The 56558-nt window shown below is 56.1% G+C and carries 56 protein-coding genes (2 of these 56 only partly in view); 30 read left to right on the top strand and 26 right to left on the bottom strand.

Translation table 11 applies throughout. The features are described from left to right. Both EIY72_RS25770 and EIY72_RS25765 read left to right on the top strand, forming a co-directional pair. Window positions 1-356 carry the 3' end of a dermonecrotic toxin domain-containing protein gene (locus tag EIY72_RS25770; RefSeq protein ID WP_093215240.1) on the top strand. It extends 403 nt beyond the left edge of the window, so the window shows 356 of its 759 coding nt (coding positions 404-759); the start codon falls outside the window, past its left edge; its stop codon occupies window positions 354-356. Window positions 357-373: 17 nt separating this feature from the next. Next, the gene (locus EIY72_RS25765; RefSeq protein WP_132680179.1) at window positions 374-2761 is read left to right on the top strand and encodes a leucine-rich repeat domain-containing protein; all 2388 of its coding nucleotides are present in this window, start codon (window positions 374-376) and stop codon (window positions 2759-2761) included. A gap of 66 nt (window positions 2762-2827) precedes the next feature. Here EIY72_RS25765 and argR read toward each other — a convergent pair whose 3' ends face one another. From argR to acs, 7 genes are all read right to left on the bottom strand, one after another. Beyond that, on the bottom strand, window positions 2828-3820 hold the full coding sequence (gene argR, locus EIY72_RS25760; protein WP_093215230.1) for a transcriptional regulator ArgR: 993 nt from the start codon (window positions 3818-3820) through the stop codon (window positions 2828-2830). Between the two features lie 171 nt (window positions 3821-3991). Then, complete coding sequence (locus EIY72_RS25755) at window positions 3992-4756, bottom strand: ABC transporter ATP-binding protein (protein ID WP_093215225.1); 765 nt, start codon at window positions 4754-4756, stop codon at window positions 3992-3994. Between the two features lie 27 nt (window positions 4757-4783). Beyond that, window positions 4784-5896: a M14 family metallopeptidase gene (locus EIY72_RS25750; RefSeq protein ID WP_093215220.1), complete on the bottom strand. Its 1113-nt coding sequence runs from the start codon at window positions 5894-5896 to the stop codon at window positions 4784-4786. A gap of 1 nt (window position 5897) precedes the next feature. Beyond that, on the bottom strand, window positions 5898-6596 hold the full coding sequence (locus EIY72_RS25745; RefSeq protein WP_093215217.1) for an ABC transporter permease: 699 nt from the start codon (window positions 6594-6596) through the stop codon (window positions 5898-5900). Further along, window positions 6593-7282, bottom strand: a complete 690-nt coding sequence (locus EIY72_RS25740) for an ABC transporter permease (protein WP_093215212.1) — start codon at window positions 7280-7282, stop codon at window positions 6593-6595. The genes EIY72_RS25745 and EIY72_RS25740 overlap by 4 nt, the downstream gene beginning before the upstream one ends. Before the next feature lie 91 nt (window positions 7283-7373). Then, window positions 7374-8147, bottom strand: coding sequence for an ABC transporter substrate-binding protein (locus tag EIY72_RS25735; protein WP_093215207.1), 774 nt, complete (start codon window positions 8145-8147; stop codon window positions 7374-7376). Between the two features lie 626 nt (window positions 8148-8773). Further along, window positions 8774-10729 (bottom strand): acetate--CoA ligase, encoded by a 1956-nt coding sequence (gene acs, locus EIY72_RS25730; protein WP_093215202.1) that lies wholly within the window; start codon window positions 10727-10729, stop codon window positions 8774-8776. Between the two features lie 416 nt (window positions 10730-11145). On the opposite strand from acs, the gene EIY72_RS25725 reads away from it, so the two are divergent. From EIY72_RS25725 to EIY72_RS25715, 3 genes are all read left to right on the top strand, one after another. Then, window positions 11146-11409, top strand: a complete 264-nt coding sequence (locus EIY72_RS25725; RefSeq protein WP_093215197.1) for a DUF2790 domain-containing protein — start codon at window positions 11146-11148, stop codon at window positions 11407-11409. Window positions 11410-11597: 188 nt separating this feature from the next. Further along, a complete protein-coding gene (locus EIY72_RS30500; protein WP_093215193.1) occupies window positions 11598-12029 on the top strand; it encodes a hypothetical protein in 432 nt (143 codons plus the stop codon). Window positions 12030-12557: 528 nt separating this feature from the next. Further along, on the top strand, window positions 12558-13805 hold the full coding sequence (locus tag EIY72_RS25715) for a ribonucleotide-diphosphate reductase subunit beta (protein WP_007978181.1): 1248 nt from the start codon (window positions 12558-12560) through the stop codon (window positions 13803-13805). Between the two features lie 160 nt (window positions 13806-13965). Here the strand turns inward: EIY72_RS25715 and EIY72_RS25710 are convergent, their stop codons facing one another. From EIY72_RS25710 to EIY72_RS25690, 5 genes are all read right to left on the bottom strand, one after another. Beyond that, on the bottom strand, window positions 13966-16050 hold the full coding sequence (locus EIY72_RS25710; RefSeq protein ID WP_132680178.1) for an AIPR family protein: 2085 nt from the start codon (window positions 16048-16050) through the stop codon (window positions 13966-13968). Window positions 16051-16063: 13 nt separating this feature from the next. Next, window positions 16064-17014 (bottom strand): PD-(D/E)XK motif protein, encoded by a 951-nt coding sequence (locus tag EIY72_RS25705; RefSeq protein ID WP_231985584.1) that lies wholly within the window; start codon window positions 17012-17014, stop codon window positions 16064-16066. After that, window positions 17001-19739: a Z1 domain-containing protein gene (locus EIY72_RS25700; protein WP_093215173.1), complete on the bottom strand. Its 2739-nt coding sequence runs from the start codon at window positions 19737-19739 to the stop codon at window positions 17001-17003. The genes EIY72_RS25705 and EIY72_RS25700 overlap by 14 nt, the downstream gene beginning before the upstream one ends. Further along, window positions 19729-21207, bottom strand: coding sequence for an ATP-binding protein (locus tag EIY72_RS25695; RefSeq protein ID WP_093215168.1), 1479 nt, complete (start codon window positions 21205-21207; stop codon window positions 19729-19731). Before EIY72_RS25695 ends, EIY72_RS25700 begins: the two co-directional genes overlap by 11 nt. 236 nt (window positions 21208-21443) lie before the next feature. Then, on the bottom strand, window positions 21444-23027 hold the full coding sequence (locus EIY72_RS25690; RefSeq protein ID WP_093215164.1) for a DNA cytosine methyltransferase: 1584 nt from the start codon (window positions 23025-23027) through the stop codon (window positions 21444-21446). Between the two features lie 28 nt (window positions 23028-23055). On the opposite strand from EIY72_RS25690, the gene EIY72_RS25685 reads away from it, so the two are divergent. Both EIY72_RS25685 and EIY72_RS25680 read left to right on the top strand, forming a co-directional pair. After that, a complete protein-coding gene (locus tag EIY72_RS25685) occupies window positions 23056-23517 on the top strand; it encodes a very short patch repair endonuclease (protein WP_093215161.1) in 462 nt (153 codons plus the stop codon). A gap of 326 nt (window positions 23518-23843) precedes the next feature. Then, the gene (locus EIY72_RS25680) at window positions 23844-24353 is read left to right on the top strand and encodes a BRO-N domain-containing protein (RefSeq protein WP_093215157.1); all 510 of its coding nucleotides are present in this window, start codon (window positions 23844-23846) and stop codon (window positions 24351-24353) included. 272 nt (window positions 24354-24625) lie between these two features. Here the strand turns inward: EIY72_RS25680 and EIY72_RS25675 are convergent, their stop codons facing one another. Continuing rightward, complete coding sequence (locus EIY72_RS25675; protein WP_165939614.1) at window positions 24626-24847, bottom strand: type II toxin-antitoxin system Phd/YefM family antitoxin; 222 nt, start codon at window positions 24845-24847, stop codon at window positions 24626-24628. A gap of 224 nt (window positions 24848-25071) precedes the next feature. Between EIY72_RS25675 and EIY72_RS25670 the strand changes: the two genes are divergently transcribed. The 6 genes from EIY72_RS25670 (at window position 25072) to EIY72_RS25645 (ending at window position 29545) form a co-directional block, all read left to right on the top strand. Further along, complete coding sequence (locus EIY72_RS25670; protein WP_231985583.1) at window positions 25072-26286, top strand: SpoIIE family protein phosphatase; 1215 nt, start codon at window positions 25072-25074, stop codon at window positions 26284-26286. A 2-nt stretch (window positions 26287-26288) separates the two neighbouring features. Then, on the top strand, window positions 26289-26858 hold the full coding sequence (locus EIY72_RS25665; RefSeq protein ID WP_093215147.1) for a SiaB family protein kinase: 570 nt from the start codon (window positions 26289-26291) through the stop codon (window positions 26856-26858). Between the two features lie 13 nt (window positions 26859-26871). Then, a complete protein-coding gene (locus tag EIY72_RS25660) occupies window positions 26872-27258 on the top strand; it encodes a DUF1987 domain-containing protein (RefSeq protein WP_093215142.1) in 387 nt (128 codons plus the stop codon). Between the two features lie 28 nt (window positions 27259-27286). Further along, complete coding sequence (locus EIY72_RS25655; RefSeq protein ID WP_093215133.1) at window positions 27287-28030, top strand: GGDEF domain-containing protein; 744 nt, start codon at window positions 27287-27289, stop codon at window positions 28028-28030. A gap of 125 nt (window positions 28031-28155) precedes the next feature. Beyond that, entirely contained in the window at window positions 28156-29106 is a 951-nt protein-coding gene (locus EIY72_RS25650; RefSeq protein WP_093215128.1) for a hypothetical protein, read from the top strand. 121 nt (window positions 29107-29227) lie between these two features. Next, on the top strand, window positions 29228-29545 hold the full coding sequence (locus tag EIY72_RS25645) for a helix-turn-helix domain-containing protein (RefSeq protein WP_093215123.1): 318 nt from the start codon (window positions 29228-29230) through the stop codon (window positions 29543-29545). A 124-nt stretch (window positions 29546-29669) separates the two neighbouring features. Here the strand turns inward: EIY72_RS25645 and EIY72_RS25640 are convergent, their stop codons facing one another. Next, window positions 29670-31178, bottom strand: a complete 1509-nt coding sequence (locus EIY72_RS25640) for an amidase family protein (protein WP_093215118.1) — start codon at window positions 31176-31178, stop codon at window positions 29670-29672. A gap of 130 nt (window positions 31179-31308) precedes the next feature. Next, window positions 31309-32370, bottom strand: a complete 1062-nt coding sequence (locus tag EIY72_RS25635) for an MBL fold metallo-hydrolase (protein ID WP_093215113.1) — start codon at window positions 32368-32370, stop codon at window positions 31309-31311. A 213-nt stretch (window positions 32371-32583) separates the two neighbouring features. Between EIY72_RS25635 and EIY72_RS25630 the strand changes: the two genes are divergently transcribed. The 3 genes from EIY72_RS25630 (at window position 32584) to EIY72_RS25620 (ending at window position 35026) form a co-directional block, all read left to right on the top strand. Next, window positions 32584-33192, top strand: a complete 609-nt coding sequence (locus tag EIY72_RS25630; RefSeq protein ID WP_093215108.1) for a TetR/AcrR family transcriptional regulator — start codon at window positions 32584-32586, stop codon at window positions 33190-33192. A gap of 156 nt (window positions 33193-33348) precedes the next feature. Further along, a complete protein-coding gene (locus tag EIY72_RS25625) occupies window positions 33349-34413 on the top strand; it encodes a diguanylate cyclase (protein ID WP_093215103.1) in 1065 nt (354 codons plus the stop codon). A 73-nt stretch (window positions 34414-34486) separates the two neighbouring features. Further along, window positions 34487-35026, top strand: coding sequence for a DUF1003 domain-containing protein (locus EIY72_RS25620; protein WP_093215097.1), 540 nt, complete (start codon window positions 34487-34489; stop codon window positions 35024-35026). A 6-nt stretch (window positions 35027-35032) separates the two neighbouring features. Here EIY72_RS25620 and EIY72_RS25615 read toward each other — a convergent pair whose 3' ends face one another. Next, window positions 35033-35974 carry a LysR family transcriptional regulator gene (locus EIY72_RS25615; RefSeq protein ID WP_093215093.1) on the bottom strand — a complete coding sequence of 314 codons (942 nt, stop codon included), beginning with the start codon at window positions 35972-35974 and terminating at the stop codon, window positions 35033-35035. Window positions 35975-35989: 15 nt separating this feature from the next. On the opposite strand from EIY72_RS25615, the gene EIY72_RS25610 reads away from it, so the two are divergent. Together EIY72_RS25610 and EIY72_RS25605 are read left to right on the top strand one after the other, a co-directional pair. Further along, window positions 35990-36697, top strand: coding sequence for a CTP synthase C-terminal region-related (seleno)protein (locus tag EIY72_RS25610; RefSeq protein ID WP_093215089.1), 708 nt, complete (start codon window positions 35990-35992; stop codon window positions 36695-36697). After that, complete coding sequence (locus tag EIY72_RS25605; RefSeq protein ID WP_093215086.1) at window positions 36694-37017, top strand: antibiotic biosynthesis monooxygenase family protein; 324 nt, start codon at window positions 36694-36696, stop codon at window positions 37015-37017. The genes EIY72_RS25610 and EIY72_RS25605 overlap by 4 nt, the downstream gene beginning before the upstream one ends. 173 nt (window positions 37018-37190) lie before the next feature. On the opposite strand, the gene EIY72_RS25600 is transcribed toward EIY72_RS25605, so the two are convergent. Next, window positions 37191-37517, bottom strand: a complete 327-nt coding sequence (locus EIY72_RS25600; RefSeq protein WP_093215083.1) for a DUF2025 family protein — start codon at window positions 37515-37517, stop codon at window positions 37191-37193. A gap of 220 nt (window positions 37518-37737) precedes the next feature. Between EIY72_RS25600 and EIY72_RS25595 the strand changes: the two genes are divergently transcribed. Then, window positions 37738-38865: a glycerophosphodiester phosphodiesterase gene (locus EIY72_RS25595; protein ID WP_093215080.1), complete on the top strand. Its 1128-nt coding sequence runs from the start codon at window positions 37738-37740 to the stop codon at window positions 38863-38865. Window positions 38866-38959: 94 nt separating this feature from the next. Then, on the top strand, window positions 38960-39265 hold the full coding sequence (locus EIY72_RS25590) for a PepSY domain-containing protein (RefSeq protein ID WP_093215077.1): 306 nt from the start codon (window positions 38960-38962) through the stop codon (window positions 39263-39265). Between the two features lie 63 nt (window positions 39266-39328). Here EIY72_RS25590 and EIY72_RS25585 read toward each other — a convergent pair whose 3' ends face one another. Together EIY72_RS25585 and EIY72_RS25580 are read right to left on the bottom strand one after the other, a co-directional pair. Next, window positions 39329-39766 carry a hypothetical protein gene (locus EIY72_RS25585; RefSeq protein WP_093215074.1) on the bottom strand — a complete coding sequence of 146 codons (438 nt, stop codon included), beginning with the start codon at window positions 39764-39766 and terminating at the stop codon, window positions 39329-39331. Window positions 39767-39877: 111 nt separating this feature from the next. Next, entirely contained in the window at window positions 39878-41503 is a 1626-nt protein-coding gene (locus tag EIY72_RS25580; protein ID WP_093215068.1) for a methyl-accepting chemotaxis protein, read from the bottom strand. A gap of 274 nt (window positions 41504-41777) precedes the next feature. Between EIY72_RS25580 and EIY72_RS25575 the strand changes: the two genes are divergently transcribed. The 4 genes from EIY72_RS25575 (at window position 41778) to EIY72_RS25560 (ending at window position 46430) form a co-directional block, all read left to right on the top strand. Next, window positions 41778-42800 (top strand): transporter, encoded by a 1023-nt coding sequence (locus EIY72_RS25575; RefSeq protein ID WP_093215057.1) that lies wholly within the window; start codon window positions 41778-41780, stop codon window positions 42798-42800. 247 nt (window positions 42801-43047) lie between these two features. Beyond that, on the top strand, window positions 43048-44661 hold the full coding sequence (locus EIY72_RS25570) for an inorganic phosphate transporter (RefSeq protein ID WP_093215053.1): 1614 nt from the start codon (window positions 43048-43050) through the stop codon (window positions 44659-44661). A gap of 183 nt (window positions 44662-44844) precedes the next feature. After that, the gene (locus EIY72_RS25565) at window positions 44845-45711 is read left to right on the top strand and encodes a 2OG-Fe(II) oxygenase family protein (protein WP_093215049.1); all 867 of its coding nucleotides are present in this window, start codon (window positions 44845-44847) and stop codon (window positions 45709-45711) included. Beyond that, complete coding sequence (locus tag EIY72_RS25560; protein WP_093215044.1) at window positions 45708-46430, top strand: TylF/MycF/NovP-related O-methyltransferase; 723 nt, start codon at window positions 45708-45710, stop codon at window positions 46428-46430. Before EIY72_RS25565 ends, EIY72_RS25560 begins: the two co-directional genes overlap by 4 nt. A gap of 51 nt (window positions 46431-46481) precedes the next feature. Here the strand turns inward: EIY72_RS25560 and EIY72_RS25555 are convergent, their stop codons facing one another. Next, complete coding sequence (locus tag EIY72_RS25555; RefSeq protein ID WP_093215039.1) at window positions 46482-47384, bottom strand: LysR family transcriptional regulator; 903 nt, start codon at window positions 47382-47384, stop codon at window positions 46482-46484. 122 nt (window positions 47385-47506) lie between these two features. On the opposite strand from EIY72_RS25555, the gene EIY72_RS25550 reads away from it, so the two are divergent. Beyond that, window positions 47507-48265: an SDR family NAD(P)-dependent oxidoreductase gene (locus tag EIY72_RS25550; protein WP_093215036.1), complete on the top strand. Its 759-nt coding sequence runs from the start codon at window positions 47507-47509 to the stop codon at window positions 48263-48265. Window positions 48266-48314: 49 nt separating this feature from the next. Here the strand turns inward: EIY72_RS25550 and EIY72_RS25545 are convergent, their stop codons facing one another. Further along, on the bottom strand, window positions 48315-48752 hold the full coding sequence (locus EIY72_RS25545) for a multidrug/biocide efflux PACE transporter (protein WP_093215033.1): 438 nt from the start codon (window positions 48750-48752) through the stop codon (window positions 48315-48317). An 89-nt stretch (window positions 48753-48841) separates the two neighbouring features. Here EIY72_RS25545 and EIY72_RS25540 point away from each other — a divergent pair, with 89 nt between their 5' ends. Both EIY72_RS25540 and tsaA read left to right on the top strand, forming a co-directional pair. Then, window positions 48842-49696, top strand: a complete 855-nt coding sequence (locus EIY72_RS25540) for a LysR family transcriptional regulator (RefSeq protein WP_093215029.1) — start codon at window positions 48842-48844, stop codon at window positions 49694-49696. Window positions 49697-49754: 58 nt separating this feature from the next. Beyond that, complete coding sequence (gene tsaA, locus EIY72_RS25535; RefSeq protein WP_093215024.1) at window positions 49755-50453, top strand: tRNA (N6-threonylcarbamoyladenosine(37)-N6)-methyltransferase TrmO; 699 nt, start codon at window positions 49755-49757, stop codon at window positions 50451-50453. 160 nt (window positions 50454-50613) lie between these two features. Here tsaA and fpr read toward each other — a convergent pair whose 3' ends face one another. Next, window positions 50614-51393 carry a ferredoxin-NADP reductase gene (gene fpr / locus EIY72_RS25530; RefSeq protein ID WP_003443014.1) on the bottom strand — a complete coding sequence of 260 codons (780 nt, stop codon included), beginning with the start codon at window positions 51391-51393 and terminating at the stop codon, window positions 50614-50616. Between the two features lie 142 nt (window positions 51394-51535). On the opposite strand from fpr, the gene EIY72_RS25525 reads away from it, so the two are divergent. Next, a complete protein-coding gene (locus tag EIY72_RS25525; RefSeq protein WP_093215020.1) occupies window positions 51536-52462 on the top strand; it encodes a LysR family transcriptional regulator in 927 nt (308 codons plus the stop codon). Here EIY72_RS25525 and EIY72_RS25520 read toward each other — a convergent pair. The 3 genes from EIY72_RS25520 to EIY72_RS25510 form a co-directional block, all read right to left on the bottom strand. Further along, the gene (locus tag EIY72_RS25520; RefSeq protein WP_093215015.1) at window positions 52459-52821 is read right to left on the bottom strand and encodes a diacylglycerol kinase; all 363 of its coding nucleotides are present in this window, start codon (window positions 52819-52821) and stop codon (window positions 52459-52461) included. The two genes, EIY72_RS25525 and EIY72_RS25520, sit on opposite strands and share 4 nt — an antisense overlap. A gap of 74 nt (window positions 52822-52895) precedes the next feature. Then, window positions 52896-53546 carry a response regulator transcription factor ErdR gene (gene erdR, locus EIY72_RS25515; protein WP_093215011.1) on the bottom strand — a complete coding sequence of 217 codons (651 nt, stop codon included), beginning with the start codon at window positions 53544-53546 and terminating at the stop codon, window positions 52896-52898. A 218-nt stretch (window positions 53547-53764) separates the two neighbouring features. Beyond that, window positions 53765-54523 carry a tRNA-uridine aminocarboxypropyltransferase gene (locus tag EIY72_RS25510; protein WP_093215007.1) on the bottom strand — a complete coding sequence of 253 codons (759 nt, stop codon included), beginning with the start codon at window positions 54521-54523 and terminating at the stop codon, window positions 53765-53767. 188 nt (window positions 54524-54711) lie between these two features. On the opposite strand from EIY72_RS25510, the gene EIY72_RS25505 reads away from it, so the two are divergent. Continuing rightward, window positions 54712-55140: a PA3611 family quorum-sensing-regulated virulence factor gene (locus EIY72_RS25505; RefSeq protein ID WP_093215003.1), complete on the top strand. Its 429-nt coding sequence runs from the start codon at window positions 54712-54714 to the stop codon at window positions 55138-55140. On the opposite strand, the gene EIY72_RS25500 is transcribed toward EIY72_RS25505, so the two are convergent. Beyond that, entirely contained in the window at window positions 55141-55335 is a 195-nt protein-coding gene (locus EIY72_RS25500; protein WP_093214999.1) for a hypothetical protein, read from the bottom strand. Window positions 55336-55819: 484 nt separating this feature from the next. On the opposite strand from EIY72_RS25500, the gene EIY72_RS25495 reads away from it, so the two are divergent. Continuing rightward, window positions 55820-56558 carry the 5' portion of an LOG family protein gene (locus EIY72_RS25495; protein WP_093214996.1) on the top strand. The gene runs 380 nt beyond the window's last position, so 739 of the gene's 1119 nt are visible here — the first part of the coding sequence; its start codon is at window positions 55820-55822; the stop codon falls past the right edge of the window.

The following is a 56558-nucleotide window of genomic DNA, read 5'->3' as shown; positions in this document are numbered from 1 at the left end:
CCCTGCTGGAAGCGGCGCTGCACAACTTCGACATGAACGAAGCCCAGGACGACGCCTATGAAGCCGATTCGAGTTTCATCACCCAACCCTCCTCCACCGGGCAGTTCGACACCCTGCCGAACATCAGAGAGAAGCTGAGCATCCCGGCCTTCATCAAATTGTGCCGGGAACTGGACATCGGCACCCAGTACAAAACCTACCTCGAAGACAACCTCGGCCTATCCAACCCGGTGGTAGACGCCGTCTTGCGGCCCAAGGTCGAACAAAGCCAGAAAGCCGCACTGAAATCCGCCCTGCAACTGCCGGCTCCACACTGGCCGTCACGGAGCCGATCATCGGCAACCTGCCGACGCTGAATGCGGATTTCAATCACGTGACCCTGTTGTCGATCAAAGGCAGTCAATCCACGAGGGCAGTAGCACCTTTCCTGGCGCGCTTCCCGGAACTCAGGCATCTGGACATGCACAACGTCCAGCTGGGCAGCGTGCCCCCCGCGATTGGCGAAATGTCGCAGCTGCGGCGGCTACTGCTGCCCAATTGTGGCATTGCGCTTAATCCTGAGGGCAATGCACTGCTTTCATCTTTGAATCACCTTAATGTGCTGGACCTGCAAAACAACCCACTGGCAATACTGCCGGACACACAAGCGATGCCTGAACTGGTGTATCTCGACGCCTCCAATACCAGTATCGCCAACGTCCCGGACAGCCTGGCGAATCATCCGCGACTGGCACAGGCGCGAATGCGCGACAACCGGATCAATGAGTTGCCAGAGGCGTTCTTCGCCCTCGACAGTGAAGCCAGCAAGAAATTCGACTTTGCCAACAACCCGTTGAACACAGCCGCTCGCGAACGCATCAAGACGCACTACGACCGCACTCGGCAAAACTTCCGAGTCCTGGCCGAACAGGCCGATCTGGATCGAACAACGGCGCTGTACCCTGACCTCAACCCCGAACAAGCCAGCACGCTGATCTACAGCCTGCCCGGCACCTTGGCTGAAGGCAGGGTTCAACTCGGTCGCTGGGAAACAGAAATCACTCAATTAAGCGCCGACTTGAGAGCCTGGGCGCGCGACGTACCTGATACGCACCCCATCACCGGCCAGCCCCTGGACAATGTACAGATGTATGCCGAACACGTTGCCCGGGAAGAGTTTGCCCAGAACCTGGAGCGTTTCTGGCGTCGGCGCTCGAGCCAGGATCCGACGCAAAGAGCCGACCGATTCGAATCAAAGGTGGCCGTCGCTGGGGATTTGCCGACACTGACCGCCGACTTCAGCCACGCGACCAGTCTGGAGTTGAGAGGCAACAAAGCCGTCGGCACCACCGAGCAGTTCCTGCTCTTGTTTCCCAATTTGAACGACCTGCAAATGCGCAACTTCGCTCTGCATCAGATCCCCTCAGTGCTCAGCGTGCCGCCACTTGAAAGGCTGGTATTGAGTGACTGCGGTATCGTCCTCAGCCCTCAAAGCCGGGCATTGCTCTCGTCCTTTCCCCAGCTTTCGACCCTGGACCTGTCTGTTAACCCCCTGGGGCTCCCGCTTGACCTGGCTGCCTTGCCCCAATTGAGGTACGTAGACCTCGCCAACACCGGCCTTTCCGAAGTACCCGCAGGTCTGTTGAATCAACCACGGTTAAAGGAAGTGTTCCTCAATGACAATCAGATAACCGAGTTGCCGGAAGCACTTTTCGACATTCCCGAAGAAAGCACCAAGGGCTACTCATTCGGCAACAACCCGCTCTCCACCGCTACCCGAGAACGAATAAAAGCCTACTACCAGCGGGCCAAACAATACTTTGGAGTGTTTGTCGAACAGGCTGACTTGAATCAGACGCGAGCCTTGTATCCAAATCTGGACAATGAACAGGCCAGCGAATTTTTCTATAGCCTGCCCGGGACATTGGCAGAGAGCCGCACGGAACTGACGCGTCGAGAGCCTGAATTGACCAACCTGACGAGCGACTTGGACGCTTGGTCTATCGACATACCCGAACAGTCGAAAGCAGGCACGCCTCTGACCGCCGAAGAACGCCTTGAACAGCAAACCAGAAGACTGTCGCTCAAGGAGCACCTGCTGGATTGCTGGCGCAAGCAGGCTGAAGTCCGCACTGTCGATGATGAGGACGAATTTTCCTGGTCCGGTTCGATCATTGGCGACCTTCCTGTAACGAACGTGAGATTCAACCATGTTTCCATGTTGGAACTCAGGAGTTCGCAGAACAGTGCAGCCAATGTAAGCCAGTTCCTTGAGCACTTCCCTGCTGCCCGCGATCTGCATATCCAGGACTATGAGTTGGGTACCCTCCCTGAAAACGTGTTCAAGATGCCATTGAGGTCGCTCGGCCTGCTGGATTGCCAGATCGTCCTGACCGAACACACCCTGAATCGCCTGACAGACATGACACACCTGGAGTATCTGAACTTGCGGGGCAATCCCTTGGGCCTGACGCCAGATTGCAGCAGGATGCCCGCACTTACCCATGCCGACCTGAGCAACACCGGCATCAGCAAAATCCCGGCAGGCGTGCTGGGCAACGACAACCTTGAAGAGCTGGACCTGAGTGGCAACGCCATCACCGAGATGCCGGCAGCACTCATGGACGTCGATCCCGATCGCACGCTGACCTTCCGAGGCAACCCGTTTACACAAGCAAGCCTGGAGCGCATCACCCGATTCTATCGAAGAACGGGTAACGACCTGGGCCTTGAAGGACTGGACGATATGCCGGCGCTGGAGGATGAGCTTTCTGACGATTGAGGCCCATCAGGACCGATGCCATGGGAACAACGCGCTCATGGCATCAGTGAACCCACCAGCCGCTGACTATCCGCGCTCGGGCGGTACCGACGACAACTCGAACGGGCTGCTGCTGCGCCGCTGGTTGCGATCTTCCCGCGGCGTGGCGCCGAAGAAATTACGGTAAGCGCTGGAAAAATGCGGCCCCGAAGAGAAACCGCAGGACAGGCCGATCTGAATGATCGACTTGCTGGTTTGCATCAACATTTGCCGCGCCTTGTTCAGGCGCAGTTCCAGGTAGTACTGGCTCGGCACGCGATTGAGGTATTGCTTGAAGATGCGCTCCAGCTGTCGTCGGGACACGCACACATGCTGGGCGATTTCGTCGGTGGTCAGCGGCTCTTCGATGTTGGCCTCCATCAGCAACACCGCCTGGGTGAGCTTTGGATGGCTGGAGCCGAGGCGGTTCTGCAACGGAATACGCTGGCGCTCGCCGCCTTCGCGAATGCGCTCGACCACTAATTCTTCCGACACTGCTCCCGCCAGTTCCGCACCGTGATCACGGGCCAGCACCGCCAGCAGCAAGTCAAGCACCGACATACCGCCGCAGGCGGTCAGTCGGTCGCGATCCCAGTCGAACAGGTGACTGGTGGCGATGACTTTGGGGAAACGCTCGGCGAAATCATCCTGCCAGCGCCAGTGCACGGCGGCGCGATAACCGTCGAGCAGACCCAGCTGCGCCAAAGGATAGACACCTGCCGACAAGCCGCCGATCACACAACCGGCACGCACCAGTTGCTTGAGCGCACTGCTCAATGCTGGCGCCAATGCCGTTGGCGGCTCGTCAGCGAGCAGGAACAGTTTCTGAAAGTTCTCCAGCTTGCCGGTCCAGGCCTCACCCGGCAGCTGCCAGGCGCCTTCGGCCGTTGACTCGGCCGGCACTTCGGCCTGGAGAAAGGTCAATTCGTACACCACTTCGGGATGCACACGCTGAGCAACACGCAAGGCCTCCTCAGCCAGCGCAAGCGTCAGTGCTTTAGTGCTGGGCCAAATCAGGAAACCAATTCGATGGGCAGTCATGGTGGGCAATCCGAAGCGAAAAACAATGATGAAGGCATGGGCCAATGCTAGCCCGGAAATACACGCAGATCTTAAATCTGTAGGCGCCAGCTTGCTGGCTCCTACACGGGATCGGTGCAAGCTTCCAAATGGCGAAGCATGCACTATCCCGGTGCGTAACGGCAGTCCTGATTACTTCAGGCTACCGGAGAGGAATTGCTGCAAACGCTCGGACTGTGGGTTGACCAGCACTTCACGCGGATTACCGCTTTCTTCGACGATGCCTTTGTACAGGAATACCAACTGGTTCGACACTTCACGGGCGAAGCCCATTTCGTGGGTGACCACCACCATGGTCCGGCCTTCCTGGGCCAGGGCCTGCATGACCTTCAGTACGTCGCCGACCAGCTCAGGGTCGAGGGCCGAGGTCGGTTCGTCGAACAGCATCACTTCCGGTTCCATCGCCAGGGCACGGGCAATCGCCACGCGCTGCTGCTCGCCACCGGACATGTGGCCCGGGTAGGCGTCCTTGCGATGTGCCACGCCGACCTTGTTCAGGTAGTGCTCAGCCTTGTCGCGGGCCTCGGCCTTGGACACGCCCAGCACGTGGACCGGCGCTTCCATGATGTTTTCCAGAGCAGTCATGTGCGACCACAGGTTGAAATGCTGGAACACCATCGACAGGCGCGAACGCATGCGCTGCAGCTGCTTCGGATCAGCCGCTTTCATCGCGCCATCCTTGTTCGCCACCAGCTTCAACTCTTCATTGTTGAGCAGGATCTTGCCCGCGTGCGGCTGCTCCAGCAGGTTGATGCAACGCAGGAAGGTACTTTTGCCGGAGCCACTGGAGCCGATGATGCTGATCACATCGCCGGCGGCCGCTTTCAGGGACACGCCCTTGAGCACTTCGTGACTGCCATAGCGTTTATGCAGGTCTTGGACTTCAAGTTTGTACATGCGGTCGGTTCTCACAAAAACAGTCAGTCAGTCGTTGAGCAAGCGCCCGTGACGCAGCGCTTCGCGCCCCGCCACCTTGGCCAGCCAGAAACCGGGTTGGGCGTAACGCAGCCGTTCAATGGCAAACAGCACCCCGGACGTACCAGCACACACCGTGCTGACCCGATCCGCCAACGGATCGATCACTTCAAAAATTTCGTCGCCCGCCTCCACCCATTCACCGGGTTGACGCAGGAAACTCACCACACCGGGGTGCGGCGCCAGGAGCAATTCGGTGCCTTCGAACGGCATGCCTTCGCAAGCCTCTTGCGCAGCTTGCGGCCACTCGCCACTGATCAGGCCCTGCTCGGCGAGGAAAGCCAGAATGCCTTCGGCATGGGCGCGGGATTCGGCGCGGCCGGTATCAGCCTGACCACCCAGTTCAATGGTAGTCGCCAGGCACGCCAGAGGAATCTGCGCATTCGGGAACAAACGCGACAGACGCAACCACGGCAGCGAGCAAGCTTCGTCGAAGGAACTGCCGCCGGAATCTTCCGCCAGCAATCCCACCCGCACATTCAAGTGCGCAGCCAGTGAACGCCACTGCGGCCAATGCTGCGGCAAGGCATACATGTGCAGCGCTGCCTCGGCATCGCAATGCAGATCAAGGACCACGTCGGCAGTGCAGGCATGGCTGAGCAAAATGCGCTGCATGCCCTGCAACTGGCTGCTCGCCTCGGGCAATGCGGCCAAGTGATCGGCCATTGCCTGACGGATCAGACCGATGTTGGCGTGGGGATCATCGCCCAGGCTGTCCACCAAGGCAGCGGCCACTGGCGCACTCAACTCAACGAAGTCGCGGTTGAAATTCTTGCCGCTGCCGGCCTCGAAACGCCCTTGGTGATTGCCCTGCAGCAATTGCCCCAGGCCCAACGGGTTCGCCACCGGCACCAGTTCAATCACACCGTTGAGCAAGCCTTGGGCTTCGAGTTCGGCCAGGCGCTTTTTCAGCTCGAACGCTGTGCGCATGCCCGGCAGTTCGTCGGCGTGAAGGCTGGCCTGGATGTAGGCCTTGCGCTCGCCATGGCCGAAGCGGAACACCGAAATGTGGCGTTCACTGCCCAGGTGACTCCACGGCAACGCATGATCGATACGTTCCATATCAGTGCTTCCGTGGGGCCAGGTAGCCCAGCCAGCGGCGTTCGGCCAGCTTGAACAGCTTGACCAGAATGAAGGTCAGGCACAGGTAGAACACGCCGGCGGTGATGTAGGCTTCGAACGGCAGGTAGAACTGGGCGTTGACCGTGCGCGCGGCACCGGTGATGTCGATCAGGGTGACGATGGAGGCCAGACTGGTGGTCTGCAACATCATGATCACTTCGTTGCTGTACTGCGGCAACGCACGACGCAGGGCCGATGGCAGCAGGATGCGCTTGTACATCTTGAAGCGCGACATGCCCATGGCCTTCGCTGCTTCAATTTCGCCGTTCGGCGTGGCGCGCAGGCTGCCGGCGATGATTTCGGCAGTGTAGGCGCTGGTGTTGATCGCGAACGCCAGGCAGGCACAGAACGTTGCGCTGGACAGCCAAGGCCAGAGGAAGCTTTCGCGTACCGCTTCGAACTGCGCCAGACCGTAGTAGATCAGGAACAGTTGCACCAGCATCGGCGTGCCGCGAATCACGTAGGTGTACAGCCACGCTGCACCGTTGACCACGGCATTCTTGGAAACGCGCATCAGGCCCAGCGGCAACGCACACAGCAGGCCGAAAAACAGCGACAGCGCGAGCAGTTTGAGGGTAGTCACCAGGCCGCCGAGGTACAGCGGCATGGCTTCCCAAATGACGTTGTAGTCGAAGATCATAGATCAGCCGCCCTTACGCCTACCGAGTAGCGCTTCTCAAGGTGACGCAATGCCAGCAACGAGACACTGGTGATCACCAGGTACATCGCCGCCACTGCGAGGAAGAAGGTGAAAGGCTCGCGGGTGGCATCCGCCGCCTGCTTGGCCTTGAACATCATGTCTTGCAGGCCCACCACCGAAATCAGCGCGGTGGCCTTGGTCAGTACCAGCCAGTTGTTGGTGAAGCCCGGAATCGCCAGGCGAATCATCTGTGGCACCAGCACCCGGAAGAACACCTGAAAACTGCTCATGCCGTAGGCCATGCCTGCTTCAGCCTGCCCCTTGGGGATCGCCATGAAGGCGCCACGGAAGGTTTCCGACAGATAGGCACCGAAGATGAAACCGAGGGTGCCGATACCGGCGGCCAACGGGTTCAGGTCGATGTAATCGTTGAAGCCGAGCATCGGCGCGACGCGGTTGAGCAGGTCCTGACCGCCGTAGAAAATCAGCAGGATCAACACCAGGTCGGGAATACCGCGTATCACCGTGGAATACAGATCGCCCAGCCAGGCCAGCCAGCGCACCGGGGAAAGACGCAGTGCCACGCCGATCAGACCCAGAAAAATGGCCAGGGCCATGGACGACAAGGCGAGCTGAAGCGTCAGCCAAGCGCCATCGAGGATGACAGCCCCGTAGCCTTTCAACATGATTCAGGTCCTCGAAAGTTGGGATGAAAAAATGGCGCAAACCGCAGAGATCCTGTTGCTTGCGCCATTTCGGACTTGTCGCCGGGACGTGTTACTTGCCGTAGATATCGAAGGCGAAGTACTTGTCCTGGATTTGCTTGTATTTGCCGTTCGCACGAATGGCAGTGATCGCGGTGTTGATCTGGTCTTTCAACGCATCACCTTTGCGAACCGCGATGCCTACGCCGTCACCGAAGTACTTGACGTCGGTGAACGCAGGGCCGACGAACGCGAAACCTTTGCCAGCGTCGGTTTTCAGGAAACCGTCATCCAGAAGCGTAGCGTCTGCCACGGTGCCGTCGAGGCGGCCGGCGGCGACGTCCAGGTAGATTTCGTTCTGCGAACCGTATGGCTTGATCTCGGCACCCAGCGGGGCCAGGACTTCGCGGGCGAAACGCTCGTGGATCGAACCACGCTGCACGCCAATGTTCTTGCCCTTGAGCTCGGTCAGGTTGTCGCTGACCACGGTACCTTCCTTCATCACCAGGCGAGCCGGGGTGTTGTAGTACTTGTTGGTGAAGTCCACGGACTTCTTGCGATCTTCGGTGATCGACATGGACGACAGGATCGCGTCGATCTTGCGCACTTTCAGTGCCGGGATCAGGCCGTCGAACTCTTGCTCGACCCACACGCACTTGACCTTCATCTCTTCGCACAGGGCGTTGCCGATGTCGTAGTCAAAACCAACAATGCTGCCGTCCGGAGCTTTCGAAGCAAACGGAGGGTAAGCCGCCTCGATACCAATCTTCAGAGGCTTTTCATCGGCGAAGGTCGGCAGGGACAACACGGACAATGCCAGGGCGCCAAGCAGCACGAGTTTCTTCATCTTGGAACTCCATCGGTAAAGGGCAAAAACGGCAGAGTGAGCGACAGCCCAATATGCGAATGAGTGGAACCGCAAAGCAGTGCTGCGTCCTGGGAATGTTCCTGTTGAAACCTGTGTGGATTTCAACACGGCCTACGACGAGCGAGTGATCGGCATTCTAACGACAGGCCCGAGGCCGATATTTCTTCAATGCGACAACTAGTTACAGATGCACCGAGAAAGCCGTTTGACGCGTTGACAGCCCTGCAAAATCATGCAAGAGCAAAAGATGTTGAACCGATCTATAAAGCAAATTGCGGGCCTATTATTGGCAAACCCTTCTAATCCGGCAAGCGCAGCGTGGCGTCTTATTTTTTTGCGGCGGGTTTGAGGCCCTGGAATGGGGCTTGGCGTTTCCCAATGCCCCGAATTTGATCGATACGGTTACACAATGGGTAACCGGAAGATTCGCGGGTAACAACGGAAAAAGTCCTACAGAGGAAGCCGATAAATATTGGCTGTTGATTGTGTGGTGTCTGAAAGATCGTCATCGCTGGCAGCCCGGCTCAATCATCACAAAACCCAAGGCATAAAAAACCCCGCCCGGCGCGGCGCCGGGCGGGGTTTCAATGACTCAGACCTGAGGCTTACGCCACGCTCATCGTCTTGTGCGTATCAATCAAATGCTGCACCACACTTGGATCCGCCAGGGTGGAGATATCACCCAAGCCCTCATATTCAGCGGTAGCAATCTTGCGCAGAATCCGCCGCATGATCTTGCCTGAACGGGTCTTCGGCAGCCCCGGCGCCCACTGGATCACGTCCGGCGAAGCAATCGGACCGATCTCCTTGCGCACCCAGTTTTTCAATTCCAGGCGCAGTTGCTCGTTGGGTTCCTCGCCATTTTTCAGGGTGACATAGACATAGATGCCCTGCCCCTTGATGTCGTGCGGCACACCGACCACCGCCGCCTCGGCGACTTTCGGGTGGGCAACCATCGCGCTTTCGATCTCGGCAGTGCCCATGCGGTGGCCGGACACGTTGAGCACGTCGTCCACGCGACCGGTGATCCAGTAGTAACCGTCGGCATCACGACGGGCACCGTCACCGGTGAAATACATGCCGCGGAAAGTCTTGAAGTAGGTGTCGACGAAGCGGTCATGATCGCCGTACAGAGTACGCGCCTGGCCTGGCCACGAATCGAGAATCACCAGGTTGCCCTCGGCCTCGCCTTCGATGATGTTGCCCAGGTTGTCCACCAGCGCCGGCACCACGCCGAAGAACGGACGCGCCGCCGAACCTGGCTTGAGCGCATGCGCACCCGGCAACGGGCTCATCATGTTGCCGCCGGTCTCGGTCTGCCACCAGGTATCGACGATCGGGCAACGGGATTTGCCAACATTCTTGTAGTACCAGTCCCAGGCTTCCGGGTTGATCGGCTCGCCCACCGAACCCAGCAGGCGCAGGCTGCTGCCGTCAGCCCCTTCAACGGCCGCAGTGCCCGAGGCCATCATGGCGCGGATCGCGGTCGGCGCGGTGTAGAGGATGTTGACCTTGTGCTTGTCGACGATCTTCGCCACCCGAGTGATGTCCGGATAGTTCGGCACGCCTTCGAACAGTAGCGTGGTCGCGCCGTTGGCCAGCGGGCCGTAGACGATGTAGCTGTGGCCGGTGACCCAGCCGACGTCGGCGGTGCACCAGTAGACTTCACCCGGGCGGTAGTCGAACACGCGCTCGTGGGTCATCGCTGCGTACAACAGATAGCCGCCGGTGGTGTGCTGCACACCCTTCGGCTTGCCGGTGGAACCCGAGGTGTAGAGGATGAACAGCGCTTCTTCAGCGCCCATCTCTTTTGGCGCACACACGGTGCCCGCCACTTTCATCAGGTCCTCGAACCAGATGTCGCGATGCTGGTTCCACTTGATGTCGCCACCGGTGCGCTTGCACACGATGACCTTCTGGATGCTGCTGGTTTCCGGGTTGGTCAGGGCGTCGTCGACGTTGGCCTTGAGCGGGATCTTCTTGCCGGCACGAATGCCTTCGTCGGCAGTGATCACCACTTTCGAACGGCAGTCGATGATGCGACCGGCCAGGGCTTCCGGCGAGAAACCGCCGAACACCACCGAGTGAATCGCGCCGATCCGGGTGCAAGCCAGCATGGCGACCACGGCTTCAGGGATCATCGGCATATAGATAGTCACCACATCGCCGCGGTGCACGTCCTGGCCACGCAGGGCGTTGGCGAACTTGCAGACTTGTTCGTGCAGTTCGCGGTAGGTGATGTTGCGGCTTTCGGAAGGATCATCGCCTTCCCAGATGATGGCGACCTGGTCGCCACGCTCGGCCAGATGGCGGTCGAGGCAGTTGTAGGAAACGTTCAGGGTGCCGTCGGCGAACCACTTGATGTCGACATGGTGATCGTCGAAGGAAGTCTGCTTCACCGTGGTGAAAGGTTTGATCCAGTCGAGGCGCTTGGCTTGCTCGCGCCAGAAGCCGTCCGGGTTGACGACCGACTGCTGGTACATGGCCTTGTAGGTCGCCTCATCGGTCAGCGTGTTAGCCAGAACCTCGGGACGAACGGGATACAGGGAAGCCGCACTCATCTTTCTTACCTCGGTGGAATAGTTGTTTTTGTATGGCCCCGTTGTAGCCGGGCCGGGCCTATAGAACCATTCGACGATGGTAGTAACAAGCCCCTACAAAACGCCTTGAATAGCCCGCAAACCCAGATGGAACGGGCGTACCGTCTCATATCACAGGCTCCTGGTCTTACTACGAACGGAGTAGAAAAGCAGTATTCCCGGGGATTGTTACGAAATCTGTCAAAGGTGTTTATCAAAACCACGGCTATATGAACCCACCCCGCCTGCCTAAAATTCACCTCGCCGACAAGGCACCCTGATTAACCAAGTTGCAGCCCCCACGAAGGCAGTTAATCAAACACCCTGGTACTGAAGATCCACACGCAATCCCAAAAGGATTGCGTGCCCCCTCTCGACCTCCAAAAGGTAAATTTCAAATGAAAGCTTTATTAGTTCTGGCCCTCAGCAGCATGTGCCTCAGCGCCATGGCCGAAGAGGTCCCGACTGATGTCGCGCAGCAACAACCTGTCATCGAGGAATACACTTACTCCACCCATCTGGACATCGCCAAAGTCATCTCCATGAGCGAAGCGCCAAATGTATGTGAAGTGGTGCCGATGAAAATGGAATACGAAGACTCCCACGGTCAGCGTCATATCCTGCGTTACAGCGCGATGGGCAACGGTTGCTCCAACGGCTGATCTCCTGCTTCACCCCCCTCCCTCAATAAGGTTCGACCCACCCGCCTCTCAGGCAGATGAAGCGCCGAACCTTAATTATCTATTTATACGATTGTTTAAAGCACTTATTTGCGCTTTTTAATCGAAATAATCGGCGTAGTATGAACTTTAACAAGGCACACAACGCCCACTTCCCTGGAGACACCGCCATGAAAACCCGTCTGATTCTCGCCCTGACCCTCTCTGTACTGGCCGCCAACACTTTCGCTGCTGATGGCTACGATCGCACCGGTTCGGCTGCATTCACCGGCTCTGCTGCTTTCGCCGCTGATGGTGCTGATCATGTAGGTGCTGGCAAACTCGCTGCTGATGGTGCTGATCACGTAGGTGCGGCACGTTTCGCAGCTGATGGCGCCGATCACGTAGGTGCCGGCAAACTCGCTTCCGATGGTGCTGACCACGTAGGTGCTGGCAAACTCGCCGCCGATGGTGCTGATCACGTCGGTGCTGGCAAACTCGCCGCCGATGGTGCTGATCACGTCGGTGCTGGCAAGCTCGCCGCCGATGGTGCTGATCACGTCGGTGCTGCACGCTTCGCAGCTGATGGCGCCGATCACGTCGGTGCAGCTCGCCTGAGCTGATCTACCCTCGTGACTTCACAGCCCGACTTCGGTCGGGCTTAGTTGTGTCTGGAGCCTGAGAAAACCCCACACAAACACAAGATGTAGTGAAAAACGCCCTTTTTGTTCATTTCTTGAACAAAAATAATCGAGGGCAAAAAATTAAGAAAAAAAATCTGCGCCCGCCAATACCGCCCAAAGCCCTGTAAACCCTCGCTCCGACCGAAAAACCCTTCGCGCCGACCGTTCCGTAGGCCATTTCGCCGCACCACAGCCCGTAATTTTTCCCTATAATGCCGCCTTAAACGGGCCTGCAATATCCCCTTACAGGGGCCAATAGCCAGTCTGAAGCCCCGCACAGGCGCTCAACGCCTGATGCGCCCATCAGAGGCTCTCGGAACCCCGTACAAAATTCTGTTTGATGCCTGCGTATAGCTGCTGCAAAAAACGATTTCCTTTAGATCCAACGCGGCCAGTACGGCTGTGTGAAAAACCAACCCTTCAATTTTCACACGGGCACACTGGCCCTCACGCAGGAGACGACACGTCATGCTGAGCTGGGACGAATTCGACAAAGAAGACACGGAAGTAGCGGTCAAGAGCGCCAACGCCGGCCACGCCACCGAAGCCAACATGGACCGTCTCGACAGCGCCGGCGGTGCCGCCGCCCTTGAAGCTCGCGCCGTGACCGCCGCTGACTCCGCCGCCGTAGCCCGCGCCAAAGCCGCACTGGACTCGCTCGACGTCGCCGAAGGCCTCGCCGAACTCGAAGGCGCCTCCGCCCGTGTCGCCGTTGACGAAAAGCGCATGATCAACTGCCGCGCCGACCTCAACCAGCTCGTACCGTTCAAGTACGACTGGGCCTGGCAAAAGTACCTGGACGGCTGCGCAAACCACTGGATGCCGCAAGAAGTCAACATGACCGCCGACATCGCCCTCTGGAAAAACCCGGAAGGCCTGACCGACGACGAGCGCCGCATCGTGATGCGCAACCTCGGCTTCTTCTCCACCGCCGACTCCCTGGTTGCCAACAACCTGGTCCTGGCCGTGTACCGCCTGATCACCAACCCGGAATGCCGCCAGTACATCCTGCGCCAGGCCTTCGAAGAGGCGATCCACACCCACGCCTACCAGTACTGCATCGAATCGCTGGCCATGGATGAAGGCGAAATCTTCAACATGTACCACGAGATCCCATCGGTCGCGAAAAAAGCCACCTGGGGCCTGAAATACACCCGCTCGATCTCCGATCCAAAGTTCGAAACCGGCACCGTCGAAACCGACAAAGAATTGCTGCGCAACCTGATCGCCTACTACTGCGTTCTGGAAGGCATCTTCTTCTACTGCGGCTTCACCCAGATCCTCTCCATGGGCCGCCGCAACAAAATGACCGGCGTCGCCGAGCAGTTCCAGTACATCCTGCGCGACGAATCCATGCACCTGAACTTCGGCATCGACGTGATCAACCAGATCAAAATCGAAAACCCGCACCTGTGGGACGCCGAAATGAAAGAAGAAGCCTCGCAAATGATCCTGCAAGGCACCCAGCTGGAAATCGAATACGCCCGCGACACCATGCCACGCGGCGTACTGGGCATGAACGCAGCGATGATGGAGGACTACCTCAAGTTCATCGCTAACCGTCGTCTGAGCCAGATTGGTCTGAAGGAAGAGTACCCAGGGACGACTAACCCGTTCCCGTGGATGAGCGAGATCATGGATTTGAAGAAAGAGAAGAATTTCTTTGAGACGCGGGTGATTGAGTATCAGACTGGTGGGGCGTTGAGCTGGGATTGATCATCAAGATTTCGGCTTGAAATTTTACGTTGAATAATTCAAATAAAAACCCCGATTTGATCGGGGTTTTTATTGAGCTCATTAAACACACATTAACAATACCAAGTTCTAATCGCCAGCTACAAATCTTAGCGATAATTCCCGATATAAACTTTAAAGCTCACAACGAAATATATCCTTGATCTATAAGTGACGCCCTTATCCTAACAATTTCAGCACATTGTTTTTCTGTCGGAATTTTGTTTGGAATTTGGGCGGCAATTTTTAAAAGTGATTCTTGCTTAGGAGTTAGTCGTCCCCCTCTAACCCCCCAAGTGAGCATTCTTGACCATTCAAATGAAGGAGTTTCAATCACAGAAACTTGCATTGCGATTCCATCATCTGTTTTCTGAGCCACTTTTGATGCGCCAACATCTTCAATGCTGGCTCGCAAGTCTTGCAAAGACTCAAAGAACCCAGGTACAAATTTAATCGATAGCTCCTTAACCTGATCCCAGCAAGCCTGCATCTTTGCCCACTCGGTTACGTTTTCCTTCGGGCGATCAGGATCAGTCAGAATTTCAAATACATACTTAGTTATAAGTTCAATTTGCTGTGACAAAGGCCCAGTCACGGATTGCTTATCCCATACCCCGCGAAGACTTAGCTGCTTCCCTAGCGCCTGCTCAGAAACCATATTATGAAGTTTCGCCAACGTATAAGTCACAATATTTGCCCGATAACCACCTTGGTACCACTCTTGTTGCGACACAACAGTCTCTGTATGCCTGAACATAATTGCTAGAGCAACTATATTCTTATAATAATCCTCATTGAAAACCTTACCATCAGAAGACCAGGCTTTAGCTATAACATCAGCAAATATCATAAAGTTTTTTTGAGCACCCAAACTCACTTTATGGGGTAATTCCCGCCAAGTATTTTCAAGCTTGGCTACATCCGTTTTAGAAAATAACTGCTTGCGTGGGTTTTGTAGAGAGAACTGAGTTTTGAGCGCGCCTGATAGTTTAGCTTGTTCATTTAAGTACTGACCGCGAGCTCTTTCATAAAACCAGTGAGTACCGTGCTGTGCGCCACCAGTTGAGGGGGCAAAAATACGACGGGAAAACTCCTCCAACCGTACGTGATAGGGGTGGTTGGAGAAAAAATCTGCATCACTCACTTTGTTCTGGCTATTTGCATATCTTGCTATTTCTGGCGTTAGCTCTCCAGCCTTTTTTGGTGGTAACACCGAAAGCTTCATCTGAACCATGATTTTAGAAAGATCAGCGCCATCTTTTTTTCCCGCACTGCCCCTTTTAGCCAATGCCAGAGAAGCCGTAGTCTGGCCACCATTTACTATCTGTAAATTAGTTGCACTAACAATTCGAAGTCCGCTATTACCCTCCTCCAATACGACGTTTTCTGCAGTTGCAGCAATACCATTATTAAACGCAAAGAACATTTCTGGCTGGATTCTTATTGTATTCTGAATCTTTGAGTTAACCTTGCCCTTTGCACTCAAAAATGTACGGACGTTCCCTTCCAGCAACCTACTTCCATACCCCTCGTAGATATCAGCGAGCATGTCACCACTAATCATACACAGATAAGCCTTATAATCACCGTCAGATTCCGCAGCAGCGAGACAGCTTAATCCTCTTTGATTGGAGCTCTCAAACTCAACTATAAGCTCATCTCGCCCTGTAGCAGAAATATAAGCGATGTGAAATCTCGATATGTCCCAAATGTGAAACTCCGATGGAATGCCATTTATCTCATCCTCCGGCCAATCCTTCATACGGGATTTCAATTGCCCATCAGAAACATAATAAAATCGAAATTTTGATATCTTGGCCTGCCAATCCATCAGGTCACATGCTAGTCCGTAACCTGGTTGGCTTTCGTCAAATTCGCCATCAGTTACAAAGCCGTCTAGCGATTCCTGCACATAATTTTTAACGCTAATAAAGGCTTTTTTCACTTCATCAGTATTAAAATTTATAATTTCATCTTCATTCAAAAAATTACCGATTAACAAAGACAAAGAATTGTCTGCATCATCGAGATAATAACCATCAATACGCAGCTTTTTTTTATTACTTACACCTTCAAACCTACAGCTTTCAAAGCTTGAAAACTGCTCAGCATCAATTAATCTATTGCCACACTCTTCGATAAAACTCGCACTAAGAAAATCTCTAGCGGACTCCGCGCGAGATCGTACGGACTCTAAAAACTCCCGATGAAACTCCTGCAGCGTCAAAGTACACCTCCAATTAATAAGAAGTCCGCTCTACCAAATAATTCTCCAACGCCTTCAACTCAATTTCGTAGCAAACATTTTTAACACCATCAGGTAAAGCCGTCCTCATAATGCAGGGAAAACTCTCGACCACCGTATATCTGTATAAACCCCGCAATCTAAAAGAGTAATGCTCATACTCCTCCCGCGCCACATAGCCTGCAACTAGAATTTGATTGTCAAACTGGACCAATGCTTCATAACAACTGGAAAGCTTGTTCCGTAGCTTCGACACCTGTAAATTCAAAGTAAGACGGTTTTCAGAGCTAGTGCTAACATCCGCAAGTTCGACAATCATCAGATCAATGTCGTAAATAGAATCATTCAATTGAGCTTCTGATGCAATAATTACCGTTTCTGCATCTGGCCTTATTGTCTTCACTTCCCAAGCACTGGAACCTAATTGAAAATCCTGATCGGCCCCAGAGGGCCCCACCCAAGCCCTTACAGCCTCCTCACAGCCCAAATGGTCAATAAGTTTTTCCAGAAAAATCAACTCACCGCACAAGCCCCTAATGCTATTTAAAGGCAACAAATCATCAGAAGCACGCTCGAGCAAATGTCGCCAACCACTCAAACGACGAAGTACGAAAGTTAAAGGGCTCGTACTCCCTCTTATTTCTCTTGAGTGCTCGATCAAGTCTTCGCTCAATAAAGAGAACATCTCCAAAAGCCCAGAGTCATCCAGAGTCAATAGTAAAGCCCATCGGCCATCATCCCTAGAGTTCTTCCTTATCCTGATCGCTCGCATATCTAATTGATGTGGCGGTTCTTGTGAGGTGACAAACAACAATAAATGTCGGCCGTCTCCATCGAGCCCCAGGTAGAAATCCAAAGGGTGCGTCGTGTCATACCGCTTGAATACAGATTGCGGAGGCTCGGGTCTTAATGATTGCCAGATTGACAAACATTTAGTCGTCGACATTTTCATCCTCGTCCTCATCACCCTCAAAGCTGCTAACTTCTTTAGCCAAGAGACTTCTCAACTCAACCATATTTATCTGATAAGTCATTTTCTGGCTACCAGCAATAAGCTCTGGAAAACTTAAACCGATTGCAACCAAAGAGCTATCCGCTGACAAAGGAGTATACTTTTGATCACCAAATTCCGGCCAAACTAGGTGAATCAAAAGCAATGGAAACTTACGAACTTCGTTATATGCCTTGCCAGGGACATTTTTTTTATCTTTGTTCTTAGGGTTTTCACGAAAAATTTGCTCTGCCTCAACAATATCGCTTTCTTTCAAACCAATTTTTTCATCTGCTGCTGACCCAACCCTCATCTTTTTCTCGTTAACCAACAACGATTGTTTATCAAGATCTACTTCAATTTTACGGCTTCTGCGGGAAACCATACGACCTGGAGATAATTCGTAAGCACTAACACTGCCTCTTGGAATCGCAACATACCAAGAGTCAAGTTTTGAATCATTTGAGCCTCCAATAAAATCAGCGAGATCTTTCGACTGTAGTTTTAAATTAAGAGGATGACTAATAAAATTATTTAAAAATTCAACCACAACCGCCTTGCTGACACCTATCCAAACGGGAAAATCATATTTACTATCGACCTGAAAATTCGAAGCCTCAATCTTTTTAACTAATGCTTGTGTCGCCTTATGATTAGAAGAAATTGCGTTTGAGTCACTTAGCAATCGCGCTGACTCCAAGCTTTCTTTACTAATTGACAACGTGTGCACGATCGATTCCGAATCGCGCATTTTGTTCCTGGCTGTAATTATTAATGAATCAGGGTGAGAGCGGACACGAAGTCCGAAATCTATTGGCTTTAGGCGAGAGAGCTGCATGCGTCGAACTTCGCCTCTCAGCTCATCAGTAGCTTCTGATATTAACGAATACCAGTTAATAGTCTCCTCCGGCATCCATATTTTGAGCAGATCTTCATAACCGACCCGATAGCCAAACCAGCGGCCCATTTGTAACAAAGCGTCATACATTTGAGTGGTTCTATAAAAGTAACTTACACACAACCCCTCAAGCGTGAGCCCCCTAGCGAGGCTGTTTCCGCCAACAGCAATTACACGGAGACCGTTTTCTTTGTATAAAGCATAGTTTAGGCTAGCTCCGCCACTCTTCTGGTTGACCGATCTAACCTCTATAGGAAGCACAGCAGTAGCTAATGTTCTCTGTACTTGCTCCCAAGTACAACCATGATTGCTGTAGTGCTTTACAAATATATCTCGCAACTCATTGATTGTATTATTTTTAATCGCCTCAGAAACCTTGAGTGACGAATAACTTCTAATATCGTCCTGTACACCACGAAGTGCAAAGTCAACTATATCCTTAACTTGATCCTGAATAAGCGTAAAATGACTAACATTGATCAACATCGACCTATGTTTCGGCATCCCCGTGCGCAAATCCATAATCGCATTGGCCACTAGAAAGCACTTAACAGCCTCCATCAATGAGTCTGGAACACAATCTACCGGGCTGTCCGATTTTTGTCCCTTTGGGAATGCCGCCTCCGCATCAGATATTTCTTGCAGGCAGTCAACCCTGGATTCATCTCCAAATATCGCCGAAGCACCTAAATAATTGGTTGGAGCATCTAACGCATAGATAAAATCACGCGGAAAAAGATCATCCCCCTCCATTTCATTTGTCGTTTCAGGATTAATAAAAACATTCGCAAATGGAGTAGCTGTAAACCCGACATAGCTTGATTTGGGAAATATATTCAGCAGCGTTCGAATACCGCTATTTATCGCTGTTGCTTTTTTTGGACTAGTATTAATAGATGCATTATCTGCTTCATCATCAACAAGGAGTAAGGGGAGATCAATTTTTCCTGAAGATTCAGCATTGAAATCTTTTAACCATTCGGTTAAATTCTCTATGATTTTTTTGTTCTTCTTAACCACAAGCAATACTGGCTCATTATAATCCCGCAGCCTGAAGCCAAGTTGATTGACTGTAGTAGCCCTAAAGTCAGCAACAGTTGACGTAAAAACACCCGCGCTTCTAGTCGCATTTATTAAACCAACGCCTATCTCTTTGCGCTTTCTATTTCGACTATTGCTATACACAACTCCAGAGCTATCTAATCCCACAAACCCGGAATCCAACCGCTCCTGTGTCTGTCGACGCAAACTTTCCAAAGTGCCCGTTAGGAGAATCACTAACTTATAACCCGCATCTGCTGCTTTACATATTAATCCAGTATAGTTTGAAGTCTTACCAGACTGCACATCCCCCATAACCAGCCCACGACGAGGCCAACCTGACTTTCCAACTGGGTTACCCATCAAATCCAGTATTTCATCAGTTACTTTATCAAGTGAGTTTACTACCTTTGCCCCCCACCCCTGCTTGATTAAATCCGTCTTGTACCTGCCCCAATAAAATGGATTTATTTGAGCCTTCCTTGCTTGAAGCCAAGGATCATGCTCATTGACTACGTAACTGCCCACTCCCATATCCACGGCCAGAGCGACATGGAGCTTCTTTATTACTATGTCAAATTCTTGGTCAGAAACTGCGTACATCTCGATTTTACGCAGTGCGCTCGCCAACCCAAATATCTCGAGCTCTGTGGGCACGCGATCTACAGCAAGAGACGTAGACACAGCGACTTCAAGGCGCTGGGCATTGGCAGAAAGGAAGTCTACTGGTTTACTGTTCAAGACGTTCTAGCTCCTCTACAATTTTTCTTGTGAGCGCAGGATAAAGATTAAATGGTTCTATCACGTGCAACGTTGATAGTAGATGGTTTCGAATGGGGGATTCATTCGCGATTCCTTCAAATAGCGTCATTGCCATTTCGCGCAGCTGCTTTTCTAAGTACTCTCCATTGAAACCTGGTTTCATATCGGACGCCATTCTGGAATAGAGAGCATCTGCCGGAAAGGAGCCTTCGATTATCCTTAATATAATTTCGAAAGAACTTTCAGCCCCCTTACTTGGCAATCCACATTGGAAGTCTTTAATTATTGGGTGTTCTCTATTTATGTCGAACCTGACACCGTCTCTATCTACCACCTCATTCCATGTCGGAGTAAAATCGATTTTTTCAGCAATTCGACCACGAAACTTGATGGTTCGACCACTTACCATCCTTATTCTATCGATAGTTCTTTTTAAATTTTTACGAACAATCTCTGGCGGATGAGCGGCCGATTTTTTTATATCAAGCGTCCACAAGTGATCTAAAGAGTTAGGAATATCAACTCTGACACGAGCCAATTTACTTAACTCATCTTTGCTCGCAAGACGAAACCAAGTGCCCCATATTATCAACCGTCTATTTCTATAAACATAGAAGCCTTGGTGATTACGTATCCCCTCTGTACCTCCGGCAAGTTGTATTTGCTCTACCGAAAGCTTACTCAGATGAGGAATAATAAACGGCTTAACGACAACTTTTTCTCCATCTATAGAGAAGGAGTCTTGCTCAAGACTTTGGGTTGCTTGGTGATCAGTCAAGAAAGGATCAACAGGGGGTAGCTTTTTTCCGTTTATAGAAATACTTACTTTTGGATTTTTATCCTCCTTAGATAAAAATCTATGAAATACTAAGGATAAATGATCATAAACATGCGCCATTTTCCCTACAAGAGCAGCCTCGACCGAAGCCTCTCCGGCGATCAACTTATCTAATTTTTGCCATAGAACTAAAGTACCACTTTTCTTTTTATCTAATGCATCAATATGTGGAATACTAGCCAAATCCTCTTTGTCTAGTTTGAGCATTACCCATGATTGACGATCAATGATGACATCTAAGTCCCAACATAATCCCGTGACAACGGACTCCTGTTTGGAGATTACTGTCATCCTTCGGCATTGTGATAGAGAGGAAGTCTTTAACCCTAATCCGTAGCGCCCCATATCATCAACAGCGCGAAGTTCCAGAGGGTTGGTACTTCCATGACGCATGGCTCGTTCTAGAGTGACTGATGACATCCCATGACCGTCGTCAATTATCGCGATATAGGGCTCATCAGATGGTCGAAATTCAATATCAACACTTTTGGCGTTTGCAGATAAACTGTTGTCCAAAATATCAGCTAACGCAGACTCCAAGGTGTATCCAATCGACCTCATGGACTCCAGCAAGGAGGCAGCGTGAGGAGGATGCTCTATTTCCTTCATCTCTCTTCGCCTCTAGAAGAGAAGGACAAAATCTCAAATATACAAAACACATCAACACTCCTTGTCTCATTTGTAATTTCAATGACGCCACTCATCTACGCCATGATTAGGCCATCATTTTTTACACAGCCCCAAAAAAAGTGCAAGAAATCATTCGAAACTTTTTTGAGCTTTTCTATCCTGAGTGCCAGAGCGCTGGTTTCTTACAAAAGACTTACTTTTGAAGTACTGCACCATTACGCTGACAGTCCATTTATCATTTGCTCAACAATTTTAGCTATTTGATGTGCAAGAAGTGGAGGTACGGCATTCCCTACTTGATGAAACTGCTGAGTTCTATTTCCCAGGAAAAAATAGTTATCTGGAAAAGTTTGAAGTCGCGCGGCCTCACGCACAGTCAAACTTCTACATTGATTTGGATCATAATGAATAAAATAATGACCATCTTTCGATATATGACTCGTAATGGTCGAGGAAGTCTGATTTTTTACTTGCACCCTAAATCGATCACTAAATTTTCCTGTTTCCCAATTTTTATGATCCGGTGCGAGGCCGGGCAAATCAAACTCTTTATGTCCTTTAGGGGACGCTTTATGTGCATCAGCAAAGACGGATGCATAAATATAACGCTTGAGGTCAGACGTCATGTGACTACGAGCCTCGTGGTTCAACCAGACACCCAAGCGCTTATCATTAAACCAACTATCCAAATCTTGGTTTTCAAATTGTTTTCCACTGCCTAGCGCTTTCTTTAATCGCAATGCACCCTTTGAATACCTAGCACCAGAAAAAGAGTCCCTTACTATCTTAATTTTATGCTTTAGTAATAGATCCTCCCCCTTAGTAGCTAGTGACCGATGCAAATCATCGAGATGTGAAATTATCTCACTGCACCATATATCTGCGGAGTCGTTCCCTCTCGACAAAGTGCTCCTCAGCTTTGGCAAGCCTTGAATCATTTGGCCTACGGAGGGACTATTTCTACTAACCAGCTTGAAATCTTCAAACTTACCGGCCAACTCTTCCGATACACCTACCAGTATTACTCGGTGTCGATTTTGAGGGATTCCATAATCCTCTGACTTAATAACAAAATTATGTAAATTCAGCGACTGCGGATCAGTACCGCTCTCGTACACATCCTCGCTAGCCAATGAGAAAATCTTATACTTCGGCTTAATTGAATCAGTAATACCCAAGGCAGAATCAGGATCCGCCAAATCCCTGAGTATTTGGGGGAATATTTGTTTACCTCCAACTTGAGATGACAAAATGCCTTTTACATTTTCCATTACAAAAACTGCGGGCCGCTTGCTTTGAATTATTCTCAAGTATTCACGGTACAAAAAATGCCTATGATCTTCTTCGGCTTTGTATTCAGAATTTCCTTTATTTCGCGCACGACCGACAATTGAATAGGCTTGACATGGAGGTCCTCCAATTAGCACCCACGGTCGATTAACATCAAGTTTTTTTTCCAGAATTGAATCTAATTCACTATTACCTTCGGGGCTTCCTAAGCGAATTTGTCGAGCTTCTCCATCAGCATGAAGCCATTGTTCTTGGCTCCTTTTAGTCCAAGGCTGAGCAATCTCAGCTGACTCACAATAATTGTAATAATCATCTAAAGCATCGGGATTATCCTTTTTCAGAGCCCTGAAGAAAGCCCTAAGTCTTAACGTCGCTCTTGCATGAGTATCCATTTCTGCAGACACAACTACTTGAAAGCTGTTTCCTTCGTTAAGAGAAGAAAAACCCTCACCTAGCCCGCCAGGCCCAGCAAAAAGGTCCACGACCTGCAAAGGTTGTTTAATATTCATATGGTGATTCTGCAATGGAGTGATCAGGATGGATGTTGTAGATCAAGTGACACGATCGCGGATGATGTCTAGTATTCGCGGGAAAAATACTCAGCCTGAACTCAGGGTTCGACGTTTTTTGCACGCTCATGGCTACCGGTTCCGCCTTCATCGGAAGGACCTCCCTGGAAATCCCGATATTGTACTGCCCAAATTGATGACCTGTATATTTGTACATGGTTGCTTTTGGCACCGTCACCCTGGCTGCCGCTATTCTACTTTTCCTTCAACTCATACCGAATTCTGGGGTGAGAAATTCCGAAAGAACGTCGAGCGGGATGTAAGGCAGCAGGCAGAATTGAAGGCGATGGGATGGACCGTATTAATCGTATGGGAATGCGAGTTAAAAGCGGAAGGGGAGATTTTATCCAATCTGTTGAGTCGCCTCGATGTCATTGGGGAAAAATGCCCAAGATCGCTAACGAAAGCTCAGCTTGACCCAAGCATATAGTTGATCTTAACCTTCCAGCGAGCCTAAGAAACTCTACAAACCAGAGCGGCCCTCCGCACCCGACAGTCATGCGGCTTTTTTTCGTCTGCGGTTTCTCTACGCCTGCGAAAAAGTCCCGTTATGTCGGGAGTGGGCGAATACAAGACCCGAAAGGGGAATATGTCCGGCCCGTCTCTGGTGGGTTTCTTAGCTCCCGACACCCTTAACGAATGCCCTAAGAAAGCAGCCAGAGGTAATGGAAATGCCTGACTATTCGACCTTCATGATGAAGGTGATTTGTCGTACCCAACGTTTGAATCTCGTGCTTCCGCTTCAGGAGGTACGCCATGCCTGACTCACATATCCCGACCCTTTTCACCCGCCACAACATTCACCTGCATGCCCTACTCCTGGAGAATCAGGCGTGGTTCTGCGCGCATGATCTTGGGCGTCTGATGGGCAAGCATCTGGATGAGCGTACGACGCGCAAGCTTGATGCGGACCAAAGACAGCTGATGATCGTCGACGTCTATGGCGCTGCGAAAGAGCTCCTGATGGTGAGTGAATCAGGTGCATACGCGTTGCTGGTGTATCACTACTGCCCCGAGAATCGATTGCTGCGAGAGTGGCTAACGCATCAGGTAGTGCCGGCACTACGCGATGCTCGCCCATCAAGGATGGTGGAGCGGCCGACGTTGAGTGTGCTGGATTGGCCTCAGATGTCACTTGGCTTGCTGCATTGGCAGAATGAACCCTGGATTCGGTTGCGGGATATGCCCTGTGTGTTGGCGGATGATCCATTCAATCGGCGTGAGTCGTGGTGGCGGAAGGCATCGCGAGTAATGCGGGGATTCTGATTGTTCTGAAACAAAAATCTGGCTGTCTGGTTTTGAGGCAGCCATTTTTTATGGCAGATGCCAATCTGGTCTGAAATTTTCGGGAGTGGAGGATTTGGAGCCGCTCCGTGGTTTAGCGGGAGCAAGCTCAATCGCCACAAGTATTGGTGCCTGATTTGGTTTGCTCTTATGAATCGCTAGCAGGCTAGCTCCCACAGGAGATCTGCGGCAGTTTTGGATTAGTAGAGGTTTGCACACCAAACCGAAACCTTCCCACTAAAGAAGCAACAGGCTCAGCACTGAAGATCAAATTCATCGAATTCGGACTGAGAGGCGCTATCAAAGTCCGCCGAAAGCCGAATTTTTCCTTTCAAGCGACCGGGCGTTCGCACCCGATAGGTCTTAGCACAAGGCAGCAAGTCCAGGTAGGGCTTACCATCCTTGAAGATCACAACTCTGTCTCCCTGCCATGCCCGATCAGCCAGCTCAAAAAACCTGGATTGGGTTTCGCTCATCGATACCTCTATCCGCTCCGTCACATGCCACCTCCCACCGGGCTGACTCCATGAGTCGGAGTCGCAGATTTTCTGATGGGCAAAAGTATGGAGCTAATGGCTCCTAAAAAACCATCACCCAAACACGAACCATCAAAACTGTAACATCAAATTAACATCACCCTGCCATCATCCCGCATTTACCCAGTGCGATGATTCCCATGAACGCAGAACACTTCACTTTCATGCATCCCAAGCTGCCCAGAGATCACAAGTGTGCGGGCGATTTGTGTAATGAGGTGCCGGCGATCAGCCTGGAGAGCACCAACACCCTGGTGATGGAGGTCTTCACCGCGCAGCGTGATGTGGTGTGTCTGGCGGTCGTGGAGGACGGACGGCCGGTGGGGTTGATCAATCGCAATATTTTCCTGTCGCAGATGAGCAAGCCCTTTCACCGGGAGCTGTACGACAAGAAGAGTTGCATCGCCTTCATGGACAAGGAGCCGTTGATTGTCGATGCCGAGATGAGCATCGAGGCGTTGACCTTCAAGACCGTGGAATACGGTGAGAAGGCCCTGGCCGACGGTTTTATCGTCACGCGCAACGGTCAGTTCGCCGGGCTGGGCAATGGCTTGCAGTTGATGGCGGTGGTGGCGGCCATGCAGGCCGAGAAGAACCGGCAGATGATGCAGAGCATCGAGTACGCCAGTGTCATTCAGCGGGCGATGCTGCGCGCGTCGCGGGATGCCCTGGCCTCGACCCTGGATGACGCGACCTTGCTGTGGGAACCGCGGGATGTGGTCGGCGGTGACTTTTATCATTTCTGCGCATACCCAGATGGCTGGTTTGGTGCGATTGCCGATTGCACCGGGCATGGCGTGCCGGGGGCGTTCATGACCTTGATCGCTTCATCTTCCTTGACCCAGGCGCTGACGCAGATGGGGCCGCGGGATCCGGGCAAGCTGCTGTCGGCGGTCAATCGCGGCGTCAAGGGCATGCTTGGGCAGGTCAATGGCGGTGATGGCATTCCCGAGTCGGATGACGGGCTGGATGCGGCGTTTTTCTGGTTCGATGCGCAATCCCACACCTTGAGTTTTGCCGGTGCGCGGATGTCGCTGAATGTGTTGAAACCCGATGCCGATCAGCTGGAAACCCTGGCCGGGCAGCGTATCGGCGTCGGTTATGTCGACAGTGGCCTGGACTATGCCTGGTCGGTGAGCACCGTGCATTTGCCGCCGGCCAGCCTGATCTTCATCGCCACCGACGGCCTCACCGACCAGATCGGTGGACCCAAGCGCATCGCGTTCGGCAAGCGCAAGGCGTTCGACACGATCCTCGAACACCGCGACCAGTCTTCGACCCTCATCTGCGAAGCGCTGCAACGCACCTTTGCCGACTGGCAAGGCGAGCAGACCCGTCGCGACGACCTGACCCTCTTTTGTGCCCGCATTAGGAACTGATGATGTTCAACCCTGCGTCCGTGCAACACGACTGCACTTTTTTCGATCTGGCCCAGCAACGCAACGTGATTTTCTATCACATGGGTTACTTCTCCCATCACATCATTTCGGCGATGGCCGAAGTGGTGAAGCTGCAACTGGAAATCTCCGGCGTCAGCGGCCCGACGCGGCGCAAGTTGTTCTCGTCCTTTGTCGAGCTGTCGCAAAACATCCTCCATTACTCTTCCGACTCGCTGCACACCGCCGTGTCCGACGAGTCGGTACTGCGCCAGGGCGCGGTGTGCATCAGCCGTGAAGGTGAGCACCACCTGATGCTCTGCGCCAACCCGGTGGCTACCAGCGAAGTCGAGCGCCTGCGCGAGAAGCTCGAGCCGTTGCGCAGCATGTCGCTGGAAGAGATCAAGCAAGCCTACAAAGTCACCCTGCGTGCAGAGACCCCGGTGGACAGCAAGGGCGCTGGCCTGGGTTTCCTGACCATGGCGCGGGATGCCTGTGCGCCGCTGGAGTTTGATTTTCATCCCAGGGCGGATGATCCGGACACCACCCTGTTTTGCCTAAAAGCCATCATTTGAGTCGAGAGAAGCAATGGATAATTTCTACATTGACGCCACCGCCACATCGCCGGAAGTCGACTTTCGTTTCGATCAACACCTGCTGTCCATCAAGGGCGAGTCCTATCCAGAAAACGCCGCGGCGTTCTACGCGCCCATCGTCCAGCAACTTCGCGGCTTTCTGGAGAGCTGCAAAGAGGTGCGGATCACCACCAACATCGCCCTCGCCTACTTCAACAGCTCCAGCACCAAGATGCTCTTCAGCATTTTCGATGCGCTGGATCGCTCGGCCCAGGCCGGCAATCACATTGAAGTGAACTGGTATCACGATGAAGAGGACGAGACGATCTTTGAGTTTGGCGAGGAACTGAAGGCCGATTTCACCTCGATCATCTTCAACGATCACCCGATTACCACCTGAGGTCAGCATAAAAATGAACGATCCAGTCATGTCCAACGGGAATCTGGATGACTCGGCGCCCGACTTGTTCAAAAGCGAGAACGATGCGCTGGAGCATGCGCGCTCGATTCTTGCGTTGAGCGGGGCGAATGCCGACACCTATCGACGTTCGCTGGCGGACATGACCTCGCATTTTGAGCGTTTGATGCGTGAAACCCGTCGCCTGATCGGTCGCAGCGACCGCGCCGAGCGCGAGATGAATACCCTCAATACGCAATTGCAGATTCTCGCCCGTCAGCTCGAATACCGCGCCACCCACGACGGTCTGACCGGCGTGCTGAACCGCAGCGCGGTGATTGACCTGACGGTGCAGACCCTGCAGAAGACAGGCGCGGTGATGATCGTTCTGGACATCGATCACTTCAAGCAAGTGAACGACGAGTTCGGTCATCCGGCCGGCGATGCGGTTATTCAGGGCATTGTCGGTTGTCTGCGGCGGATAGTCGGCGACAGCGGAAAAATCGGCCGCGTGGGTGGTGAAGAATTCACCGTGCTGCTCCCCGCCGGCGACCTCAGCGAAGGCCTGGCGCTCGCCCACGCCATGCGCGAAGCGATTGCCGGGCACGTGTTCGGCAACCCGGTGAATCGGCAGATCACCGCAAGTTTCGGCGTGAGTGCCAATCCCGTGGGTACCAGTTTCGATACCGCCTATAGTTCGGCGGATACGGCGCTGTACCATGCCAAGCGCTCCGGCAGAAACCGGGTCGAAGTCGCGGACGAGCATTATTCCTGAGGGAAGTTTTCGAGAAGCGCGAACCGCTCAATAGCCAGCGGATTTGCGCTTGTTGAAGCATTTGAGTGCATTACCGCGCCTCACCGGCTATTAATACGCTTCGCCCTCAACCATCCGAACCCGCCATGAAATTCGACCTCGCCTACTGCCTCAGCCTTGATGAAAAGCTGTCGATCTACGACGTGCGGGATTTGAATTTCGATGAGACCCAGGCCTTCGATTCGGCCAGGGAGCATTTCCAGTGCCCCAACGATGCCTGTCGTTTGGCCTTCGACATAACGAATGAACTGGGCACCTTCAACGCCAAGAACGTGAACTACGTGCGCACGCCGCACTTCAAGAACCTGCCGGGAACGCGGCATGTCGAAGGCTGCCCCTACGTCAGCGCGAAGGCATCAGCCACGGAATCGGATGACAGCCGCGAGGAGCATTTCCCGTCGGAATTGTTACTGAGCCGACGCCAGTACTTGCGTAAACCTGCCGACCCCATCGTGACGACCGATGCGCCCCGCGATGGCTCATCAACCTCCTCTGCCGTCAGCGCCAACGAGCCATCGACAAGGGAATCCGCTCCCGACAAGACGACCGTCTTCGCCCACCCGGTGGAGTGTTTTGTCTCGAACTTCGACGACAAGGACCTGCTCAAGCGCATGCCCTTGAAGATTGGCGAACACACCGCGCCTTACGCCTCGTTCTTCAAGAAGATCGAGTACCTGCAAGACAACAGAGGCCTGATCTACTGGGGCAAGATCAAGCAGATCAAGGACTACACCCAGAGCTTTCGCATCGACTTCGAGAAGAAGGTCTGGTTCGAGAAACGGCCCTACTCGGTCAATGTTTACCTGAGCAAGAAGCTGATCGACACCTACCGCAAACGCAAGGCGTTTCTCGAGGAAATCAAGCACGCCATCGACACTGAGCAAGAACTGTACTGCTTCTTCTATGGCGTGACGCCGGAGCTCAAGCAGGTGCCGAGCAAGAAAAACCCGGAGCAGACGTTCGGGGTGTTCAGCGCCAATATCGAGAATCTGGATCACTTTATCGTGCGCCAAGCGCCGGGGTTGGACGGCCAGTAGCATCATGCGCCGTTCGTCCACTTGAACGTACCAATCAAAAATTGCATTTGATTCGGGCTCAAAACAACTGTACAAAAACACAGTATATTTTGAATCAGCACTCTCGAGCCCGGAGAACACCATGGCCTCTCACGCGATGAAACTCACCCTGGAACGTATCGCCCTCTTCCAGTTCACCTCCGCCCACTGCGCCCAGGCCCGAGCGATGCTGGGCTGGAGTGTGGAGCAATTGTCCCGCGAAGCCGGGGTTTCGCTGGAGGCCGTAGAACGCTTTGAAGCACAGCAGGAAGTGCAGGATGCCTCGCGGTTGGCGCTGGCTTATCGGCTTGAAGCGGAGGGATTGATGTTTTTCCCGGGTTTTGCGCCGGGGCGTGGGATGAATGTCAGAGGGGCTAAATCGAATCCGGTGGGGCAGCCGGACTTTGCGATACTCGAGTGAGACGGTGACCTTCCACAGTTTGGACGAGATGCGAAAACCGGCGTCAAATCGGCCCCCCTGCTCACGCAAGGAAGGCCGAATTGAAGTGGTTTTCAGCTGATGTAAATTCCTGCCAATGCCCATGTCAGGGCTTGAACGCTGGCGTCCGCCGCTCCTGAGAAGCCTGTTCATAACCGTAAGCCAATGCCAGAAGTCTCGCGTCACTCCAGCGGGGACCGAAGAAGAAAATCGAGGTGGGAATGCCTTCATCATCCATTCCCGAAGGCAGCATAATGCCGGGATAACCTGCCAGCGGTACGACATTCATGGCGGGCGATGAGACGTCCGAGACAATCGCATCCAGTTGGTACGTAGCCAGCCGGCGGTCGATGGCAGCAGCGTTTTCACGTTGAATGCTCTGCCAGAGTTCATTGTAGATTTCTTCGTCAACGTCAATGGAACCCGCAGCCAATAACGTATCCTGGTTGTGGCCATCACCATAGGCGGCATTCAGCAACAGCAGGTCTTCCAGCGTTCGCGCGGGAATGCTCGTTCGAGTGGCCAGGTAACCAGGCAAGTCTCGCTTGATCCCCATATGAAATGCCTCTTCTACCCGTTGCGAAACCGGGTCGATCAGTTCCACAGGAATCAGGGTTGCACCGGCAGACTGCATACGTTCCAAGGCTTGAGAAAACTGGGGGTCATCCTGCAGCGGTAACTCACTGTGATCGAATTTGGCAGGGTAGCCGATACGCTTGCCGACCAAGGCGTCGGTGCGTAACAGGGCCGTATAATCCACACCTGTCAGCGCCCGGGGCTTTCGTATCGGATCGGCAGGATCGTCCCCCGCCAAGGCATTCAACAGCAACGCCGCATCGCGTACCGTGCGTGTCATGGGTCCCGGTGTATCCAGCTTTTGAGTGACCGGAATGAGGCCGCTTCGGCTTAACAAACCCACCGTGGGTTTGACACCCACTACACCATTCATCGAAGCAGGGCAGATGATCGAGCCGGAGGTTTCCGTTCCAATACTCAACGGTGCGAAGCCAGCAGCAACGGCGGCTGCGGAACCAGAACTGGAACCGCAAACATCGGCGTTCAGCAGATGCGGATTTTTCGTTTGTCCGCCGCGCCCGCTCCAGCCGCTGGGGATGGCGGGGTCGCGGAAGGCGGCCCATTCACTGAGATTGGTTTTGCCGAGAATCACAGCCCCGGCCGACCTGAGCCGTTGCACGATAAAGGCATCCTGCGCGGCGGGCTCACCGATCATGGCCACAGAGCCGGCAGTGGTCTGCATCTGATCGGAGGTGTCGATATTGTCCTTGAGCAACACCGGGACACCATGCAAGGGTCCGCGGATGTGGCCTGCCTTTCGTTCCTTGTCCATTGCCTGGGCTATGAGCAGTGCATCGGGGTTCAGCTCGATGATGGCGTTGATCGCCGGTCCGTTTTTGTCCAGTCTTTCGATCCGCTGTAACAGGTGCTGCACCAGCGCGACAGAAGTCAGTTGACCACGGCCCATCTGCTGATTGATTTCATCGACATTCAAATACTCCAGCGGGGTTTCGCTGGCGGCCGTCGCCATGCTCATAACCATCAAAAGCATGGTTGCCCCGGTCAGCCGCTTCATGCAGCCGTTCAACTTTACGTCCATGTAAGCATCCTTGATAACTGAAACAGGTGACTGATTTCACCCGGTTTTCAGCCTACCGAAGCGCTGTAAATTGTCCGTCATCCCCTCTCACTGTCACACGTATGAATGTTCACTCTGGTTTGTAGCCGACTCAACCGGCGCTTTTCTGGTTTTCATAGGCTGGTTGTTGCTCCACCTCCAGCCACCACGCCTCGCCCCGCCGCGGGTACATCAGGTTGAACGCCTCGCCCATCTGCGGCGTGGTGATCGATACGCTGCGATCCCAGGCCAGGGCCAGGATGCGGTCGAAGGGCTCAAACCAGGCGTGCGTCGACAGGTCGAAAGTGCCGTTGTGGATCGGCAGCAGCCAGCGGCCCTTGAGGTCGATGTGGGCTTGCAGGGTTTGTTCCGGCTGCATGTGCACCTGCGGCCAGTCGACGTTGTAGGCGCCGGTTTCCATCAGGGTCAGGTCGAATGGGCCGAAGCGTTCGCCGATGCGTTTGAAGCCGTCGAAGTAGCCGCTGTCACCGCTGAAGAAGATGCGCGTGTCGCCATCGATCATCACCCATGAGGCCCACAACGTCCGGTTGCCATCGAGCAGGCCGCGGCCTGAGAAGTGTTGGGACGGCGTGGCGATGAACTGGATGCCTTCGACTTCGGTGCCTTGCCACCAATCGAACTGGCGGACCTTGGCGGCATCGATGCCCCACTTGATCAAGGTGTCACCCACGCCCAGCGGTGTCAGGAAGTAGCGGGTCTTGTCCGCCAGTTTCAGTACGGCCTGATGATCGAGGTGGTCGTAGTGATCGTGGGACAGGATGACCGCTTCGATCGGCGGCAACTGTTCCAGACTGATGGGGGGCTGGTGGAAACGCTTCGGTCCCGCCCATTGCACCGGCGAGGCACGCTCGGCGAAGACCGGGTCGGTGATCCAAAACTTGTCGCGCAATTTGAGCAGCACTGTGGAGTGGCCGAGGCGATAGACGCTGTGATTGGGCGCAGCGATCAGGGCCGCTTGCGTCAGCGGCTGCACCGGGACCGGAGCACTCGGACGGGTATTACGCGGTTTATTGAAAATCGCGTTCCACAGGATGTTCATGGTTTTACCGAAGCTCAAACGCTGAACGGGCGTGAAGTTCTGGTACTGCCCTTGAGCCTGTCGCGACGCTTCAGGTGCCTGGGCGTCTTGCGCCGGGGAGTTTGCATTGGCCATGACTGAATGACTCCAGAAAAACCGCACGACGACGATTTTCCGCTTGGGACGATAAATGGCCAAGGCACGCACGCATCAGCCGGACTTTCTATTTAGGACTGGGCAGGATTAACAAAACATTACACTGCACAGTGTAGTTTCTAGGTTGCATCAAAGTTGATGACAAGTAAACTACCGAGTGTAATTTTCCCTTTTCCTGCCGAAAACGTACTTATGACAGCTCCAAAGCGCCTCACCGACCGAAAACGCGAAGCCATCATCCAGGCGGCGATTGCCGAATTCCGTGACAACGGGTTCGAGATCACCAGCATGGACAAGATTGCCGCCACGGCCGGCGTGTCGAAGCGCACGGTGTACAACCACTTCCCCAGCAAGGAAGAGTTGTTTGCCGAGATCCTCAATCAGTTATGGGTTCGGGTGACGGCAGAAACCGAAACGTCCTACCGAGCGGACGTGCCTCTACGCGAGCAGTTGCGCGCGCTGCTGATGGCCAAGCTGCAGATGCTGGGCGATGACAATCTGCTCGATCTGGCGCGCGTGGCCATCGCCGCGACCATTCACTCCCCGGAGCGTGCACAGGACATGGTGGCCCGCATGGGTGAGCGCGAAGAAGGGCTGACCGTGTGGATTCGCGCAGCCCAGGCCGATGACCGCTTGAAAGCGGTCGCCCCTGAGTTTGCTGCGCAACAGATCCACGGCCTGCTCAAATCCTTTGCCTTCTGGCCGCAGATTTCCATGGGCCAGCCGGGTTTGTCCGCTGAAGAGCAAATCACGGTGGCGGAATCCGCCCTGGACATGTTCCTGGCGTGCTATCAGCTCTAACCCCGGCGCCAGCGCGCCCTGCTCTGATTAAATGGCTTCGAAGGACACTGATTATTAGTGCTGGAATAAATGACAATGTGCGTCAAATTTACCGATGAACGGTAACTCTGCGACACTTAGGGAATGTGTTTCAGAATAAATCTGGCGCGGGACATCATGGATAAACAACACGGCAAGGGTTTGTCATTTGCCAGACGCATTTACCTCCCCCGGACCATCGGTCTGGGCATCGGCAGCCTCAGTGTCGCCGCCGCGCTTTACCCGCTCGACTTGCCCGTGTGGATCTGGGTGCTGCTGGCGCTGAACGGTTTTGTCTGGCCGCATCTGGCCTATCAACTGTCGACTCGTTCGGCTTTTCCCTACAAGGCCGAGCGCCGCAATCTGCTGTATGACTCGCTGTGTGGTGGTTTCTGGGTCGCGACCTTTCAATTCAATCCACTGACCACGGTGACCATCCTGTCGATGATGGCGATGAACAACGTCGCCGCCGGTGGCTATCGGCTGTTCACCTTGGGCACCTTGAGTCAATTGACCGGCATGCTGATCGCCTGGTCGCTGTTCGGCGTAGGTGTCTCACTCTCAACCACGCAACTGCAGGTCTGGGCTTGCCTGCCGATGCTGACGCTGTATCCGCTGGCACTCGGCATGGTCTGCTATCAACTGGCGATCAAGTTGTCGGAGCACAAGCGCACGCTGAGTGCCTTGAGTCGCACCGACAGTCTGACCGGCCTGCTCAACCACGGTGCATGGAAGGATTTGCTGCAACTGAAGTTTCAGGAATGCCGGCAGCGCCATGAACCGGCCGCCATCGCCCTGATCGACATCGACCACTTCAAGGCCATCAACGATACCTACGGCCACGTCCTCGGTGATTCGGTGTTGCGCCAGTTGAGCATCGAACTCAAGTGCAACTTGCGCGAAAGCGATCTGGCGGGACGTTATGGCGGTGATGAGTTCTGCGTGATTCTGCCGAACACGTCACTGCAGCAAGCCAGAGAAGTCATGGAGCGCTTGCGCAACGTGTTGCAGGACTACCGCAATAGCGAAGTACCCGATTTGCGTGTCAGCCTCAGCATTGGCCTGGCCGCTTACCAATCGTCGCTCAGCGACGCGACGGCCTGGTTCGAAGAGGCGGACAGAGCGCTCTACAGCGCGAAAAATACCGGGCGCAACAAAGTCAGTGTCACCGCATTCGACACCTCGACAGCGGTATTTGAATAACCAGACGAAAGCGCTGCATGGATGACGCCGGGACTATAGTGAACCTCTGTCCCAGCGCCATGCAGAGAGCACCATGACCACCAAGCCCGAAGACACTCGCACCGCCGAACCCGTTGACCACCTGCGCTTTCATCGCCACCACGCTCACCTGGGTCCCACTTTCGGCACCGACAAGTTCGCCCTGCGTGCCGAAGCCTTTGCCCGGTTCTTTGGCACACCTACCTTCCTCGGCGCACAAACCGTCGTTGTGGCAGTTTGGGTCGCCATCAACCTGCTGGGCATCACCCACTTCGACGTGTACCCCTTCATCCTGCTCAACCTGGCGTTCAGCCTGCAGTCGGCCTATGCGGCGCCCTTGATTCTGCTGGCCCAGACCCGTCAGGCCGCGCGCGACAAGGCCCAGTCCGATGCCGATGCGCAACACCGCGAAGCCCTTGCCATCGCCAACACCGAGCGACAGGCGCAAGCGGCACAAAACACCGCGCAACTGCTGGCGCTGCTGGAGCAAAACACGCACCTGACCGAACTGACCAAGGCCCTCACCGAGCGCATCGAAAACCTCACCAGCGAAATGCATGAGCACTTCATGCGCAAGGACGAGCCCAGGGCCTGACCCGTCTCAGGGCAGTTTCAGCGCCCGCCCCAACTCGTCAAACAGGCTGACCACCGAGCGCAACGCCCGGCAGTCGGGGCGGGTCAGCAACCACAGTGCGGTGTCGCAGCCGAGCAACGGCTCGCTCAAGGGTTGCAGCCCGTCACCGATCAGAAAGTCCGGCAATGCCGCCACACCCAGGCCTGCGCGAACCAGCTCGGTCACCGACAACATGCTGTTGCAGCGATAACCCGGCGTCACGCCCGGCAAGGTTTGGCGACGCCAGACGACCGTCGGGTGATCGGGCAGGAAGTCATCCGGGGCAATCCAGGTCATAGCGCCAAGATCGCGCGTACCGGTCGATTGCAGATAACGCGCACTGGCACAGACCCGGTAGGAAATATCCGCCAGCCGTCGACCGACCAGATGCTCAGGTGGTGTGCGGGTCAGGCGCAGGGCGATGTCGGCGTCCCGGCGGCTGAGGTTGGCGAAATCGTTGGAGGTGCTGAGTTCGAGGGTCAGCGCCGGGTAGTTCGGCATGAACTGCGCCAGCGCCGGCAACAGCAGGCCCTGCAGGACCGAATCGGTACAGGTCAGGCGCACGGTACCGCTGATGACTTCGCCGCCCTGCTCCACGCCGATACGCGCCGCTTCCAGAGCCTGTTCCGCGCGCTCGGCCTGTTCCGCCAAAGTCTGCGCCAGCGTGGTGGCCAGGTAGCCGGCGCGGCTTTTTTCGAACAACTGCTGACCCAGTGCAGCTTCCAGCCGGCGCACTGCACGAAACACCGTCGACACGTCGACCTTTAGCAGCTGCGAGGCCCGGGCCAGAGAGCCGCCGCGCACCAGGGCGAGGATCAGGGCCAGGTCCGGGTAGTCCAGTCGATAGTGCGTTGCTGCATTGATCACTTGGATAAACGCCAATATTGATTGCGTGAACGCCAATCTATAGTGGCCGTCAGGAATCAACAAGAGCAGAGGATCTTCATGGATAACAGCCCGATTCGCATTGCCCTGATCGGCGACTACGACCCGCAAGTCACCGCCCACCAAGCCATCCCCGTGGCCCTCGATATGGCCACCGAACACACAGGCATGAATGTCCAATTCCAGTGGATCGCCACCGACAGCATCACTGCCGACACGGCGCTCGATGAGTACGATGGCTTCTGGTGTGTACCGGCGAGCCCGTATCGGAGCATGGACGGTGCACTCCGTGCGATCCGTTTCGCTCGCGAACAACGGCGGCCCTTCCTCGGCACCTGCGGCGGCTTTCAACACGCCGTGCTGGAGTACGCCCGCCATGTGCTGGGCTGGGCCGACGCCGAGCATGGCGAGACCTCCCCCGAGTCGGCCCGGGCAGTGCTGACACCGCTGACCTGTGCCCTGGTGGAAGCGGTTGATGTCATTCACCTGCGTGAAGGCTCCTTGATCGCCGACGCGTACGAAGTGTCCGAGATTCATGAGGGATATCGCTGTCGTTATGGGGTAAATCCGCAATTCGAACAGGCGTTGCTATCGGCTGACCTTCATTCGGTTGGCCGGGATTCGGCAGGTGACTTGCGTGCAATGGAGTTGAGCGGGCATCCGTTCTTTGTTGCCACACTGTTTCAACCCGAACGTGCCGCACTCAAAGGCGTGTTGCCGCCTTTGGTAAGGGCCTTCGTCAGCGCCTGCGCGGAGCATCGCTCATGATCGCCGACACACCTTCCCCACCCTACTTCGCGGTGATCTTCACGTCATTGCGCACGGAGGGCGATCAGGGTTACGCCGAGGCCGCTGCGCGGATGCTCGAACTGGTGCGCGAACAGCCAGGCTTCCTCGGGGTGGAGTCGGCACGGGGTGAGGATGGCCTGGGGATTACCGTTTCCTACTGGACCAGCGAGGCGGCGATTGTGGCGTGGAAGCATCACCCGGAACACACGGCCATTCGTGAACGTGGGCGCTCGACCTGGTATGCGCGGTGTCATACGCGGGTGTGTCGGGTTGAGCGCGATTATGGCTTCAGTTTGTAAGTAATGCGTTGTTCCAGAGTCCGCTATCGTCGGAACGCCGCCCGGACCAAGCTCGCTCCCACAGTTTATATCGGGTTGGGCACAAATTCTGTGATCAACACACATCCCCTGTGGGAGCGAGCTTGCTCCGGGCGGCGTTCCGACGAAGGGGTCGATGAAATCACCGCAGAGCTTCAGCCCCGCACCAAACTGCGCAGCGCCGTAATCTGCGGCACGTCCTGTCGCTTCATGTACACCCGCAACGGCTCGGTGATGTTGATCCGCTCATCGATGTTGTGATCGAGCAGCAACTGGATCAGTTCGCGCCTGAGGGTCATGGCCTGCTCAGGCCCGGCGGCCCAGACGAATTCGCTGCTGGGGATGATGCCGTCATCCGCCACGTCCATGCCGAACGCGTCTTCACTGAAACGCACGATGTACTGGCCGGTCTTGCGGTTGAGGCCGACGAAGCCTTTGAGCTGGTCGGCAGCCTGGCAGATGAGCTGGGAAGTGATGCGCATGGTAAACCTCACGGAAGGTCACGATGGACCGGTGATCGATGGTTTACACGCAAGGCATGCCGGTGTTTTTCCCTCTGTCGGGGAAATGGCCGACACCAAGAGTAACTAAAAGACTCGGAAAAAACCCGGCATCGGACAGGTTTGTGTCGGTCTGGTGATAGCGACTGCCATGTTCAGTTGTTAAAAGAGACCGCTCACTCATTGCGAAAGGACCTCGACCATGGCTGCAACCCTTACCCGCAACGCGCTGGTGCTGAGCCTGCTGCTCGGCCTCGGTCACGCTCAAGCTGCCAGTGAACCCTCCCCCACAGCGCTGGCGGCGCGACTGGGCATCCCGCACCCGGCGGTCATTGCCCACCGGGGCGCCTCCTTCGATGCGCCGGAATCCACCGCTGCCGCCTACACCACGGCCCGCGACCTGGGCGCCGATTATCTGGAAATGGACCTGCAGCGCAGCAAGGATGGCGTGCTGTTTGTCCTGCACGACAACAACCTGCAACGCACCACCGACGTCGCCGGCAAGTTTCCCGAGCGCAAGGACAGCCCGGCCAATGCCTTCACCATGGCCGAGCTGAAAACCCTGGACGCCGGCAGCTGGTTCAACAGCGCCCACCCGGATCGCGCACGCCCGGCGTTCGCCGGCCTGAAGGTGCTGACGCTGGATGAAGTCATCGACATTGCCGAAGGCAACCTGCTGCACAAACCGGGGCTGTACATCGAAACCAAGGAGCCGAAGCAGTTTCCCGGTATCGAACATGACCTCAAGCAGAAACTGCAGGCACGCGGCTGGCTGATTCCAGCCGATGCCAAACCGACGAAGAACGAGCTGGCGGTCGGTCAGGGCAACGGCAAGGTGATCTTGCAAACCTTCGAAAAGAGCAGCCTGGAGTTGCTGCACAAGGAAATGCCGCAAGTACCGAAAGTCCTGCTGCTGTGGGTGGGTGCAGGCAGTATCGAACCCAAATCCACAGTGACCTTTGCCGAATCCGGTGAGAAAGACAAAGCGGCCTGGTACGCGAAACAGGAACCCAGGGACAAAGCCGAATTCCAGCGCTGGGTCGACTACGCCAAGTCTCAAGGCGCCATCGGCACCGGCCCTTCAGCGGCGCTGACCCAGGGCGGCGATCAGAGTTATTCAGACCTGGTGCAGCCGTGGATGAACCAATACACCCACGACCAGGGTCTGCTGGTGCATGTCTACACTGTCGACGATGCGCTGGATTATCAGAAGGTCATGGCAGCCGGGGTCGATGGCATCTTCACCAATCGAGCCGGCGAGCTGTTGAAGTTCTACAAGCGCCCGGCGGCAGCGAGCGTGGGGCAGGTGTTGCAGAACAATGGCTTTTGATCCTCGACCGTGATGCTTTTACGAATTAAGTCTGAATTAAGTTGATACGACTAACCTGAACTCACTTGAACAACTTAACCAAGGAAAGAATTCCATGAAGACCCTGACTGCATTGTTTACCGCCGCTGCCCTGACCCTCACCGCTGGTTTGGCACAGGCTGACGTTCGTGTCGACGAGATCCCTCAACTGGTCAAGGACGGTAAAATCAAGCCGCTGGAGGAGCTGAACAAGATCGCTCTGGACCTTCATCCCGGCGCAACGATTACCAAGACTGAACTGGATAACCACTTCAATGGTTATGAATATGAAGTTGAATTGCGCGATGCGAAGAACATTGAATGGGATGTCGATATTGACGCATCCAACGGCAAGGTCTTGAAGAATAAACAAGACAAGTAAGCAGTTAGTACAAGGCCGCACGACTTGAGAGGTTGTGCGGCTTTTATTGTTTGCTGAGCACTTCTAAGCCGACGTGCTAACCAACGCCCCCGACGTACTCCCGCCCTCATCCTGCAACGCCTGTAACAACGATGCAGTCGCCGTCTGCAAAGACCCGGTCGTCGCCGAAATCTGCGATTGAGCGGCCGACACATCGGCGGCCTTGGCGTCGGCGTCTTCCTGCTTGGCTTGGGCTGCCTGCAGCTGCTGCATTTCTTCCTGCAATTGTTTTTGCAACTCGGCGATCTGCTTGCGCAGCTCTTTCACCGAATCGGATTCACTGCTGGAGCTGGAGCTGCTGTCGCCCGACGCCGGCGCACCACCGGCGGCCACTTTGCTGCTGTCGGTGGCGGCCGACGAGGTCGCCGTCACGGATGAGTTGTCGGTGGTGTCACTGCTGGCGGTGGTCTTGGTTGTGGTGGCGGGCGACTGGGTGATGGTGACGGAAGAAATGTTGACCATGCGGGATACTCCATGTGGGGTTCAGATTCCCCCATCATCGACACCCGCGGGTCTGTTTTGAGATCGACTGTGTACCGACACGGTAAGCAACCCGGTACACAGCCCTTTGCCTCACGCGCTCAGACGCGCCGTCACCTGATTCAACTGCCCGGACAAACCGTGCAGGTTGTTGCTCGCCGCTTCCGTGCGCTGCACGTTGTCCAGGTTAGTGCTGGCGATGCTGGTGATTTCCGTGAGGTTGCGCGAGATGTCTTCGGCCACCGAGGTCTGCTCTTCGGCGGCGGTGGCGATCTGGCGATTCATGTCGCGGATGGCTTCCACGGCCAGGGTGATGCGTTCGAGCATGGCGCCGGCCTCGGTCACTTGCTGCACGCTTTCCTCGCTGCGCGACTGGCCGCTTTCGATGGCTTGCGCAGCTTCGATCGCGCCGGTCTGCACCGTTTGAATGATCTGGTTGATCTCGATGATCGATGCCGCCGTGCGCTGGGCCAGGCTGCGTACTTCGTCGGCCACCACCGCAAAACCACGACCGGCCTCGCCGGCACGGGCCGCTTCGATGGCTGCGTTGAGCGCCAGCAGGTTGGTTTGTTCGGCGATGCCGCGAATCACTTCCAGCACCTTGCCGATGCGACCGCTGTCAGTTTCCAGTTGGCGGATCACAGTGGCGGTGTTGGCGATTTCACCGCGCATGCGGGTGATGGTGTGAATGGTGCCCTGCATGACCTTTTCACCCTGCTGGGCGGACTGGTCGGCATCGTCGGCAGCACGTGCAGCGTCGGCGGCATGGCGAGCAACTTCCTGGGCGGTGGCGGACATTTCGTTCATGGCCGTGGCCACCTGATCGGTACGGTTGAACTGTTCGCTGGTGCCGCCGGCCATGACCGTTGCAATCGAGTTGAGCTCGCCGCTGGCGCTGTCCAGGTCGGAGGCGCTGCGCTGCAAGTGGCTGAAGGTTTCCGCGAGGAAGTCGCGCAGGGTGTTGGCGGCCATAGCCAGTTTGCCCAGTTCGTCCTGACGGCTGCTGGCCACGCGTTCGGCAAACTTGCCCTGGCTGAGTTGCGCCACGTAGTCGATCAGTTTGCGGATCGGTTCGACCAGGTTGCGGTTGACCAGCCACAGGCTCAACAGGCCGATCAACAAGCCCGACGCCAACAGCACGATGATGCCCACCATCACCGTTTGTTCGGCACTCGCGCTGATCGACTTCGACTGCTCGTTACCCTGCTTGCGCAGCTCATTGACCAGGTCGCTCATTTGCTCACTGGCAGCACGGTCCACGCCCTTGACTGCGTTGTCACCTGCGGTTGGATCGCCGCCCGCGGCCACATAAGCATCACGTCCCTTCTGGTAGGCCGCGCCGAGCAGTCGATGCTCCTCACGCAGGCGTTCGATGCGAGTCTTGAGCTGCGGTTCGATGCCCTTCTGTACCGCCAGTTCGCCGAGGATGTTCTGCACGTCGCGCTGACGGTCCTCGAATTGTGACCAGTACTTGCTCAGGTCCGCCGGCTGCTTGCCACGCAGCAGCACGTTTTTCCATTCCTGTACCTGAATCTTGAATTGCAGGTTGGCTTCGTCGATCAGTTGCGAAGTATGCAACGGACCCTGGATCAGATTGGCGTAGCTTTGCACGCCGCTGGACAGGAAGTGAAAGCAGGCCAGCGCGATCAACAGCGTCGCCAGCAGGCTGCCGCTCAGCAGGGCGAGAATTTGCGCTCTCAGGGACTTTTGCAAATGCATCGAAAGGTACTCATGACAGGAATGAGGCACGCCTGCAATGGCGTGAAAGATGTCCGGACTTCCCTGTCTGCGGTCTCGGCTGACGGGCCGAGGGCGCGCAACTTAACTCATGCGTAATCGGCGTGCCAGAGCGGTTCTTGAGAAAAATCCGACCACCGGTAGAGCAATGCTTTGCGGTCTTTTTGCTGTCACATAACCGTCATTTTTCCTTGCGATGATGCCGCTCAGGTGAACCTGTCAAACCCGCGCACGACCTCTCTCCCTGCGAGCCCTCATGAACCACAGCATCGATCAAAGCCATCGCGACCCGGATCTGTTCGGCCTGCTTTACGGTTTCAGTTTTCGCCCGGGCGAGGCCGGTCGGGAAATCAATTCGTCCGAGGCCCTGCAGTACCTGCGACAGCCGGACAGCGACGAACAGTTTCTCTGGCTGCACCTCAATCTCGCCCATGCGGCGTGCGAGCGCTGGATGAAGAGCCACCTGGAGTTGCCCGACGAATTTTTCGAAGCGCTGCATGAAGGCTCACGCTCGACGCGCATCGAGCACATCGACTCGGCGTTGCTGGCGGTGGTCAACGACGTGGTGTTCAACCTCAGCAACATGGTCTCCTCCGACGTCTCGACCTTGTGGGTGTGCGCGCGCAGCAAACTGATCATCAGCGCACGTCTGCAACCGCTGCACTCGGTGGACAAGTTGCGTTCATCGGTAAAGGCCGGTGAGTACTTTCGCTCGCCGCTGGAATTGCTGGTGCACCTGTTGCGCGACCAGGGCGAAGTGCTGACCCAGATCGTGCGCAAGACCAGCCAGAGCGTGGACCAGATCGAAGACGAATTGCTCTCCTCCCGCCTGTCCACCAACCGCGCCGAACTGGGTGCCAACCGCCGCGTGCTGGTGCGCCTGCAACGCCTGCTCGCGCTGGAGCCGGGCTCCTTGTTGCGATTGCTCAATCGCCCGCCGCAGTGGCTGCAGAAGGAAGACGTGAAGGAGTTGCGCAAATCCACCGAAGAGTTTGCGCTGATCATCAACGACCTGATGGCCCTGGGCGAGCGGATCAAGCTGTTGCAGGAAGAGATTGCGGCCAACATCAACGAACAGACCAACCGCACGCTGTTCACCCTGACCATGGTCACGGTGCTGGCGCTGCCGATCAACATCATCGCCGGTTTCTTCGGCATGAACGTTGGCGGCATCCCCTTGTCGGGTGATCCGGAAGGCTTCTGGATTCTGGTAGCGCTGGTGGCCACCTTTACCGTGATTGCCGGGCGCTGGGCGTTTCGCAAGCAGCGCGATTACTGAACATCCCTGCAACTCTGTGGGAGCGAGCCTGCTCGCGAAGAGGGCAAAACATTCAATAAAGATGTTGAATGCCAGTCCGCTTTCGTCGGAACGCCGCCCGGAGCAGGCTCGCTACCACATTGGTTTTCGCGCTCGACTTCAGATCAGCGGCCCTGCAAAAAAACCAAACACTGACCCAGAGCAGTCTCCTTGTAACAATTGGCAACGATTATCACTGATACTCCTTCCCTCTTCAGGAATGTCAGGTATGGCTACGCCCTCATTCACCGCAGCCCCGACCCCCACCGGTAGCGCCAGACCGCAACTCGACAAGAAACCCGGCCTGATCACCATTGTCGTGTTTGTCATCGTGCTGGCGATCGGCTTGCTGTTCACCGCTTACAGCCTGATGCATGACGTCAACGAACTCGGCACCGCAGTCACCACCTGGACGCCGTTTCTGCTGTTGGGCGTGGCACTGTTGATCGCCCTGGGCTTCGAGTTCGTCAACGGCTTTCACGACACCGCCAACGCCGTGGCTACGGTGATCTACACCAACTCGCTGCCGCCGAATGTGGCGGTGGTCTGGTCCGGCTTTTTCAACTTCCTCGGGGTGTTGCTGTCCAGCGGCGCGGTCGCCTTCGGCATCATCGCCCTGCTGCCGGTGGAGTTGATCCTGCAAGTCGGCTCGTCCGCCGGTTTCGCGATGATCTTCGCCCTGCTGATCGCCGCGATCCTGTGGAACCTCGGCACCTGGTGGCTGGGCTTGCCGGCCTCGTCGTCGCACACCCTGATCGGTTCGATCATCGGCGTCGGCGTGGCCAACGCCCTGATGCACGGACGCGATGGCACCAGCGGCGTGGATTGGGCGCAAGCGACCAAGATCGGTTACGCGCTGCTGCTGTCGCCGCTGGTCGGCTTCGGCTGTGCCGCGCTGTTGCTGCTGGCCCTGCGCGCTTTCGTCAAGAATCGCGCGCTGTACAAGGAACCCAAGGGCGAAACCCCACCGCCATGGTGGATTCGCGGCCTGTTGATCGTGACTTGCACCGGAGTATCCTTCGCTCACGGCTCCAACGATGGCCAGAAAGGCATGGGCCTGATCATGCTGATTCTTGTCGGCACGCTGCCGATGGCCTATGCCCTGAACCGCACCATGCCCGCGGACCAGGCCTTGCAGTTCGCGGCGGTGGCTGAAGTGACCCAGCAAGCGCTGGTGAAAGCTGCGCCGCTGCCGGCCCCGGCGGATCCGCGGCCGATCCTGTCCGATTACGTGCGCACCAAGGAAGCCACGCCGCAGCTGGTCCCGGCGCTCGCCGCACTGACCGGCAGCATCGGCGCCGAGGTCAAGGGTTATGGCTCGCTGTCGAAAGTCCCGGTCGAAGCCGTGGGCAACGTGCGGAACGACATGTACCTGACCAGCGAAACCATTCGCTTGATGGACAAGAACAAGGTCGGCAATTTCGACGCCGACACCAACGACAAGCTGCAACTGTTCAAGCAGCAGATCGATGCCTCGACCCGCTTCATCCCGCTGTGGGTAAAAATCGCCGTGGCCATCGCCCTGGGCCTCGGCACCATGGTCGGCTGGAAGCGCATCGTGGTGACGGTCGGCGAGAAGATCGGCAAGACCCACCTGACCTACGCCCAGGGCGCTTCGGCGGAAACCGTGGCCATGCTGACCATCGGCGCTGCCGACATGTTCGGCCTGCCGGTGTCGACCACTCACGTGCTTTCCTCGGGCGTGGCCGGGACCATGGTCGCCAACGGCGGCGGCTTGCAGATGAAGACCATCCGTAACCTGTTGATGGCCTGGGTGCTGACCCTGCCGGCGGCAATTCTGTTGTCGGGCAGTCTGTACTGGCTGTTCACCAAGCTGTTCTGATCGCTTACCTTTTACCGACACCCCGGCGCGAGTCATCGCGACGGGGTGTTTGCATTCCGGCCTGGCGACGCGTGCATTTCGTCGCGCGGGCCGGGCATTGCTTCGTTCGTTGCACAATTGTGCTTCAGTTTGCTTCTGCTTTGCCGACTCTAGAGAGAGCCAAAGTATTCAGGGGTCAGTACCGTGAACTTATTCATCAATCAGCTGCGCAAGCACGCTGACTTCAAAAGCGCCATTTACGCCGGCGACATCTTTTTGAACACCGAATTGAAGGCAGCGAAGGACCTCTGCACGTTTGCCCAGGAAAGCATCACCGCAGCCTTTGACGGTGAGACCAACCATCAGGCGCTGCACACGATGATGCCGGTGGAAGAGTTCGTGGTATTGGTCACGCGCCTCAAGGGCCAGTTCACCAACAGCCTGCGGGCCAAGGAACTGATCCGCAGCTTCACCGACGAAATCGGTGCAGCGCCCGAAGAATTCATTTTTGACGTACCGCGCATCCGCGTGGTGCCCAACTACGACTACCTGCACGCCGGCGTCAGCTATGCGTACAAGCCGCATCGCGATACCTGGTACGGCGGGGTCGACTGCCAGATCAACACCTGGATGCCGGTCTACACCATCCAGCCCGACCAGACCATGATGATCAACCCGGCCTATTTCGACGTGCCGGTGAAAAACACCTCGGCGCAGTGGAGCCTGTCCGACTGGATTGGTGTACAACGCCAACGGGCCAAGGACAACGTCAAGGAAGAAGCGCGCCAGCACCCGGTGCCGACTGAGGAGATCAACCAGGCCTGCGAGCTGCGCATCGCCGGCAACACCGCCGACATGCTGGTGTTCTCCGGTTCGCACCTGCACGGCACCGTGCCCAATTACACGCAACAAACCCGCTTCAGTGTGGACTTTCGCCTGATGCACCTCGACGACCTGCGCCACCAGCGCGGTGCGGTCAACGTCGACAGCGCCTGCCCGGACGTCGGCGCCGGTTTCAAAGACTATTTCCATGTCCACGACTTTTCGAATTTCCAGGGAATCCAGCAATGACCAAGCGTCGCATTACACCCGCCGAAGCCCAGTACAACGAAACCCGTGCCAACGTCCTGAAACGGGTCGATGCCGAGTACGTGGCCGACGCGCCGTTCGTCTTCGCCAACCGCATCGGTGTGACCGCTGCGCTGTCGCGCATGGAACTGTTCAAGAAAGTCGCCGAAGTACCCGGCGCGATCATTGAGTGTGGCGTGTACAAGGGCAACTCGCTGATGCTCTACATGCACCTGTCGATGATCCTGGAACCGTACGCGATCAACCGTTCGATCGTCGGCTTCGACACTTTCGAAGGTTTCCAGAGCATCGACAAGAAGGAAGACCCGGCCGACGTCAACGAAACCATGTTCGCCGACACCGACCAGTCGCTGATCCAGGACATGATCGACGCCAACGACCTGCTCCGCCCGGTCAACCGCATCCCGCGCTGCGAACTGGTCAAGGGCGACATCGTCAAGACCGTACCGGAGTGGGTCAAGACCCGTCCGGACCTGGTCGTGGCCATGCTGATCCTCGACACCGACCTGTACGAGTCGACCAAAGTCGCCCTGCAGACTTTCCTGCCATACATGCCAAAAGGCGCCATCGTGGTGCTGGATGAAGTGGCCTACCGTAACTTCCCGGGCGAAACCAAAGCCCTGCGTGAAGTGCTGGACCTGAACAAGATCGAGCTCAAGCGCCTGCCGTTCGATTCGTGCGTGGGCTACTTCCACGTATAAATCCGGCGACTGACAGCTGCCCCTGTGGGAGCGAGCCTGCCCGCTCCCACATCAGATCTGCGTAGCAGACCTGACGACCTCCCCCAACCAGTCCATGAACACCCTGACCCGCAAGGGCAGATGCCGTTGCCGCGCATACAGCAACGAGACCTCCATGGACGGCGCGCTGAACTGCGGTAACACCTCCACCAGTTCTCCCCTGTTCAGGTACTGATGCATGCCCATCCTCGGCGCCTGTATCAAGCCAAAGCCCCCCAGACACGCCGACTCATACGCATCCGTGCTGTTGACCGTGACGCTGCCATTCATCGGCAGCCGCTGCACCTGCCCGTCGCGCTCATACACAAACCCTTCGGAACGCCCACCCAATACGCCGACGTAGTGCACCAGTCGATGCTGCGCCAGATCCTCCAGGCACTGCGGCACGCCATAACGCTGCAAGTACGCGGGGCTGGCGCAATTGACCATGGCGAAGTCGCACAAATGCCGGGCCACCACCGATTGATCCGGTTGCGCGCCAACCCGCACCACACAATCGAAACCTTCGGCAAGCAGGTCGACGCGACGGTCCGTGCTGCTGATTTCCAGCTCCAGCAGCGGGTGCCTGGCCATGAACTCCGGCAGACGCGGCATGACCACGCGACGCCCGAGAATGTTCGGCAAGTCGATGCGGATACGCCCGGTAAGCGAGGCTTCATCCTGACGGAACAGGCCTTCGATCTCGTCCATGTGCGACAACAGATCCTTGCTGCGCTCGTACAGCACCAGGCCGTCCTGCGTTGCCTGAACCCTGCGGGTAGTGCGTTGCAGCAAACGGGTGCCCAGCAACCCTTCCAGGGCCTGGACATGCTCGGACACCGTCGAGCGCGGCAGGCCCAGGCTTTCGCCGGCCAAGGTGAAACTCGACATTTCGCTGACGCGGACGAAGGTGCGCAACAGGTCCAGTTTGTTCATGGTTTTGCTCGTTTATTATTCGGATAAACCGACCAGTGATTCCGATTTCACTCTGTTTATCACCCCTGTACGGATAAATAAACTTCCTCACATCAACCGTTCACTGCCCAAGAGGAATTCCCATGATTCGTAAAATCGCACTGATCACCGGCGCCAGCCGAGGCCTGGGTAAAAACGCCGCCCTGCACCTGGTCGCGCAAGGCATCGACATCATCGGTACTTACAACAGCCGCGCCGATGAGGCACAAGCCCTGGTCGCGGAGATTGAACAACTCGGCGGGCGCGCCGCCATGCTGCAACTGGATGTCGGCCAGAGTGAGCACTTCAGCGCTTTCGGCAAGGCGGTCGCCGACGTGTTGCGTGACCGGTTCGGTCGCGAGCGCTTCGATTTCCTGATCAACAACGCCGGGATCGGCCTGCACGAGAACTTCGTCGACACCACCATGGAACAGTTCGACCTGCTGGTGAACATCCATTTCAAAGGGCCGTTTTTCCTCACACAGACCCTGTTGCCGCTGATCAACGATGGTGGGCGCATCATCAACATTTCCAGTGGTCTGGCCCGTTTCAGCCTGCCGGGGCATAGCGCCTACGCGGCGATGAAAGGCGCGATGGAAGTGTTGACCCGCTATCAGGCCAAGGAACTGGGGGCGCGCAACATCAGCGCGAACATCCTCGCGCCGGGGGCCATCGAAACCGACTTCAGCGGTGGCGCGGTGCGGGACAATCCGCAGCTTAACCAACTGGTGGCGAACAATACGGCGCTGGGCCGTGCCGGGTTGCCGGATGACATTGGTGCTGCGATTGCGCTACTGGTAGCGCCGGGCAGCCAATGGATCAATGGCCAGCGCATCGAGGCGTCGGGCGGGATGTTTTTGTAAGCATCAACGACAAAGGGTCGCCGCCTGTTGCAGGTTGCGACCCTTGTGTTTATTCCACGCAAGAACGTTGCACCAGCAGCCGCTCGCGCACCGTGTCATAGACCCAGTGGTACACGTAGGTGTACGGCAGGAAGAACAGCAGCACGCCGATGTCCAGCAGGAACGCTTGCCACAGGCTGACGCTCAACCACCAGGCAATCAACGGCACGCCCATGGCCACAAGGCCGCCCTCGAACAGCAGCGCATGTACCACACGCGTCCAGGCGTTGTGCGCAATCGCGTAGCGCTTGAGCAGCCGGTCGAACAGGCCGTTGAACAGCACGTTCCAGGCCAGCGCGAGCAAGGCGATGACCACAGTAACGGCATCCATTTCCAGCATCGGCTTATCCATGATCCAGGCCAGCAACGGGGTACAGATCAGAATGGCCAGCAGTTCAAAGCCCATGGCCTGGAAAATACGTTCGGTAATGGATTTGTTGGCGCTCATGGCCAGACTCCTTGAGTGACTGTGGTTGCCATGATCCATCATCGCGTCGATACTTCATAACTAATAACCATCGATCAAGGCGATAGTTCATGGCCTCCCACGAAGTGTTGCTGGCGTTTGTCGAAGCCGCTACCCAAGGCTCGTTTTCGGCGGCAGCACGCAAGCTCGGGCGCAGTCAGTCGACCATCAGCGCGGCGGTTGCCAGCCTGGAAATCGACCTGAACCTGACGCTGTTCGACCGCAGCAGTCGCAAGCCGACCCTGACACCCGCCGGCCACGTCATGCTGCAACGGGCCGAGGACATCCTGGCGGCCACCAGTCGCCTGCAAATCACCGCCAGCCAGCTCGCCCAAGGCGTGGAAGCCAAGCTGACCGTGGCACTTTCCGATACGTATCAGTCCGACCGCTTCGAAGCGACGCTCAGCGCTTTCGAGCAGCGTTATCCGGACCTCGAACTCGAATGCCTGATCGCCGAATGCGATGACCTGGTGGCCTTGGTACAGAGCGGCCGCGCCCACGTGGCATTCGCGGAAATGCAGGACAGCTACCCGCCGGACCTGGTCAGTTCGACGGTGGACGAACGCACGGAAATCGCCTTGTTCGTATCCCACGGGCATCCGTTGGCGAATCTGAATTCTGTCGATCAGGACCAGCTACAGCAGCATCGCGAGCTACGCCTGGCGACCATCGTCAATCCATACGAAAGCCGCGCTAAAGGTCGCGTGTGGTCTGCGCCGAGTTACCTGATGCTGCTGGAAATGGCCCAAGGCGGCTTCGGCTGGGCGCCTTTACCGCGCTGGCTGGTGGAACGCTTCGGGCCGGGAACGCTGCAGGAGCTGAACGTACGCGGCTGGCCGAAAACCGTCTCGGTCGATGCTCTGTGGTCACGCTTGCGGCCACCGGGGCCGGCGGGGAGCTGGTTGCTGGGCAAGATGTTGGAATGAAGGTCCGGCGGTAACTCGGGTTATCATGCCCGCCTCTGTCCCGCCGCGACCCCAGACCATGACCTACAGCGTTTCCCCCATCGGCTTTGTGCGTTCCTGTTTCAAGGAAAAATTCGCCATCCCGCGCCAGCCGCAACTGGCACCGGCTGCCCGTGGCGTGCTGGAACTGGTGGCGCCCTTCGATCAGGGCGATGCGGTGCAGGGGCTGGAGCAGGTCAGTCACGTCTGGCTGTTGTTCCTGTTCCACCAGGCACTGGAAGACAAGCCGCGTCTGAAGGTCCGCCCGCCACGCCTGGGCGGCAACAAATCCATGGGCGTGTTCGCCACCCGCGCGACGCATCGGCCCAATGGCATCGGCCAGTCGGTGGTCAAGCTGGACAAGGTCGAGGCCAACCGCTTGTGGATCTCGGGCATTGATCTGCTGGATGGCACTCCGATTCTCGACATCAAGCCCTACGTGCCTTATGCCGATATCATCGACAGTGCCTCCAACAGCATCGCCAGCGCCGCACCACAGCTGATCCCCGTTCGGTGGACCGACAGCGCCCTGCAACAGGCTCACGGGCACGCTCAGCGCCTTGCTGAGCCGCTGATTGAGTTGATTGAGCAGTGTCTGGCGCAGGATCCTCGCCCGGCGTACCAGACGCCCGCACCGGAAAGGGAATATGGGGCGCAGTTCTGGGATCTGGATGTGCGTTGGCACTATCCGACAGCGGATTCGATCCGGATCCTGGAAGTCATTCCCGCGAAGGTCTAGGCGCCAGAAACGAAAAAACCCGCATTGCCTTCTCGGGCAATGCGGGTTTTTGCTTTTGTGGGAGCGAGCTTGCTCGCGATAGCGGTTAGACATTCAACATCCATGTTGTCTGACAGATCGTCATCGCGAGCAAGCTCGCTCCCACAGGTTTCAGTGCCGCTTATTTCTCGACGAACGCACGCTCGATCAGGTAATCACCCGGCTCGCGCATCCGCGGCGAGACTTTCAGACCGAAGCTGTTCAGCACTTCGCTGGTCTCGTCAAGCATGCTCGGGCTGCCGCACAGCATGGCGCGGTCGTCCTGCGGGTTGATCGGCGGCAGGCCGATGTCGCTGAACAGCTTGCCGCTGCGCATCAGGTCGGTCAGGCGGCCTTCGTTCTCGAACGGCTCGCGGGTCACGGTCGGGTAGTAGATCAACTTGTCACGCAGCGCTTCGCCGAAGAATTCATTCTGCGGCAGGTGCTCGGTGATGAATTCGCGGTAAGCGACTTCGTTGACGTAACGCACGCCGTGGCACAGGATCACTTTTTCGAAACGCTCGTAGGTTTCCGGATCCTGGATGACGCTCATGAACGGTGCCAGACCGGTACCGGTGCTGAGCAGGTACAAATGTTTGCCAGGCTTGAGGTCGTCGAGTACCAGCGTGCCGGTAGGCTTCTTGCTGATGATGATCTCGTCGCCTTCCTTCAGGTGCTGCAACTGCGAAGTCAGCGGACCATCAGGAACCTTGATGCTGAAGAACTCGAGATGCTCTTCCCAGTTCGGGCTGGCAATCGAGTAAGCGCGCATAAGCGGGCGGCCGTTGGGCTGTTGCAGGCCGATCATCACGAACTGACCGTTCTCGAAGCGCAGGCCCGGATCGCGGGTGCACTTGAAGCTGAACAGAGTGTCGTTCCAGTGGTGAACACTGAGGACACGCTCGTGGTTCATGTTGCTCATGTACGTGGGACTCCTGGGAATATTGTCTGCGCGTGCCGTATTACAAAAGATTGCGGGCTCTGCGCAATTGCATCGCATTCTAAAGGCAGAGACAATATCTGTTAAATGGATTATTAAGATAAGGGTTATCGGTTATATCGATATGCGATTTACTCTCCGTCAACTTCAAGTCTTCGTCGCCGTCGCCCAGCAGGAAAGCGTATCCCGTGCTGCGGGCCTGCTCAACCTGTCGCAATCGGCGGCGAGCACGTCCATCACCGAACTGGAGCGTCAGTGCAGCTGCCAGCTGTTCGACCGTGCCGGCAAACGCCTGAGCCTCAATGCCCTGGGCAAACAGCTGTTACCGCAGGCCGTAGCCCTGCTCGACCAGGCCAAGGAAATCGAGGACCTGCTCAACGGCAAATCCGGTTTCGGCTCACTGGCGGTCGGCGCGACCCTGACCATCGGCAACTACCTGGCGACCCTGCTGATCGGCAGCTTCATGCAACGCCACCCGGAAAGCCAGGTGAAGCTGCATGTGCAGAACACCGCCAATATTGTGCAACAGGTGGCGCATTACGAAATTGATCTGGGTCTGATCGAAGGCGATTGCAGTCACCCGGATATCGAAGTGCAGAGCTGGGTCGAGGACGAACTGGTGGTCTTCTGCGCTCCCCAGCATCCGCTGGCCTCACGCGGTACGGCGACCATGGATGAGTTGAGCCACGAAGCCTGGATCTTGCGTGAACAGGGCTCGGGCACGCGCTTGACCTTCGATCAGGCGATGCGTCATCACCGCACCTCACTCAATATCCGCCTGGAACTTGAGCACACCGAAGCCATCAAGCGGGCCGTGGAATCAGGCTTGGGGATTGGCTGTATTTCCAGGCTGGCATTGCGCGACGCGTTTCGTCGCGGCAGCCTGGTGCCTGTCGAGACGCCGGATCTGGATCTGGCGCGACAGTTCTACTTCATCTGGCATAAACAGAAATATCAGACCTCGGCCATGCGCGAGTTCCTCGATCTGTGCCGCGCCTTCACCGCCGGGGTTCAGCGCAGCGACGAGATCGTGCTGCCGAGCATCGCTTAAAGCAGGATCACCGCCCAAACGATGGCAATCATGCTCAGGGCCACGAACTGGGCGGCACTGCCCATGTCCTTGGCATTTTTGGACAGCGGGTGCAGCTCAAGGGAAATCCGGTCAATCGCCGCTTCCACTGCAGAGTTGAGCAACTCGACGATCAATGCCAGCAGGCACACCGCGATCAGCAACGCATGTTCGGCACGGCTGACGTTCAGGAAAAACGACAGCGGAATCAGGATGACGTTGAGCAATACCAGTTGGCGAAAGGCGGCTTCACCGGTGAAAGCTGCGCGCAGGCCGTCAAGTGAATAACCCGAGGCGTTGAGAATGCGTTTGAGGCCGGTCTGGCCTTTGAAAGGTGACATAGAGTGGGCAACTGATAAAAAGAAGTGGGAAAGCTAGTTCAACCAAAGTCAAAAAAGCGTGAAGTTACCAGCCTTTAATGGCTGGAAATTGACTCAAGTTGTTGCAAGAGCAAGGCAGCTTGGGTCCGGGTCCGTACATTCAGTTTACGGAAAATCGCGGTCACGTGCGCCTTGATCGTCGCTTCGGAGACATTCAACTCATAGGCGATCTGCTTGTTCAGCAAACCTTCGCAGACCATGGTCAACACCCGGAACTGCTGCGGCGTCAAACTTGCCAGCCCCTCGCTCGCGGCCTTGGCCTCGTCGGAAACGCTGACTGCTTCGAACGCCTGGGGCGGCCAGAAGACGTCACCGTCGAGTACGGCACGCACGGCTTGCTGGATAACGGCCAGGTCGCTGGACTTGGGAATGAAACCACTGGCACCGAACTCGCGGGACTTGACCATGATGGTCGCCTCCTCCTGGGCCGAGACCATGACCACTGGAATCTGCGGGTACTGGCCGCGCAACAGCACCAGGCCGGAAAAACCGTAGGCCCCTGGCATGTTCAGGTCGAGCAGGACCAGATCCCAATCGGATTTTTCGGTGAGGCGGCTTTCCAGCTCGGCAATGCTCGCCACCTCCACCAGCCGTACATCCGGGCCAAGGCCCATAGTCAGCGCCTGGTGCAGGGCACTGCGAAACAGCGGGTGGTCATCGGCAATCAGGATGTCGTATGTGGCCATTCTTCAAATGATCCTGTTCTTCAGGGGACGCCCAATGCATTCGGGACTTGCCAGGACAGCTCAAGGCACAGCCAGGAAGCTGCATGAACAAGGCACGTTCAACGCAAAAAAACAGCGTTTCAAACTCTGGCCGCACCTGATCGGCGCCAAGCATGCCCAGCGTTGCCGGGGTGGTCAAGCCGCGTGGTCGAGAGACTTTATTGCAGTATGGGCGACAATCACTCCAGCGCTGGCAGTGGCGACTGAATATAAGGCATCAACTCGGTGTGGGCCGGGGTCGAAACGTTCATGTCCAGTTGATGCTTGGCATCGAGGTAGTGCTGGCTGAACACATCGAAATACGCATCCAGCGCCGATGCGGCCTGGGTATCACCGGCCAGATCCAGGCACAGCGCGGCGACTTCCGCCGTGCACAGGTGCTCGCTGCGGGTTGAACGCCGCAAGCGATAACGCGAGAGTTTCTCGGGCAGCAGGCTGAGAATCGGCAAGCCGTCGAAGTACGGGCTCTTGCGAAAAATCTTGCGGGCTTCGGTCCAGGTCGCATCCAACAGAATGAACAGCGGCCGTTTCGAACTTTCGAGATCAACACTGTTGGTCACGCGCTCGGGTTCGACATATTCCCCCGGAAACACCAGGTAAGGCTGCCATTGCGGGTCGGACAACAACGCCAGCAACCGTGGATCGACTTCGGTGCGCGACCAGATGAACGCATGGTTATCCGGCACCACATCGGCAATCAGCCAGCCGGTATTGCTCGGCTTGAACACTTCCTTGTTGGTCATGATCAGGCAGACGCCGGAACGCGTCTCGACCTGTGGGCGCCAGGCGCACAGGCAATGGCTTTCGATCACCCGACAATCACGGCAACGTGCTGCGCGCCAGCCACGGGCCTGAATCGGCTTGATGCCCTCCTCTTCGCGCTGGTCGCGCAAACGCGCGACGGCATTCATCGCAAAACTCGCAGGGGCTTGGCTCATCGCGGGCAACGCCGCCAGGAAAGGGAAATCGACACGAAAAACACTCGGCAGGGCAAAAAGTACCCGCAGTTTACCAGAGAGGCCGGCGCAAGCCTGTACCGTCCAGACCCGCTCCCCTATAATTCGCCGCCACTGAACGCATAGTCACGTGACGGGTCAAAGCCCCATCACTGAACCAGGAGAACTTCATGCTGCGCCTTATCGTTCCTACCGCGGCTCTTTTACTGGCGTCGTCTTTCTGCGCTCAGGCCGCGTCCCTCAAAGAGCAGAATCTGAGCCGAGAGCTGCGCAACGTCGCTGAACAAAGCAGCGTCGGTACTCCACGGGCGATCAACGAAGACATTCTCGACCAGGGCTACACCGCCGAAGGCAATGTGCTGATCAACCATCTGAGCGTGCAAAGCAGCCACGCCGACAAGATGCGTGCAGACCCCAAGGCCGTGTATTTCCAGTTGGGCGCTTCGGTTTGCCGGAACCCGGGTTTCCGCAAGCTGATGGCCAAGGGCGCGATCATGCGTTACGACTTTACCGAGGTGAAGACCAATCGCCCTGTCGGCTCCGCCAGCTTCCAGGAATCCGATTGCCCGAAAGCCGCAGCTCCGGCGAAGAAGAAGTAATCATCGAGCGTTGGCGCGCCGTTGTTCATCCTCGGCGCGCAACTCTGCCAATAATGCCTGCAAGTAATGCGAACGCTGTTCGCCGCTGCGCAAACGTCGGCAGCACTCCTCCTCGAGGCTCAGATGATGGGTCTCGGCTGATGATTGGAGTAATCGATACAGCTGCGTATCGATCTCCAGAACCACTCTGGTCATGGTGTCCCGCCTCCTTGCCCCTTCACTCGTGTAGAGCGATAAATCCCTTGAACCGCTTGTGCCGACAGTCCTGACGTTGACGCACAGTTGTCGTTTGGCACCTGTAACTTAGTAAATCAGAGTGTCGGACCCTCGGCGTGCGTTCGGACGAGCGGTGAAAGTACCTTGCAAATCGTCAATAAGCGGTTGCCAGGAAAGACTTTGTGGCGCAATGATCAAGGCAGCGCAAATCAGCGCAAGGGTCTAGATTTCAAGAAACCCGGTCAACTTTTTGCGGCCACGAAGGAGCCGCCCACAGCACGTCGAGCAGTGCGAAACGATTCTTTCATCCAAGGGAAATACAGAGCCTGAATGGATGACCCGGTGTGTTGTCCGGGTCGTGTGGATCGCCCAGGCATGGGCTTGGGCAGACAGCGACACAGGAGGTGTCGTGGCCTCGATGCACGCGGTCGGGCCGAGGGCTCTGTGCAGAAGGAGAAGTTGAATGCCTTACCAACCGAATGACCTCCTCAGCCGCCATTTTGCCGAGAGCGGTCACGACCTCATCAGCAAGGTCGAAGAACAACTCAACCTGGTCTCAGCCAACAGCCCGAACATCCCGATCTACCGCGATATGATCCTGACCGTGCTGCGCATGGCCCAGGAAGACCACAACCGCTGGAATGCCAAGATCACCCTGCAGGCCCTGCGCGAACTGGAGCAGGCCTTCCGTGTACTCGAACAGTTCAAGGGACGGCGCAAGGTCACGGTATTCGGCTCGGCACGCACGCCGACAGAACATCCGCTCTACGCCATGGCCCGGGAACTCGGCGCCGCGCTGGCACGTTCAGACATGATGGTCATCACCGGTGCCGGTGGCGGCATCATGGCCGCGGCTCACGAAGGCGCGGGCCTGGCCCACAGCCTGGGTTTCAACATCACCCTGCCCTTCGAACAACACGCCAACCCGACCGTCGACGGCACGACCAACCTGCTGCCGTTCCATTTCTTCTTCACTCGCAAGCTGTTCTTCGTCAAGGAAGCCGATGCCCTGGTGCTGTGCCCGGGTGGCTTCGGAACGCTGGATGAAGCGCTGGAAGTGCTGACGCTGATCCAGACCGGCAAAAGTCCGCTGGTGCCGGTAGTTCTACTGGACGTTCCGGGCGGCAAGTTCTGGCAAGGAGCACTGGATTTCATTCAGCAACAACTGGAGGAAAACCGCTACATCCTGCCTACCGACATGA

Origin of the sequence: Pseudomonas vancouverensis (assembly GCF_004348895.1) — a bacterium.
Classification (GTDB): domain Bacteria; phylum Pseudomonadota; class Gammaproteobacteria; order Pseudomonadales; family Pseudomonadaceae; genus Aquipseudomonas; species Aquipseudomonas vancouverensis.
This window is presented reverse-complemented; position numbering and strand designations above follow the sequence as displayed.

Excerpts from the sequence above, each read along its gene's own strand:
- argR (WP_093215230.1), bottom strand. The coding sequence starts at position 3,820 with ATGACTGCCCATCGAATTGGTTTCCTGATTTGGCCCAGCACTAAAGCA.
- EIY72_RS25755 (WP_093215225.1), bottom strand. The coding sequence starts at position 4,756 with ATGTACAAACTTGAAGTCCAAGACCTGCATAAACGCTATGGCAGTCAC.
- EIY72_RS25750 (WP_093215220.1), bottom strand. The coding sequence starts at position 5,896 with ATGGAACGTATCGATCATGCGTTGCCGTGGAGTCACCTGGGCAGTGAA.
- EIY72_RS25745 (WP_093215217.1), bottom strand. The coding sequence starts at position 6,596 with ATGATCTTCGACTACAACGTCATTTGGGAAGCCATGCCGCTGTACCTC.
- EIY72_RS25740 (WP_093215212.1), bottom strand. The coding sequence starts at position 7,282 with ATGTTGAAAGGCTACGGGGCTGTCATCCTCGATGGCGCTTGGCTGACG.
- EIY72_RS25735 (WP_093215207.1), bottom strand. The coding sequence starts at position 8,147 with ATGAAGAAACTCGTGCTGCTTGGCGCCCTGGCATTGTCCGTGTTGTCC.
- acs (WP_093215202.1), bottom strand. The coding sequence starts at position 10,729 with ATGAGTGCGGCTTCCCTGTATCCCGTTCGTCCCGAGGTTCTGGCTAAC.
- EIY72_RS25725 (WP_093215197.1), top strand. The coding sequence starts at position 11,146 with ATGAAAGCTTTATTAGTTCTGGCCCTCAGCAGCATGTGCCTCAGCGCC.
- EIY72_RS30500 (WP_093215193.1), top strand. The coding sequence starts at position 11,598 with ATGAAAACCCGTCTGATTCTCGCCCTGACCCTCTCTGTACTGGCCGCC.
- EIY72_RS25715 (WP_007978181.1), top strand. The coding sequence starts at position 12,558 with ATGCTGAGCTGGGACGAATTCGACAAAGAAGACACGGAAGTAGCGGTC.
- EIY72_RS25705 (WP_231985584.1), bottom strand. The coding sequence starts at position 17,014 with ATGTCGACGACTAAATGTTTGTCAATCTGGCAATCATTAAGACCCGAG.
- EIY72_RS25695 (WP_093215168.1), bottom strand. The coding sequence starts at position 21,207 with ATGAAGGAAATAGAGCATCCTCCTCACGCTGCCTCCTTGCTGGAGTCC.
- EIY72_RS25690 (WP_093215164.1), bottom strand. The coding sequence starts at position 23,027 with ATGAATATTAAACAACCTTTGCAGGTCGTGGACCTTTTTGCTGGGCCT.
- EIY72_RS25685 (WP_093215161.1), top strand. The coding sequence starts at position 23,056 with ATGGATGTTGTAGATCAAGTGACACGATCGCGGATGATGTCTAGTATT.
- EIY72_RS25680 (WP_093215157.1), top strand. The coding sequence starts at position 23,844 with ATGCCTGACTCACATATCCCGACCCTTTTCACCCGCCACAACATTCAC.
- EIY72_RS25675 (WP_165939614.1), bottom strand. The coding sequence starts at position 24,847 with ATGAGCGAAACCCAATCCAGGTTTTTTGAGCTGGCTGATCGGGCATGG.
- EIY72_RS25670 (WP_231985583.1), top strand. The coding sequence starts at position 25,072 with ATGCATCCCAAGCTGCCCAGAGATCACAAGTGTGCGGGCGATTTGTGT.
- EIY72_RS25665 (WP_093215147.1), top strand. The coding sequence starts at position 26,289 with ATGTTCAACCCTGCGTCCGTGCAACACGACTGCACTTTTTTCGATCTG.
- EIY72_RS25660 (WP_093215142.1), top strand. The coding sequence starts at position 26,872 with ATGGATAATTTCTACATTGACGCCACCGCCACATCGCCGGAAGTCGAC.
- EIY72_RS25655 (WP_093215133.1), top strand. The coding sequence starts at position 27,287 with ATGTCCAACGGGAATCTGGATGACTCGGCGCCCGACTTGTTCAAAAGC.
- EIY72_RS25650 (WP_093215128.1), top strand. The coding sequence starts at position 28,156 with ATGAAATTCGACCTCGCCTACTGCCTCAGCCTTGATGAAAAGCTGTCG.
- EIY72_RS25645 (WP_093215123.1), top strand. The coding sequence starts at position 29,228 with ATGGCCTCTCACGCGATGAAACTCACCCTGGAACGTATCGCCCTCTTC.
- EIY72_RS25640 (WP_093215118.1), bottom strand. The coding sequence starts at position 31,178 with ATGGACGTAAAGTTGAACGGCTGCATGAAGCGGCTGACCGGGGCAACC.
- EIY72_RS25635 (WP_093215113.1), bottom strand. The coding sequence starts at position 32,370 with ATGGCCAATGCAAACTCCCCGGCGCAAGACGCCCAGGCACCTGAAGCG.
- EIY72_RS25630 (WP_093215108.1), top strand. The coding sequence starts at position 32,584 with ATGACAGCTCCAAAGCGCCTCACCGACCGAAAACGCGAAGCCATCATC.
- EIY72_RS25625 (WP_093215103.1), top strand. The coding sequence starts at position 33,349 with ATGGATAAACAACACGGCAAGGGTTTGTCATTTGCCAGACGCATTTAC.
- EIY72_RS25620 (WP_093215097.1), top strand. The coding sequence starts at position 34,487 with ATGACCACCAAGCCCGAAGACACTCGCACCGCCGAACCCGTTGACCAC.
- EIY72_RS25610 (WP_093215089.1), top strand. The coding sequence starts at position 35,990 with ATGGATAACAGCCCGATTCGCATTGCCCTGATCGGCGACTACGACCCG.
- EIY72_RS25605 (WP_093215086.1), top strand. The coding sequence starts at position 36,694 with ATGATCGCCGACACACCTTCCCCACCCTACTTCGCGGTGATCTTCACG.
- EIY72_RS25600 (WP_093215083.1), bottom strand. The coding sequence starts at position 37,517 with ATGCGCATCACTTCCCAGCTCATCTGCCAGGCTGCCGACCAGCTCAAA.
- EIY72_RS25595 (WP_093215080.1), top strand. The coding sequence starts at position 37,738 with ATGGCTGCAACCCTTACCCGCAACGCGCTGGTGCTGAGCCTGCTGCTC.
- EIY72_RS25590 (WP_093215077.1), top strand. The coding sequence starts at position 38,960 with ATGAAGACCCTGACTGCATTGTTTACCGCCGCTGCCCTGACCCTCACC.
- EIY72_RS25585 (WP_093215074.1), bottom strand. The coding sequence starts at position 39,766 with ATGGTCAACATTTCTTCCGTCACCATCACCCAGTCGCCCGCCACCACA.
- EIY72_RS25580 (WP_093215068.1), bottom strand. The coding sequence starts at position 41,503 with ATGCATTTGCAAAAGTCCCTGAGAGCGCAAATTCTCGCCCTGCTGAGC.
- EIY72_RS25575 (WP_093215057.1), top strand. The coding sequence starts at position 41,778 with ATGAACCACAGCATCGATCAAAGCCATCGCGACCCGGATCTGTTCGGC.
- EIY72_RS25570 (WP_093215053.1), top strand. The coding sequence starts at position 43,048 with ATGGCTACGCCCTCATTCACCGCAGCCCCGACCCCCACCGGTAGCGCC.
- EIY72_RS25560 (WP_093215044.1), top strand. The coding sequence starts at position 45,708 with ATGACCAAGCGTCGCATTACACCCGCCGAAGCCCAGTACAACGAAACC.
- EIY72_RS25555 (WP_093215039.1), bottom strand. The coding sequence starts at position 47,384 with ATGAACAAACTGGACCTGTTGCGCACCTTCGTCCGCGTCAGCGAAATG.
- EIY72_RS25550 (WP_093215036.1), top strand. The coding sequence starts at position 47,507 with ATGATTCGTAAAATCGCACTGATCACCGGCGCCAGCCGAGGCCTGGGT.
- EIY72_RS25545 (WP_093215033.1), bottom strand. The coding sequence starts at position 48,752 with ATGAGCGCCAACAAATCCATTACCGAACGTATTTTCCAGGCCATGGGC.
- EIY72_RS25540 (WP_093215029.1), top strand. The coding sequence starts at position 48,842 with ATGGCCTCCCACGAAGTGTTGCTGGCGTTTGTCGAAGCCGCTACCCAA.
- tsaA (WP_093215024.1), top strand. The coding sequence starts at position 49,755 with ATGACCTACAGCGTTTCCCCCATCGGCTTTGTGCGTTCCTGTTTCAAG.
- fpr (WP_003443014.1), bottom strand. The coding sequence starts at position 51,393 with ATGAGCAACATGAACCACGAGCGTGTCCTCAGTGTTCACCACTGGAAC.
- EIY72_RS25525 (WP_093215020.1), top strand. The coding sequence starts at position 51,536 with ATGCGATTTACTCTCCGTCAACTTCAAGTCTTCGTCGCCGTCGCCCAG.
- EIY72_RS25520 (WP_093215015.1), bottom strand. The coding sequence starts at position 52,821 with ATGTCACCTTTCAAAGGCCAGACCGGCCTCAAACGCATTCTCAACGCC.
- erdR (WP_093215011.1), bottom strand. The coding sequence starts at position 53,546 with ATGGCCACATACGACATCCTGATTGCCGATGACCACCCGCTGTTTCGC.
- EIY72_RS25510 (WP_093215007.1), bottom strand. The coding sequence starts at position 54,523 with ATGAGCCAAGCCCCTGCGAGTTTTGCGATGAATGCCGTCGCGCGTTTG.
- EIY72_RS25505 (WP_093215003.1), top strand. The coding sequence starts at position 54,712 with ATGCTGCGCCTTATCGTTCCTACCGCGGCTCTTTTACTGGCGTCGTCT.
- EIY72_RS25500 (WP_093214999.1), bottom strand. The coding sequence starts at position 55,335 with ATGACCAGAGTGGTTCTGGAGATCGATACGCAGCTGTATCGATTACTC.